The following is a 53685-nucleotide window of genomic DNA, read 5'->3' on the forward strand; positions in this document are numbered from 1 at the left end:
CCCTCCGGTACGGGACCACGCGGCCCCTCGCCCGGCAGCCGCTCCGCCGGCCCCGGCGTTCACCGAACCCCCCGAGCACACCCGGGAACCCCCCCCCCCCCCCCCCGGGCCCCCGCCGGCGCCCCCCCGGCCCGCCCCCGCCCCCGCCCCCCCCGCCCCCCCCCCCCCCCCCCCCCCCTCTGTCCGGCCGGGCTCCCGCCCGCGCATCCCTCCGGGCATACGCAGGGTGTGGGGCGGCACCGCTGCCGGGGGGGGCCCCCCTTCTCCGTCCGTACGGACGCGGTCTCAGCCCAGCAGGCCGCCGATCGGGTTCCGGGCGCCGCCGTCCCCGCCGCCGCTCGTCGTCGAGCCGCTCTCCGACGGGGTGCCGGTCGAGTCGGTCGAGCCCGTGGAGCCGCCGCCCGACGTGCCGCCCGTACTGCTCGGGGTGTCGCTGGTGGACGGCGGGGGCTCCGGGTTCGACCGCGTGGGCGTGCGGTCGCCGGAGCCGCCGGTCCCGGTGCCGACGCCCTGCGTGGCCGTCGGGCGCTGCTCCTGCGTGCGGGTGGACTCGCGGGTCGGCTCGGTCGTGCGCTCCGTCGCCTCCCGGGTCCGCTCGCTCTTCGCGGGGGCCTCGGTCGCCGCCCCGGTGGTCGCGGCGGGGCTGGGCGGGGTGGACGCCGACCGGGAGGGGGCGTCGCCGCTCGGCTCCTGGAGGGGGCGGCCGGGCAGGTGGTTGATCGGGTCGTCGTTGGGGCCGGGGACGGTGACCATCTCGGTGGAGCGGACCGCGCCGCCGAGGACGGAGCCGATGAGCAGGGTGAGGCCGACGACGACGGCGGCGAGGAGGGTGCCGCGGCGCAGCACCCGGCGGCGCAGGTCGAGGAGGTCGGCGCGGGGGCCGAGGGTGCGCCAGGCCTCTCCGGCGAGGCGGCTGTCGACCGAGTAGACGGGGGCGCCGGCGATGAGCAGCGGCGACCAGGCGGCCAGGTAGATGATGTCGGCCGAGTCGTAGACCGGGACGCTCTTCCAGCTGACGGTGAGCAGCAGCGCGGCGGAGAGCAGGGCGCCGACGACGGCGGCGACCCGCTGCCAGAGGCCGAGGATGGTGAGGACGCCGACGACGACCTGGAGGAAGGCGACGGTGAGTCCGGCGCCGACGGGGTGCTGGAGGGCGAAGTCGCGGAGCGGCTCGGCGAGGGCCCAGGGGTGCAGGGAGTTGAGCCACTTCACCATGGAGCCGCGCTCGCCGCCGTCGAAGTAGACGGGGTCGCAGAGCTTGCCCATGCCCGCGTAGACCGAGATGAGGCCGAGGAAGACGCGGAGCGGGAGGAGGACGACGCCGAGGTTCATCCGGCGGCCGGGGTAGTAGGCGTGCCGGACGGAGTCCTGTCCGTGCCGCCGGTCGGCCCGGCCGGGCCGCGCCTCCTCGTCCCCGTACGCGTCCTCCGGCTCGGGCCGGGGCTCGTACAGGTCGTCGTAGGCGCCCTCGGCGCGCCGCATCGGCGGCAGCAGCGGCGCGGCCCCGGCGGGCACCACCGGGTTGGGCATGGTGTCGCCGACGCGCGGGATCGCCTGGGTGGCGCCCCCGTCCGGGCCGCCGACGGGTTCGAGGGTGGCGACGGAGGACTCGCGCACGGCCTGGAGCAGGCCGGTCGCGCCCGGCGTGGACTTCCCGGTCCACACGACGGGGCGCCGGCGCGGGCCGCCGCCCGCTCGGGCGCCGGCTCCGGACAGGGCTGCGGTACGGGCGCCGGCGGCGAACCTCGGCTGCGGGGCCGGCGCGAGCCGCACACGGAAGCTGGCGTGGTTCACGATCACCTGGGCGGGATCGGAATCCACCTTGACCATGCTCAGCGCGGGCTGATCGTCGAACCCCGGCCGGGGCGTTCTGGTGTCCACACTCATCTAACCGAGTGATCTGGGTTTAGGACACTGCCTTGACGGGCCGGAAATGTCCGAGACCCGTCAAGATCACGCCACGGCCGGGGCCGGGGTGCTCCCGGGGCCGGTGTCAGCCCCTGCGGCGGCGGGCCGCCTCGTAGAGGACGACACCGGCGGCGACACCGGCGTTGAGCGACTCGGCGCCGCCCGGCATCGGGATGCGGACGAGGAAGTCGCAGGTCTCGCCGACGAGCCGGGACAGGCCCTTGCCCTCGGAGCCGACGACGATGACGACCGGGCCGCCCAGCTCCTCCAGCTCGTGGACCTCGCGGTCGCCGTCGGCGGCGAGGCCGACGACCGTGACGCCGGCCTTCTGGTACTGCTCCAGACAGCGGGTCAGGTTGGTGGCGCGGGCGACCGGGGTGCGGGCGGCGGTGCCCGCCGAGGTCTTCCAGGCACCGGCGGTCATGCCGGCCGCGCGCCGCTCGGGCACGACGACGCCGTGGCCGCCGAAGGCGGAGACGGAGCGGACGACGGCGCCGAGGTTGCGCGGGTCGGTGACGCCGTCGAGGGCGACGATCAGCGGGTCGTCGTGGTCGTCGAACGCGGCCGTGACCAGGTCCTCGGGGTGCGCGTACTCGTACGGCGGGACCTGGAGGACGAGGCCCTGGTGGTTCAGGCCGTTCGTCATCCGGTCCAGCTCGGGGCGCGGCGCCTCCATGATGTGGATGTTGCCGCGGCCGGTGGCGAGGTTCAGGGCCTCGCGCACGCGCTCGTCGTTGTCGATGAACTGCTGGACGTACAGGGTCGTGGCGGGCACGCCGTCGCGCAGGGCCTCGTACACCGGGTTGCGGCCGACGACCATCTCGGACTGGCCCTTGCCGCCGCGGCGGGCGACGGGCTTGCGCTTGGCCGCCTGGCGGGCCATCGCGTTGGAGACGCGGTACGCCTTGTGGCCCTTGCGGTCCTCGGCCCGGGGCGTCGGGCCCTTGCCTTCGAGGCCCTTGCGCCGCTGGCCACCGCTGCCGACCGTCGCACCCTTCTTGTTCGACGTGCGGCGGTTCCTGCGCTGGCTGTTCCCGGCCATGACTACCTGTTTCCTCTGTGACGTGCGAAGTCTGTAACTGAAGTGTGCCGCCCGGAGGTCCGAGCGGCACGTCTTCTAACGGTTGCCCAGCGTCCAGCGGGGGCCGTCGGGGCTGTCCTCGATGGCGAGGCCGGACTGGTTGAGCTGGTCGCGGATCGCGTCCGCGGTCGCCCAGTCCTTCCTCTCGCGGGCCGACTCGCGCTGCTGGAGCACGAGCCGTACGAGGGTGTCGACGACGCCGTGGAGCTCCTCGCCGCCGCCGGACTCCTCGGCCCAGTGCGGGTCGAGGGGGTCCAGGCCGAGGACGCCGAGCATGGCGCGGACCTCGGCGAGGCGGGCGATGGCCTCGTCCTTGTCGTCCGCGGCGAGGGCGCTGTTGCCCTGGCGGACGGTGGTGTGGATGATCGCGAGCGCGTGCGGCACGCCCAGGTCGTCGTCCATGGCCTCGGCGAAGGCCGGCGGCACCTCGGCGGCGGGGGCGACGGGCGCCCCGGCCTTCTCGGTGGCGCGCTGGACGAAGCCCTCGATGCGGCCGAACGCCGACTCGGCCTCGCGCAGGGACTCCTCGCTGTACTCGATCATCGAGCGGTAGTGCGGGGTGCCCAGGTAGTAGCGGAGGACGATGGGCCGCCAGTTCTTCACCATCTCGGACACGAGCACGCTGTTGCCGAGCGACTTCGACATCTTCTCGCCGCTCATGGTGACCCAGGCGTTGTGCACCCAGTACTGGGCGAACGCGTCGCCGAAGGCCTTGGCCTGGGCGATCTCGTTCTCGTGGTGCGGGAAGATCAGGTCGAGGCCGCCGCCGTGGATGTCGAAGGCGGGGCCCAGGTATTTGTGGGCCATCGCCGAGCACTCCAGGTGCCAGCCGGGACGGCCGCGGCCCCAGGGGGTCTCCCAGTCGGGCTCGCCCGGCTTGGTCGCCTTCCACATGGCGAAGTCGCGGGGGTCGCGCTTGCCGGAGACGCCCTCGTCGGGCTGGCGCAGGTCGTCGATGTCCTGGTTGGACAGCTCCAGGTAGCCGGGGAAGGAGCGCACGTCGAAGTAGACGCTGCCGTCCGCCTCGTAGGCGTGGCCGCGCTCGATGAGCCCGCGCATCATCTCGATCATCTCGGGGACGTGCCCGGTGGCGCGCGGCTCGTAGGTCGGCGGCAGGCAACCGAGGGCGTCGTAGCCGGAGTTGAACGCGCGCTCGTTCTCGTACCCGATGGACCACCAGGGGCGGCCCTGCTCGGCCGCCTTGGTGATGATCTTGTCGTCGATGTCGGTGACGTTGCGGACGAAGGTGACGTCGTAGCCGCGGTACTCGAACCAGCGGCGCATGATGTCGAAGTTCAGCCCCGACCGGATGTGGCCGATGTGCGGGGCCGCCTGGACGGTGGCGCCACAGAGGTAGATCGAGACACAGCCCGGCGTGAGCGGGGTGAAGTCACGGATCTGCCGGGCGCTGGTGTCGTACAGGCGAATAGTCACCCCTCCAGGGTAGTGGGCGTGTGGTAGTGCCCCGCGACCTATTCCCGGCCACGGGACACGTTTTTCGCCTGTCCTACTCCTGTACGGGCTTCCGTACGGGGTACACCAGGGCGGTCGCGAGGGCGGCGAGGCCCTCGGCGCGGCCGGTGAGGCCGAGGCCGTCGGTGGTGGTGCCGGAGACGGAGACGGGCGCTCCGGCCGCCTCGCTCAGCGCCTTCTGCGCCTCGTCGCGCCGCTTGCCGACCTTGGGGCGGACGCCGACGACCTGCACGGCGATGTTGCCGATCTCGTACCCCTCGGCGCGGACGATCCGGGCGGCCTCGGCGAGCAGGGTGGTGCCGGAGGCGCCGGACCACTCGGGGCGCGAGGTGCCGAAGTGGGCGCCGAGGTCGCCGATCCCGGCGGCGGAGAAGAGCGCGTCGCAGGCGGCGTGGGCGGCGACGTCGCCGTCGGAGTGCCCGGCGAGTCCGTACCCGTCGCTCTCGGAGGCCTCCCAGAGGAGACCGGCGCACCAGAGTTCCCGGCCCTTCTCGAAGGCGTGCACGTCGGTGCCGATGCCGGTGCGGGGAAGGTTCATCGGCTCAGAAGCCATCGTTGGCCCTCCTGCGGGCGAGTACGGCCTCGGCGAGGACGAGGTCGAGGGGGCGGGTCACCTTGAAGGCCTCTTCGTGGCCGGGCACGACGACGACGGGCGCGCCGAGCTTCTCGACCATGCCGGCGTCGTCGGTGGCGCCCTCTCCGGTGAGGGCGACGGTGGCGTGGGCGTTCACGAGGGTGTCGTGGTCGAAGCCCTGGGGGGTCTGGACCGCGCGGAGGCGGGCGCGGACCGGAGTGGCGACGACCTGCTCGGGGTCGCCGGGCTTCTCCGCCGGCTCGACCTCCTTGACGGTGTCGGCCACGGGCAGCGCGGGGACGACGGCGACGGCCCCGTCCCGTACGGCCTCGATGACGGCGTCGACGGTGTCGACGGGGACGAGCGGGCGGGCCGCGTCGTGGACGAGGACGGTGGTGACGCCCTCGGGGAGCGCGTCGAGGCCGAGGCGCACGGACTCCTGGCGGGTCTCGCCGCCGGGCACGACCAGGTAGTCGGTGCGCTCGGGGAGGGCGTGGGCGTCGAGGAGGTTCTTGACCTCGGCGGCGCCTTCGGGGGGTGCGACCACGACGACGAGCGAGACCGCGCGGGAGGCGGCCATCGCGCGGACGGCGTGGATGAGGATGGGGGTGCCGCTCAGCGCGCGCAGCGCCTTGGGGGCGCCCGGGCCGAGGCGTACGCCCCGTCCGGCCGCCGGGATCACGACGGCGGTACGGGTGGGACGCGCTTCGTCTGACATCGGTTGCACTCCGGCAGGTTTGTTTCCGCGGCCGACATGGGTATGGCACTCACCGTGCCGGACGCACCGCCTTGACCGGGCCCTTTCCGTGACGACGGTCTGGGCGTTGCCGCCCGGCACGAGGGTCTTGCGCAGCGGGGTTCGACGTATCGGGTTCCGTGCGGGATGCCCCGCCCGTCGGGGTTCGGTTCGGGGGTTTCGTGCGCCCGCGCACGCGTACCGTACGCGGACATGCCGCAGCGCCCGGCGACAGCACTGTGTGGATCACAGCACGCCAGCGGGCACAGCGGCATCGCTTCACTTGAGGAACGCGCTCCGGTGTGGCCGGAACACGCTCAGGACGCGAGGACCTCGTCGAGGAGAGCCTCGGCCTTGTCCTCGTTCGTGTTCTCCGCGAGGGCCAGCTCGCTGACCAGGATCTGCCGGGCCTTGGCGAGCATTCGCTTCTCACCTGCGGAGAGACCGCGCTCGCGCTCACGCCGCCACAGGTCGCGCACCACTTCGGCGACCTTGATGACGTCGCCGGAGGCGAGCTTCTCCAGGTTTGCCTTGTAGCGACGGGACCAGTTCGTCGGCTCTTCGGCGTACGGCGCGCGCAGCACCTCGAAGACCCGGTCCAGCCCGTCCTGCCCGACCACGTCGCGGACCCCGACGAACTCCGCGTTGTCCGCAGGTACGCGGACCGTCAGGTCACCCTGCGCGACCTTGAGCACCAAGTAGGTCTTGTCCACGCCTTTGATCTGGCGAGTTTCGATGGCCTCGATCAGCGCGGCCCCGTGATGGGGATAGACCACGGTGTCGCCAACCTTGAACGTCATGTGACAGGTACCCCTTCCGTGGCTATCCAGAGTAACACGGATACGGCTTCTTCTGAATGGCGTTTTCGCAGGTCAGGGCATATCTCGGGGCTTGACAACAGCGACGCGGACGTGCTGCGGAGAGGTTCCGGAAGGGGGTATTCGCAGGTCGGAGCGGCTGTGCGGACGGAGAGAAACGCGCACGTTACACCTACTCGGGCCTCTGCGGAGAGGGAGTGATGTACCGGTTTGTCTGGTTCGGAGTGGCCTTCTTCACGTGCTCCGTTCGAGGATCGGTCACTCGTACGGATGCATCACGGGATGATTCCCGAAATTGATCAGCCGAGATCGGCCGACATCGGTCGGGGATTTTCCGGAGGGGCGGGTCCGGGGAATGCGCGGCGGCCCCCGAATTGATCAAGGCGGTTATGTGAACAACAGGTCAATGGGTCGCGATCCGGCCACGCGGAGCGACCGCGGCCGGCCTCCCGGGGGCGGCGGCACGGGGTGACCTCCGGGGAGCGCCCCGGGTGCGCCCCCGGCACGTCCCGGGTCCGCCTCCGGGTCCGCCCCCGAGTACGTCCCCGGGTACGTCCGGGGAAGGCCGGGGACGGGCGCGGGCGGTTAGGGGCGGGTCGGGTGCGGGACGGAGAGTGCGGCTCGGTAACCTAAGCGCGCTGACACGCCTTTGGTTGGCCTTTGACATCCACGTCCGTCCGTACGTCCTAGGAGATGCCGCCGCCGTGAGCCGCAGCCTTCGACGCGGCGCCCTCGCCGCTACCGCCATCGTGTTCTCCATCGCCGCGCTGTCCGCCTGTGGCGCGGGCAACAACGCGCAGACGCTCGGCGTCCGGCCCGACAACGCCGCCGTCACGGTGGACGACGTCAAGATCCAGAACGCTCTGCTGATCACGCAGCCCGAGATCGGCGTCAAGGGCCCGGCCGCCGTCTCGGCCACGGTCTTCAACAACGGCTCCCAGCCGCAGACCCTCGACGCGATCACCCTGCCGGGTACGAGCGCCACCGTGAAGCTGACGCCGGCCGGCGGCACCGGCGCGGTCACCGTCCCGGCCGGCGGCTCCGTCGTCATCGGCGGCGCGGGCAACGCCACCGCCGTGATCGAGAACGGCACCGAGTCCGCCCGTCTCGGCGACGCGCAGGACATCGTCTTCAAGCTGAGCAAGACCGGCGAGGTCGGCCTGGAGGCGTTCGTCGTCCCCGCGAAGAGCTACTTCAAGGAGTTCGGCCCGGAGGTCGTCCCCGCTCCCCCGGGCGCCACGCCGACCGCCTCCGCGACCCCGTCGGGCGAGGCCGGGCACGGCTCGGAGCACGGCGAGGACGCCGAGGCCGGTCACTGACCGTCGTACATACGCACGTGAAAGGGGCGCCCCCACCAGGGGGCGCCCCTTTCACGTGTCCGCACGGCGGATGGTCCTACGGCTCGAGCACCCTCCCCCGTGCGCCCCTCGCACCGCTCGGCCCCGGGGGGCCTCACAGGCTTCGGGACGCTGCGCCGGACTCCGTCCGGCCCGTCGGGCCGAGCCGCTCGTCCTACGGCTCGAACTTGTAGCCCAGGCCCCGGACCGTCACCAGGTAGCGCGGCGCGCCGGGGTCCGGTTCGATCTTGGCGCGGAGGCGCTTGACGTGGACGTCGAGGGTCTTGGTGTCGCCGACGTAGTCCGCGCCCCAGACGCGGTCGATGAGCTGCATACGGGTCAGGACGCGGCCCGCGTTGCGCAGCAGCATCTCCAGGAGGTCGAACTCCTTGAGGGGGAGGTCGACCTTGCCGCCGGAGACCGTGACCACGTGCCGGTCGACGTCCATGCGGACCGGGCCGGCCTCCAGGGCCGCCGGGGTGACCTCCTCCGGCTCGCCGCGGCGGCGGAGCACCGCGCGGATGCGGGCGACCAGCTCCCGCGAGGAGAAGGGCTTGGTCACGTAGTCGTCGGCCCCTATCTCCAGGCCGACGACCTTGTCGATCTCGCTGTCCTTGGCGGTCACCATGATCACCGGGACGTTCGAGCGGCCGCGCAGCTGGCGGCACACCTCGGTACCGGGAAGGCCCGGAAGCATCAGGTCGAGGAGGACGAGGTCGGCTCCGTTGCGCTCGAACTCGTCGAGGCCGTCGGGCCCGGTCGCCGCGACGGCGACCTCGAAGCCCTCCTTGCGGAGCATGTACGACAGGGCGTCGCTGAAGGATTCCTCATCCTCGACGACGAGCACTCGGGTCACGGAAGGACCTCCGGGGCGGGAAGCGGTTCGGTCATGAGATCGGGGGTGGGGGAGGCGGGCCGGCGGTCCCGTACGGAGCCCGCCTCGGGCAGCCGCAGGGTGAAGGTGGAGCCCTGACCCTCGGTGCTCCAGACGGTGACCTCCCCGCCGTGCGAGGCGGCCACGTGCTTCACGATGGCGAGACCCAGGCCCGTGCCGCCGGTGGCACGGGAGCGGGCGGGGTCGACGCGGTAGAAGCGCTCGAAGACGCGCTCCTTGTCCTTGTCGGGGATGCCGATGCCCTGGTCGGTGACGGCTATCTCGATGAGGTCGCCGCCGGGCGCGGCGATCTTGCGGGCCGCGATGCCGACGCGGGTGTGGGCCGGTGAGTAGTTGACGGCGTTCTCGACGAGGTTGCCGAGGGCGGCGGCGAGCTGGCCGCGGCTCCCCCAGACCCGCAGGTCGGCGGCGCCCCCGGAGACCATGGTGATCTGCTTGGTGGTGGCGGTGTGCCGGGAGCGGTCGATCGCCTCGGCGACCAGCTCGTCCACGGACACCGGCTCGGAGTCCTCCAGCGGGTCGTCGTTCTGCACGCGGGAGAGGTCGATCAGCTCCTGTACGAGGTTGGTGAGGCGGGTCGCCTCGATCTGCATCCGGCCGGCGAAGCGGGTGACCGCCTCGGGGTCGTCCGAGGCGTCCATGACGGCCTCGGAGAGCAGGGAGAGCGCGCCCGTGGGCGTCTTCAGCTCGTGGCTGACGTTGGCGACGAAGTCCCGTCGGACCGCCTCGATGCGCCGGGCCTCGGTGAGGTCCTCGACCAGGAGCAGTACGAGCCGGGAGCCGAGGGGGGCGACGCGGGCGGAGACGGCGAGGGCCTCGCCGCGTCCGGTGCCGCGCCGGGGCAGGTCCAGTTCGACCTGCCGTATCTCCCCGTCGCGGCGGGTGTCGCGGGCCATGTTGAGCATGGGCTCGACGGCCAGTTTGCCGCCCCGGACCAGACCGAGCGCGTACGCCGCCGAGCTGGCCTTCACCACGGAGTCGCTCTCGTCGAGGACGACGGCGGAGGAGCGCAGTACGGACAGCACGGTGTCGACGCCGGGCGGGAGCACGGCGTCGGTGTGCAGCGAGGTACGGGTGGGTCGCGTCTGGTCGCGTTCGCTCCAGCGGAACGCCAGCATGGCGATCACGCCGGTGCACACGCCGGCGATCGCTGCCAATGCGGCGACCGCCGCGTTCACGTCCATGCCTCAAGGTTATGCGGGCTCACGGACACTCTCCCAGCCGTCCGAGTGGCTGCTCGAACACTCGTCGCCCAGAGTTCACCGTGGAGATGCGGCCGGTTCACTTGCCCCGGAGGGCGCGGTGGCGTGCGTCGCCCAGAGTTCACCTGGGAGACGGGGGCGGTTCACACGAGGGGGTGGAACCGGACGCGTACGGGGCCGAACGTGGGAACGTGGGGTTCGGACCCCACCCGTACCCCGGAGCCTCCGGAGCCCCCGGGGACTCCGGAGCTTCGCAGCTTTGCGTAGAGAGGGACATCCATGCGGGACGCGTACCACGAGGAACTGGACTCGATCGGAGAGAGCCTGGTCGAGATGGCCCGGCTCGTCGGGTCGGCGATCGGGCGCGCCACGACGGCGATGCTCGACGCGGACCTGAAGCTCGCGGAGAGCGTGATCGCGGCGGACCAGAAGGTCGACGACCTCCAGCACGACCTGGAGGCGCGGGCGATAGCCCTGCTCGCCCGCCAGCAGCCGGTGGCGACGGACCTGCGGATCGTGGTGACCTCGCTGCGGATGAGCGCCGACCTGGAGCGCTCGGGCGACTTGGCGCAGCACGTGGCGAAGCTGGCGCGGCTGCGGTTCCCGGAGTCGGCGGTGCCGAGGGACCTGCACGCGACCATCCTGGAGATGGGGCAGCTGGCGCAGCGCCTGATGGCGAAGGCGGCGGAGGTCATCATCACGAAGGACGTCGACCTGGCGCTCCAGCTGGAGCAGGACGACGACGAGATGGACCTGCTGCACCGGACGCTGTTCCGGCACCTGATGGACGACCGGTGGAAGCACGGCATCGAGACGGCGGTGGACGTGACGCTGCTCGGCCGGTACTACGAGCGGTTCGCGGACCACGCGGTGTCGGTGGCGAAGCGGGTGGTGTACCTGGTGACGGGCGAGCACGCGGACGAGCTCCAGGCGGCGGACGCGCCGGTCGAGGGGGCGTAGGCCCCCGCCGGGGCGGCTCCGGGGGGCGCACGGGTGTGCGGGCTCCGGTGCGCCGTTGATGCGCCGGTCCGGGTGGGCATGGAATGGGGGGAGGCGATCCGCGCCTCGAAAGGGAGGGACCCCATGGCCGATTCCCCGATGACGACCGACTCCGGGCCGGAGCCGCCGCGCGAGGCGGTCCTGTTGCCCGTCCTCGGCGCCTGCGGCTGCGGCTCGGGCTGCGGCTGCGGCTGCCAGTCGGGTGCGCCGTGCCAGTGCGGGGGCTGCTCGGGCTGACGCGTACGGGAAGGGGTGCGGCGATCCGCACCCCTTCTCCCTCTTACTGGGGGCTTACTGGAGGTCGAGGACGCCGACGACCTGCTGTCCGCTCGTCTCCCCGGTGGTGCGGAAGCCGAGCCGGCGGTAGAAGGCGCCGGGGCCGTCGTCGCCGGGCGCCCAGGTCACGTACAGCCGCCGCGCGCCGCGCCGCCGCAGCTCGTCGGCGACGGAGAGGACGGCGAAGCGCCCGTACCCCTCGCCCTGCGCGTCGGCGGAGATGTTGAGCCGCCAGAGGCCGCTGCGGCGGTCGCCGGGGTCCTCCTCGCTCCACTGGAGGTCGAGGAAGGCCATGAGGAACCCGACGAGCCGGTCCCCGTCGAGGATCAGCCGGGGCCAGGCGGCCTCCCCGAAGGCGTAGGCCTCGGCGAGCGAGTGCGCGACGGGCGCGACGTTCCGCTCCTGGTGGGGGTGGACGCGCAGGCCGAGGGCGGCTTCGACGTTGGCGGGGGTGACCTTCTCCAGGCGGAGTGCGGTGCTGGACGTGCCGGTGCTCATGATCCGGACGCTAGCGGGGGCGTACGGATCCGTCGTGCGATTTAAGTCTCCGCATACGTCCCCACATACATCTCCGCTTACGTCTCCGCTTACGACTCCGCGCGGACGCCGCCCGCCGCTCCCGGACCGCCCTCAGATGTGGAGCTCGGGCGGGAAGCCGGTCCACCGGAGGTCGGCGGGGAGGTGGCCGGTGTCGTTGAAGAGGAGGACGGCCGGGGCCCGGCCGGGCGCGTAGCGGATGACGGTGAGCGCGGCGTTGGCCTGGTTGATGCCCATCCAGCGCCACTCCGGGGCGTCGAGGGCGGCCCGGACGAGCCAGGCGATGAGGAAGTTGTGGGTGACGACGAGCTCGTGGCGCGGCTCGTCCCCGGCGACGGGTCCGGTGAACAGCGCGAGGGCCTCCCGGGCCAGACCGGGGCCCTGCTCGCGCTCCTCGGCCGGGAAGAGGGCCAGGTGATCGAGCATGGCGTCGGCCGACTCCGGCGGCAGCTCCTCGCGGTGGGGCAGATAGGGGACGTAGTCCCCGGCCGGCGCGGAAGCCCGCAGGGGAACGCCGTCGAGCTGCTCCCGGACCAGCCGCGCCGTCTCCTCCGCCCGCGCGAGCGGCCCGTGATGGATCACCGCGAGCGGCGCCCCCCGAAGCCGCTCCCCGAGCAGAACGGCCTGCCGCCGCCCACCCTCCGACAACGCGCTCTCGTCCGGCAGGGCCTCACCGTGCCGCGCGAGATACAGATAGCGAGCGGCCGTTGCCGTCATGGACGCGTCCTCCGTCGGGATCGATGATCGTGTCACCGTGTGGACGGACGCGGGGGCGCGGCGGGCGGTTCCGGGGGCTACGGCCACCTCGTGCCGAGCGTCCGGGAGCACACGCGAAAAGTCGTGGCTGTCGTCTTCGAGGGCGCCTACGCTCCTGATCGCCGAGGAAGGGCGAGCCGGATGACCGACGACGAGTCCACCGAGTACTACACGCTGCTCTGCGACGACCCGCCCAACGAAGTGGTGCTCGTCGACTGCGGGCCGCGCGAGAAGGACGTGATCCTGGCACTGCGCAAGCTGACCGGACTGAGTTTGTGGCACAGCCGGGAACTGGCCCGGCAAGCCCCGTCGCCGTCCTCGAAGGGCTGGACCACTACGAAGCCCAGTCCGCCGTCTCGGTGCTCCGGAGCGCCGGCGCCGAAGCGGAGTGGCGGCAGATGCCGGAGGACAGGGAGTACACGGCCCCGTCCCCCTGACGGCCCGCAGACGGCCCCGGGCACGGAGAAGCCCCCTACCAGCGGAAGAAACCGCGGGTAGGGGGCCCTTCGCGCTTCGAGGCTACTTCTTCTTGCCCTGGTTCTTCACGGCCTCGATCGCCGCGGCCGCCGCCTCCGGGTCGAGGTAGGTGCCGCCCGGGTTGAGGGGCTTGAAGTTCTCGTCGAGTTCGTAGGCGAGGGGGATGCCGGTGGGGATGTTGAGGCCCGCGATGTCGGCGTCCGAGATGCCGTCCAGGTGCTTGACCAGGGCGCGGAGGCTGTTGCCGTGGGCGGCGACCAGGACCGTGCGGCCGGCGAGGAGGTCCGGGACGATGTCGTCGTACCAGTACGGGAGCATCCGCTCGACGACGTCCTTGAGGCACTCCGTGCGGGGGCGCAGCTCCGGCGGGATCGTCTGGTAGCGGGCGTCGTGGGCCTGCGAGTACTCGCTGTCGTCGGAGAGCGGCGGCGGCGGGGTGTCGTACGAGCGGCGCCACAGCATGAACTGCTCCTCGCCGAACTCGGCGAGCGTCTGCGCCTTGTCCTTGCCCTGGAGGGCGCCGTAGTGACGCTCGTTCAGGCGCCAGGAGCGGTTCACCGGGATCCAGTGGCGGTCCGCCGACTCGAGCGCGAGCTGCGCCGTGCGGATGGCGCGCTTCTGGAGGGAGGTGTGCAGCACGTCGGGCAGCAGGCCGGCGTCCTTGAGCAGCTCGCCGCCGCGCGTCGCCTCCTTCTCGCCCTTCGCGGTGAGGTTCACGTCCACCCATCCGGTGAACAGATTCTTCTCGTTCCACTCGCTCTCGCCGTGGCGGAGGAGGATCAGCTTGTACGGTGCGTCGGCCATGCGTACGAGCCTAATCGACCCCGGACGATTGACGCGCGTCGTCAATTGAGTGGTGTCCGGCATGAGAGATGCGTAAGTTACGACCGGCCGCATAGGGGCTTACGCACGCCAGGGGGCGCCACACATGTCCATCAGTACGCTCAGACGATCGGCCCGCGAGACGGTCTCCGGTCTTCCGCCCGGCTTCTGGTGGCTCTGGCTCTCCACCCTCGTCAACCGGACCGGCGCCTTCGTCCTCACCTTCCTCTCGCTCTACCTGACCCTGGAACTCGGGCACTCCGCCTGGTTCGCCGGACTCGTCGTCGCCCTCCACGGCCTCGGCGGCGTCGCCGGGTCCCCGCTCGGCGGCGTGCTCACCGACCGCTGGGGCCGCCGCCCCACCATGGTCACCATGCACCTCGCGGGCGCCGCCTGCGCCGCCGCCCTCGCCTTCGTCACCAGCGCCTGGGGCATCGCCGCCGTCGTCCTGCTGATGGGCGTCGCCATGCAGGCCGTCCGGCCCCCCATCAACGCCACCATCGCCGACATGGTCCCCGCCCACGACGTGCGCCGGGCCTACGCCCTCAACTACTGGGCCCTCAACCTCGGCTTCGCCATCGCCTCCATCGGCGGCGGCGCCGCGGCCTTCCTCGGCTACCGCACCCTCTTCGTCGTCGACGCCGTCGCCACCGTCCTGTGCGCCGTCATCGTCTTCCTCCGGCTCCCCGAGACCCGGCCCGAGCGGCCGGCCCCGACGGAGGGGAAGCCCGCCGCCGAGGAGAAGGTCAGCACCCTCACCGTGCTGCGCGACGCGCCCTTCCGGACGCTCGTCCTGCTCAACCTGCTCGTCTGCCTCGTCTTCACCGCGCCCTGGATCGGGCTCCCGCTCACCATGGCCGACCAGGGGCTCTCCGCCTCCTCCTACGGCGTCGTCATCGCCGTCAACGGCATCGTCATCGTCGGTTTCCAGCTCCTCGTCAACAAGCTCACCGACAAGCGCTCCCCCGTCCTCCTCCTCGCCCTCTCCTCCCTCCTCTTCGCCCTCGGCACCGGCGCCACCGCCCTCGCCGGATCCTCCGTCGCCTTCGCCGCGACCGTGGTCGTCTGGACCGTCGGCGAGATGATCCACGTCCCGACGAACGCCGCCGCCACCGCCCGCCTCGCCCCCGAGCACGCCCGCGGCCGCTACCAGGGCGTGATGGGCATGTCCTGGGCCGTCGCCGGTTTCGTCGCCCCGATCCTCGCCGGCGCGATCGTCGGCGGGCCCGGACCCGACGTCCTCTGGGCGGCCACGGCCGCGATCGGCGTCCTCGCCGCCGCCGGGTACGCCACCCGGCTGCGGAAGGCCCTGGCCGAGGACGAGGACGTCGTGACCGCGCCCGTTCCCGTCCCCGGCCCCGTGCCGTCCCCCGCGCCCGCGCCCGTCGTCGTGAAGGGCGAGAACGCCGAAGACGCCGAAGACGCCGAGGACTCCCCCTTGAACGCCTGACCCGTCAGCGCCCGGCCCTCACCGCTCCGTCCACTCCGCCCAGCCCTTCAGGGCGAAGCCCCCGCCCTCCTCGCGCACTTCGGCCGCGCCCGCCCCGCCGAAGTGCGCGGGCACGACCAGTTCCCGCCGGTCCGCCGCCCGTCCGAGGATCCGGCGGCGGCTCGCCTCCGCCCCCGCCGGGTCCACGCAGAAGCAGCTGCCGTGCGAGGGGTCAAGGAGCTGTACGGGGCTGTGGACGAGGTCCCCGACGAAGACCGCCCGGTCTCCCCCGGACTCCAGGCGCAGCACCGACGAACCGGGGGTGTGGCCGGGCGCCGACTCGAGCGTCAGGTTCCCGTCGATGCGGTGCTCCCCGTCCCACAGCACCGCCAGGCCCTCGCGGCGCACGGGCGCGACGCTGTCCTCGTAGACCAGCCGGTCCTGCGTCCGCCGCCCGCCGCCGTACGCGTTGTCCGGGCCGAAGTGGGCGTCGTCGGCGGCCGGGAGGAGGTAGCGGGCGTTCGGGAACGCCGGCACCCACGTGCCGGGCGCGTCGCCGGGGCGGGTGTTCCAGCCGACGTGGTCCGCGTGCAGATGGGTGTTCACGACGACGTCCACGTCCTCGGGCCGTACGCCCGCCCGCGCCAGGCCGCCGAGGAAGTCGTCCCGCCGCCGGTGGAAGAGCGGCGCGTCCGGCCGCTCGCGCCCGTCGCCCACGCCCGTGTCGACCAGCACGGTCAGGCCCCCGCTGCGCAGCACCCAGCTCTGCAGCGCCATCCGCGCGCTGCCGTCGTCCGGATCCCAGTGGTCCGGGACCAGCCACTCCCGGTTGTCCTCCCACAGGGCGTCCCCGGCCCCCGGCACGAGGTCGTGGGCGGGCCCGAACGGGCCCCGCCACTCCACGACCCGGATGACCTCGACGTCCCCCAGGACCATGCTCCGTGCGCTCTCATCGCTCATGCCACCGACCCTAGGGAGCCGCCGGTGAGCCGCTCAATGCTCCCGTGGCTCCCGCCGATACGCGTACGGCTCGCCCGTCGACGGCGGTACGGTGCCGCCATGGACGTGGTGAGCGACGCGATCTCGGCCGTACGCGTCGGGCGGCCCTTCTCCCACCTGCTGCGGACGGGCGGGCGCTGGTGCGCGCGGCTCGCGCCGTACGACGGCGCCGGCTTCCACGTCCTCCTCGAAGGCACCTGCTGGCTGCTGCCCGACGGCGGCGCCCCGGTCGCGCTCGGGCCGGGGGACGCGGTGCTGCTCCCGCACGGCACCGGCCACGTGATCGCGGACTCGCCCGCCGACGCGGAGACCGTCGCGCGCGCCGAGCCCTTCGTCCGCTGGGGCGGCGAGGGACCGGCGAGCGGGACCGTGCCCGCGCCCCGGCCGGGAGAGCCCGAGGTGGTGATGCTCTGCGGCAAGTACCGGCTCGACCGCAGCCACGCGCACCCGCTCCTGGCGGAGCTCCCCTCCCTCGTCCACCTGCCGGCCCGCGACGGCGCCCACCCCGAACTCCGCGCCGCCATCGGCCTGCTGACCGGCGAGCTGGGCGGTCCGGAGGGAGGACGCCCCGGGTCCGGCATCGCGCTGCCCGGCCTGCTCGACCTGCTGCTCGTCTACATGGTCCGGTCCTGGCTGGACGGGAGCGCGGACGGAGGTACGGGCAGGAGTACGGGCGGGAGTATGGACGGAGGTACGGGTGGAGGTACGGGCGGTGTCTGGCCTGCGGCCCTCGGCGACCCGGTGGCCGCCGCCGCGCTGCGCGCCCTGCACGCCGACCCGGCCGCGCCCTGGACCGTCGACCGGCTCGCGGCCGAGGCGGGCGTCTCCCGCGCCACCCTGGTCCGCCGCTTCACCGCCCGCGTCGGCCGGGCCCCGATGACGTACCTCACCTGGTGGCGGCTGACCCGCGCCGCCGCCCTGCTCCGGGACGGCACGGATCCGCTGGCCGCCGTCGCCCGCCGCGTCGGCTACGGCACGCCGTACGCGCTCTCGCACGCGTTCCGGCGGGAGTTCGGGGTCACGCCGGGGCGGTACCGGGAAGGCCGGAAGGGCCGGGAGGGGCAGGAGGGCCGGGAGGCCGCGCTCAGTCCGTCGGCTTCCCGGGCGTCTTCCCCAGCAGGTTCTTGAACGCGTCCAGGTTCCGGGTCGACTCGCCCCGCGAGACCCGCCACTCGTACTCGCGCCGGATCGACGTCGCGAAGCCCAGCTCCAGGAGCGTGTTGAAGTCGCCGTCCGCCGCCTCCAGGACCGAGCCGAGCAGCCGGTCCAGTTCCTCGGGCGTGACGGCGGCGAGCGGGAGCTTGCCGGTGAGGTAGACGTCGCCGAGGCCGTCGATCGCGTACCCCACCCCGTACAGCTTCAGGTTGCGTTCGAGGAGCCAGCGGTGGACGCCCGCCTCGTTCTCGTCCGGGTGGCGGACGACGAAGGCGTTGAGGGAGAGGGAGTGGCGGCCCGCGCGGAGGGAGAGCGTCGTGAAGAGCTTGCGCGTGCCCGGGAGCTTGACGACGTAGGAGCCCGGCTCGGGGGACTCCCACTCCAGTTCCGCCTCGTCGAAGGTGGACTCGATGATCTGCCGGACGCCCTCGGCGGTCCTGTCCTCAGCCATGGTGGGAGCGTACGCGACGCCGGTTCTCCCGCAGCCGGTGGTCGTGCACGGCGGCCGTGTAGACGTCCGCCGTGGCCGAGGCCGCCGTGTCCCAGCCGAAGGAGCTCGCGTGGGCCGCCGCCGCCTCGCCCATCCGGGCCGACAGGGACGGGTCGGCGACGAAGCGGCCGAGCGCCCGCGCGTAGTCCGCCGGGTCGTGGCCCCGCACGAGGAAGCCGGTCACGTCGTCCCGTACGGCCACGGGCAGGCCGCCCACCGCCGCCGCGACGACCGGGGTTCCGGCCGCCTGCGCCTCTATGGCGACCAGGCCGAAGGACTCGCTGTACGAGGGCATGACGAGGACGCTGGCCGCGCGGAACCAGTCCGCGAGCCGGTCCTGCCCCACCGGCGGGTGGAAGCGCACGATGTCCGCGATGCCCAGCCGGGCCGCGAGCTTCTGGAGCCCCTCCGGCTTGGCCAGGCCGCTGCCGCTCGGGCCGCCGACCACCGGGACGATCATGCGGGAGCGCAGGGACGGGTCCCGGTCCAGGAGCCGGGCGGCCGCCCGGAGCAGGATGTCCGGGGCCTTCAGGGGCTGTATCCGGCCGGCGAAGACCGGGACGAAGGCGTCCTGGGGCAGGCCGAGCCGGGCGCGGGCGGCGGCGCGGCCGTCGGCGGGGCGGAAGCGGTCGAGGTTGACGCCCGGGTGGACGACCGCGATCTTGCCGGGGTCCGCGTCGTAGAAGCGGGCGAGCTCGTCGGCCTCCTCGGCCGTGTTGGCGATCAGCCGGTCGGCGGCGGAGACGATCTGGGTCTCGCCGATCACGCGGGCGGCGGGCTCGGGGGTGTCGCCCTCGGCGAGCGAGGCGTTCTTGACCTTCGCCATGGTGTGCATGGCGTGGACGAGCGGGACGCCCCAGCGTTCGGCGGCGAGCCAGCCGACGTGCCCGGAGAGCCAGTAGTGGGAGTGCACGAGGTCGTAGTGGCCGGGGCGGTGGCCCGCCCACGCCTGCATCACGCCGTGCGTGAAGGCGCAGAGCTGGGCCGGCAGCTCCTCCTTGGCCAGACCCTCGTACGGGCCGGCGTCCACGTGCCGCACGAGCACGCCCGGGGTCAGCTCGACCACCGGGGGCAGGCCGCCGGTGGTGGCCCGGGTGAAGATCTCCACCTCGATGTCGATGGCGGCGAGCCGCTTGGCCAGCTCGACGATGTAGACGTTCATGCCGCCCGCGTCGCCGGTGCCCGGCTGGTGCAGCGGCGAGGTGTGGACGCTGAGCATGGCCACGCGCCGGGGGGTGCGGGGGCGGCCGGGAAGCCGGAGCCGGGCCGGCGCCGGGTGCCGGTGCCGGGTACCGGCGAACCGGGACACGTACTGGCTCACGTCGGCGGTCCTTCCGCTCGGGGGCCTTCGGGCCGGAGCCGGGGGCCGTGGCCGGGACCGGCGGTCTGTGGCTTCGGCTGCGGCTTCGGCTTTTGGTTCGGGCTTGGGGTGGGGACTTCGGTTCGAGCTTCGGCTTCGGCTTCGGCTTCGGCTTGAGCTTGGGCGTCGGCGTCGGCTCGGGCTTCGGTCGGGGGTCGAGCCGGGTCGGGCATGGCGGTCTGGAGGGCGCGGTACGTCCTCCAGCGGCGACAACACCGGAATGAGCCCTTTCATTTCCGGTGACGGGGGCGCTTTGCCAATTCATTGCCGGAGGGGGTCCGGCTCCTTGCCGGAAGGGGGCCGTTTCCTGCCAGGAGCGGACAGGTTCCCCGCCGGAGGGGCCCGTGCGCCCCTGCCGTCCGGGCCGCCCCGGCCCCTCCCCCGTACCCCTTACGCTCTTGGCATGGCCCCGCGCACCACCCGCCCCGTCGGCACCCCGACCCGCGGGACCACCAACCCCAACCGGCTGCGCCGCATGGACCGCTGGATCGCCGCCGTCCACGGGCCCGCCCTGCGCCGCTCGCCCGAACCGCCCCTCGCCGTCGACCTCGGGTACGGGGCCGCCCCCTGGACCGCCGTCGAACTGCTGGCCCGGCTGCGCACCGCCGACCCCCGCACCCGGCTGTACGGCATCGAGATCGAGCCCGCCCGGGTCGAGGCCGCCCGGCCGTACGAGCACGAGGGGCTCTCCTTCCTGCACGGCGGCTTCGAGGTGCCGGTCCCCGGCCGGGTCGCCCTGGTCCGGGCGGCGAACGTGCTGCGCCAGTACGACGAGGAGCAGGTCGCGGCCGTCTGGGAGCGGCTGTGCGGGCGGCTCGCCCCGGACGGGCTGCTCGTGGAGGGCACCTGCGACGAGATCGGGCGCCGGCACGTGTGGGTGGCGCTCGGTCCCGAGGGGCCGCGCACGGTGACCTTCGCCACCCGGCTGGGCTCGCTCGACCGGCCGTCGGACCTGGCGGAACGGCTGCCGAAGGCGCTGATCCACCGGAACGTGCCGGGCGAGCCGGTGCACGCCTTCCTGCGGGACTTCGACCGGGCGTGGGCCGCGGCCGCCCCGTACGCCTCGCTCGGCGCGCGCCAGCGCTGGATCCGCTCCGTACGCGACCTGGCGGCGGACTGGCCCCTGACGGACGGCCCGCGGCGGTGGCGGCAGGGGGAAGTGACGGTGCGGTGGGGGGCGTTGGCGCCTCGGGGGTGAGGGGCGGGTGGAGCGGTCACCGCAGTCACCGTGGTCGATGCGGTCGCCGCGGTCGCCGCGACCGGCCTTCCGGCCGAACAGAGGCCCCTTCGGCCGAACGACCACCTCCCCTCGGCCGAGCGGCCGATCCCCCTCTCCTCCCCGTTTCTCCCAACTCCCGGTGAATTCCCCCTTCCCCGGGAACGCCTCTCCCGCCCCACACGTCACCTATGGGGGGAACCCGTCCGACAGGCCTCGCTTTCCCTTGTTACTTTCCGGTTTCGCGTGGCACTATCGCCAAGGTCAACGCCGGGTTACTGACGGTAAATCAGTTGTGGGTCACCAGTAGGGGGAGCTTGTGAACCGACGCCGCCGTGCCGCCGCGATCACCGTGATCTGCGCCTTGGCCGTGTTGGCCTCCCCCGCGCTGACCCTCCAGGCCTCCGCCGCGCCGCTGCCGCCTCCGCCGCCGAAGAAGAGCCTGGAGGAGGTGCGCAAGGAGATGGACGGTCTGTACCGGCAGGCCGCCGTCGCCACCGACGCGTACAACCTGGCCGAGGAGAAGGCCAAGGAGCAGTCCGCCGAGATCGTCCGGGTGAACCGGATGCTCACGGAGGGGCGCGAGAAGATCGAGGACCTCAAGCTCAAGGCCGGTGTCGCCGCGCGCTCCCAGTACCGCAACGGCGGGCTTCCCGAGGGCGCGCAGCTCATCCTCACGAACGACCCGCAGCTCTTCCTCGACGCGGCGGGGCGCATCAAGGACGGCGCGAAGGCCACCAAGGACCTGCTCGCCGAGATGACCCGCACCCAGGCCTCGCTCGACGTCTACGCCAAGGAGGCGAGCGACCACTGGACCAAGCTGGAGGCCAACCGCGTCCGCCAGGCGAAGGCGAAGAAGGAGATCAACGCGAAGATCGACGCGGCCAAGAAGCTGGAGTCCGAGCTCGCCGCCGAGGAGCGGGAGCGGCTGCGCCGCCTGGAGGAACTGGCGCAGAAGGAGGCCCAGAAGACCTGGCTCCGGGCCGGTGCGCTCAAGGGCCCGAAGGCGGAGGCGACCGCGGAGGGCCGGAAGGCGGTCGAGTTCGCGACGGCCCAGATCGGCAAGCCGTACGGCTGGGGCGACGAGGGCCCCGACTCGTTCGACTGCTCCGGCCTGACCCAGAGCGCCTGGGGCGCGGCGGGCCTCGGGATCCCGCGCACCTCGCAGGAGCAGTGGCGGCTGCTGCCGCGCGTGGACGTCGAGGACATGCGGCCGGGCGACCTGATCGTCTACTTCAAGGACGCGAGCCACATCGGGATGTACGTCGGCAACGGGATGATGGTCCACGCCCCCCGCCCGGGCCGGAACATCACCCTCGCGGGCGCGGGCTCCATGGAAATCCTGGGCGTCGTCCGCCCTGCGGGAGCGGTGAGCCCTGCGGGCCGCTGAATCAGCGTGACCCGGGCGGCCGGACCCGGGACGGCTCGGCAACCGGGGCCCGGGGGCGCGCGGGGCGGCCGGTGCGGCCTGGGTGACCGATGGGCCGGGGAAGCCCGTACGGCCCGGAGCGCCGGGCGACCGGTGAGACCGGGTGCCCCGGGTGACCTGGGTGACCGGTGCGGCTCGGACAACCGGTGAAGCCTGCGTGACCGGGCGGTCTGCGAGACCGGTGAAGCCGGTACGCCCGGCTGACCGGCAGGCCCGGGGAAGCCCGTACGACCCGGGCCGCCGGGCGGCCTGTGAGGCCAAGGCGGTCCGGGTGGCCAGGCCGGCGGTGAGACCGGGCGGTCCCGGTGACCGGCCCGGTCGAAGTGGTCCGGGCGGCCGGACCGATCCAGGTGGCCCAGACGGCTGACCCGGCCCAGGTGACCTAGGTGACCGACCTGGTCCACGTGGCCCAGACAGCCGGCCCGGCCCAGGTGACCCAGGTAACCGACCCGAACCAGGTGACCCAGACAGCCGACCCGAACCAGGTGACCGAGACAGCCGACCCGGACCAGGCGACCCAGACGACCGGCCCGGTCCAGGTGCCCCAGACAGCCAACCCGGACCAGGCGACCCAAGCGCTCGGCCCCACCGGCAAGCCCCCGACAGGCCCGACCGCCCATGCGCCAGCCCCCGCCGCCCATGCGATCGCCCCCGCAGGCCCCGCAGGCCCGCCGCCCCCGCAAGGCATCGGCCCTCCGACGTGACGGAGAAACCCCCGGCCCCCCGCCCCCAGGGGCCCGTCCGCGTGACCTTTCTCATTGGTCCGGGGGGCCTCCCACCAGCCGTGGGGCGGCAAGTACCTCCCCTTCCGCGGCATATGCCAACCGCGACGCGCGCACTCACAGCTGATCACCATTCCGCTGCGGACCGCCCTACCGCTATGGTCCGGGACGGGCGGGGTGCCACCCGGCGTCCCGCGCGCCCTCGGGGGGAGGGAAGGACAACCCGACCGATGCCCGTATCCGTACCGCGTCAGAGAAACGTCTCTGCCGCCGCGGGCCCCGGCGACGAGACCGATACGGACGCCACCGATACGGACGCCACCGCCATGGACGCCACCGCTATGACAGGCACAGTCACAGGCACCGAACGCACCGATCTCACCCTCCTGGTCGTCGAGGACGACCCGGCGGGTGCCCTCGCCGTACCCGAACTCCTCGACGCGGCGGACGCCGCCGGCACCCGGGTCCGTATCCGTACCGCCCGCAACCTCACCGAGGCCGAGCGGCTGCTCACCGACGACGTCCACTGCGTCCTCGTCGACCTCTCGCTGCCCGGCCCCCGGGCCGCCGCCGGCGACGACCCGCTCGCCCCGCTCCGGCACATCCTGCGCCTCGCCCCGCGCCACGCCGTCCTCGCGCTCGCCGCCTCCGCCGACGCGGAGCTGGCCGCCGAGGCGGTACGGGTCGGGGCCCAGGACCACCTCTTCCGCGAGGAGCTCGACGGGCGGCTGCTCAGCCGGGCCATCCGGTACGCGGTGGAGCGCAAGCGGGCCGACGCCGTGCAGGTGAAGCTGACCGAGTCCCGGCTGCGGGCCCAGGAGAACGCCCGCCTGGAGCGCGGCCTGCTCCCGACGCCGCTCCTGGAGGGCTCCGACCTGCGGTTCGCGGCCCACTACCGGCCCGGCCGGTCGCGCGCGCTGCTCGGCGGCGACTTCTACGACGTCGTCCGCACCCCGGACGGCACCGTCCACGCCATGATCGGCGACGTCTGCGGACACGGCCCGGACGAGGCGGCGCTCGGGGTCGAGCTGCGGATCGCCTGGCGGGCCCTGACCTTCGCGGGCCTGTGCGGGGACGAGCTGCTCTCGACGATGCAGCAGGTCCTGGAGCACGAGCGGGAGAGCGAGGAGATCTTCGCGACCCTCTGCACGGTCGACATCGCGCCCGACGGACGCCGGGCGGGCCTCTGCCTGGCCGGACACCCGTCGCCCCTGATCGCCCGGCAGGGCCGGGCCGCGCGGCTCCTCCCGTACGAGGACGGCGGCCCGGCCCTCGGCCTGCTGCCGCGCGCCCGCTGGCCGCGCCGCCAGGTGGAGCTGGGCGGGGCGTGGAGCCTGCTCATGTACACGGACGGGCTGATCGAGGGCCGCTCGGCCGGGCCCGGTTCGCCGCGCCTCGGCCAGGAGGGGATGGTCGCGATGATGAACCGGCAGCTGGCCGAGGGCCTGCGGGGCGAGGAGCTCCTGGAGGCGGCCGTGACGGAGGTCCGGTCCCTGAACGGCGGCGAGCTGACGGACGACGTGGCCGTCCTGGCCCTGGAGCGGGACAAGGGCGGAAACGGGGGCAGGGCCCGGGGATGAACCCCGGGCCCTGCCGCCCGCTCGTTTCCGGTCCCGCTCCGCCGAGCGGCTCCCGTGCCGCTACCGGCCGCCGTTGTAGGGGCCGTACGGCCCGTCGCTGCTGGAACCGCCGCCCCGGGGGCCGCGGCCGCCGCCCGAGACCTGCGCGAGCGCGGGGCGCACGTCCACCATGAAGACGATGGCGGCGATCACTCCGGCGATCTGCAGGAACAGCATCGGCAGGAGCAGGTTCAGGACGAGGTTGACGCCCAGGACGATCAGCCAGAACTTCTTCGTCTGCTTCTCCGCGGCACGGTAGGCGTCCTCGCGCGCCATGGCGGCGAAGACGAGCGCGGCGACCGCGAAGCCGGTGAAGACCAGGAACATCACCAGGTTAAGGAGGGAATCGAATCCCGCGCGCAACATGCTGAGCACCGCCTAAGGGGGAGGGAGAGAGCGCCTCAACGGTCAAGGTACCCGGTACGGCGCTCCGTGTACCCGTACGGGGCCCGCCCCTACTCCTTCTCGGCCGCGACCGGAGCCTTCTTGGCGGGCGCCTTGCGGGCGGTGGTCTTCTTGGCGGACGGCTTCCCGGCGGGGGCGTCGGTGACCTCGACCGTGCCGACGGTCTCGGGCGCCTCGGCGGCCCTGGGCTCGGAGTCGGGCTCGACGGCGATGGCGATCTCGGTGATCTCCTCGGCGGCCTCGCCGCGCCAGGCGCGGACGGTCTCCTCGCCGTGGGCGGCGACCTCCTCGTACTTCTCGCGCGCCTTGACCGCGTACTCGGCGGCGACGCCGACCCCGCGCAGGGCGAGGTCCTGGGCGGTCTCGCCAAGCTTCTTGAGGTCGGTGTCGAGGCCGCCGACGACCTCGGCGAACTTCGTCTGGACGGTGGCCTGGGCCTCCTTGGCCCGGTCGGTCACCTTCTCCTGCACGGCCTTCGGGTCGGTCTTCCGGACGGCCTCGATACGCGCGGGCGCCTCGGCGGCGATCTGCTCGATCAGGCCGGGCACCTTCCGGGCCTGCCGCACGGCGAGGTCGGCGGTGCCGGCGGCGAAGTAGAGGGGGGTGCGCAGTTCGTCGATGATGGCCATGCTGGTGTTCCTCCCGGATGTGGCGTACGGACTAGCTCGAAGGCGGTTCGTCGGCATCGGGCGCGGGCCCGGAGGCGGCCGCGGCCTCGGCCTCGGCGGCGTTCTCCTTGCGGAAGGAGTCGTAGATCTGGAGCAGCACCTGCTTCTGCCGCTCGTTGATCGAGGGATCGGCCAGGACGACGGCCCGCGTCTCCAGCTCCTCCCGCTCCTTCTCGTCGAGGATCCCGGCCCGCACGTAGAGCGTCTCGGCGGAGATCCGCAGCGCCTTCGCGACCTGCTGCAACACCTCGGCGCTGGGCTTCCGCAGCCCCCGCTCGATCTGGCTCAGGTACGGATTCGACACCCCGGCGGCCTCGGCGAGCTGCCGCAGCGACAGCTGCGCGCTCCTCCGCTGCTCGCGGAGGTAGTCACCGAGATTGCCGACGTTGAGCGATGCCATGCTCCGACCATGCCAGCCCGTGCTAACTATTGCAAGCGCCTGCTTGCAAAAGTCGCCCTTCGCCGTGCTCGGTGACACCCCGGAAACCGATCCGGACGGCGGCTCGTCCTGGCTCCTGGGAGGCCGGGCGGCCGGGCGGGCGGAGGGGGCGGGGATGGGGACGCGGCGGTGGGCGGGGGCGGGGCGCGGGCGGGTGGTCGTCGCGCTCGCCGTGGTGACCGCCGGGCTGCTGCTGTTCCACCGGCTCGTGCCCGGTTCCGCGGGGAGCCTGCTGGAGTCGTTCCTGGTCTGGAGCGGGGTCGTGGTCGTGGTGCTGCTCGGGGTCGCGCTGCTGCGGCGTTCCCGGGGCGCGCTGGTGGCGCTCGTACTGCCGGCGGGCGCGTGGGCGTACGCGTTCGGCGGGCTGGTGCTGCCCGAGGGGGAGCCGGAGGCCGGGGCGTACGGGCTGGTCGTGGTCCAGCACAACGTGAGCGACGAGAACCCCGACCCGGAGGGCACCGCCCGCGCGCTGGTCGCCGCCGGGCCCGACCTCGTCGCCCTGGAGGAGCTGGTGCCCCCGGCACTGGCCGGCTACGAGAGGGCGCTGGCGTCCGCGTATCCGTACCGCGCGGTGCGGGGGACGGTCGGGCTCTGGTCGAGGCATCCGCTCACGGGGGTGCGCCCGGTGGACATCAGGCCCCGGGGGATCACCGGGCCGTGGGACCGGGGGCTGCGGGCCGTGGCCCGGACGCCGGGCGGCGACGTCGCGGTGTACGTCGCGCACCTGCCCTCGGTACGGGTCGGGGCGGGCGGTCTGGCGTCCGCCCGGCGCGACGAGAGCGCCCGGCGGCTCGGGGCCGCCCTCGCCGCCGAGGAGGTGGGGCCGGTGATCCTGCTCGGCGACCTCAACGGCACCGTCGAGGACCGCGGCCTCGCCCCGCTGACCTCGCGAATGGAGCCGGCCGGGCGCGGTCTCGCCCTCAGCTTCCCCGCCGCCTTCCCGGTGGCCCGCATCGACCAGGTCATGGCCCGCTCGGCGACCGTCGGCCGGATCCGTACGTTGCCCGCGACCGGCAGCGACCACCTGCCGGTCCTCGCCCGGGTCACCCTGCGCTGACGCCCTCCGCGCCTACTCCTCCGGGCCGTCCAGCCACTCCGCGAGGGCGTCGAAGTCCGCGTCCGTGAGGCCGTCGCGGGGGTCGACGCGCAGGAGGAGGGCCCGGCCGGGGTGGTGGGCGGCCACCCAGGCCCGGTCGGGCCCGGTGATCTCGTCGTCCACCCAGACGAAGGGCCGTCCCGCGGCGCGGGCGACGAGGGGGCGGGTCTTCCAGTGGAGGCCCGTGCGCTCGCGCTCGGCCACGTCCTCGTCGGTCTCGTCCGGCCAGAGCACCACCGGCAGGTCCGGCAGACCGAGCCAGGGCGCGACGTACGCGTTCGCGTCGTCCATCCAGGTCGTCGCCCACACCAGCTCGCACCCCGTCGCCGCCAGGCGCGGCCCGAGCCCGGGGTCGACCCGCGCGAGGAGCGGGTTCCTGCCCTCGTCCGGCCGGCCGGTGGGCGGGAGGTACGTCGGGTAGCCCTCCGGGGAGCGCGTCGACGGCCCTCCGAAGGGGATGAGAGGGCCGTCGACGTCAAGGAAGAGGAGCGGGACGGGCGGGGGGTTCCCTCGCCGACTCCGTTGTTCCGCGGTCACGTTCGCACCGTACGCCACGGGAAAGGCCCGGCCCCCGGGTCCCGCTCCGTGCCATCCTGGAAGGGTGAACCTGGAGGACCTGGTACGGCTGCGGCGCGCACGCGACACCATGGACCGCGACTACGCGTCGCCGCTGGACGTCCCGGCGCTGGCGAAGGTGGCCCTGATGTCGACCGGGCACTTCGCGCGGAGCTTCCGCGCCGCCTTCGGGGAGACCCCGTACAGCTATCTGATGACCCGCCGCGTCGAGCGGGCCAAGGCGCTGCTGCGGCGGGGCGACCTGAGCGTGACCGAGGTCTGCTTCGAGGTGGGCTGCACCTCGCTCGGCTCCTTCAGCTCGCGCTTCACCGAGCTGGTCGGGGAGACGCCGAGCGCCTACCGGGCCCGTGACCACGAGGAGGGCGCGGAGATCCCCGCGTGCGTCGCGAAGGTCCTCACGCGGCCCGTCCGGAACGGGTGAGGGACCGGGGAGCCCCTGGCTGAGGGGCTGGGATCCCCTGAGGGACCGGTTTCCCCTCGAACGGTCAGGATCGGAGAAGCGAAGCCCCGGGTCCCCGCCGTAGCGTCGAGCCCATGGACATCACCCTCTCGCAGTGCTTCATCGCCGTCGACGACCACGACAAGGCGCTCTCCTTCTACCGCGACGCCCTCGGGCTCGACGTCCGCAACGACGTCGGGTTCGAGGGGATGCGCTGGGTGACCCTCGGGTCGCCCGCGCAGCCCGGCGTGGAGATCGTCCTCGAACCGCCGCTCGCCGACCCGGGCGCCTCCCCCGCCGACCGGCAGGCCGTCGCGGAGCTGCTCGCCAAGGGTCTGCTGCGCGGCGTGATCTTCTCCACCGACGACGTCGACGCCACCTTCGAGCGGATCCGGGAGTCCGGCGCCGAGGTCCTCCAGGAGCCGTTCGACCAGCCGTACGGCGTCCGCGACTGCGCCTTCCGCGACCCGTCCGGGAACATGATCCGCTTCGCCCGGCGCCGTATCGGCTGACCCTCGTCCGCCGGCCCCGGCCCGTGGCAGCATGGGCCGGGGCCGACGGGGAGGACGGGCATGGCGGTCGAACGGGTGTGGCTGGACGTTCCGTACGCCGAGAAGGACGAGGCGAAGCGCGGTGGCGCCCGCTGGGACCCGGCGGCCCGGCGGTGGTACGCGCCCCGGCCGGGGATGGCGGAGCTCGCCCGCTGGACCGCCGCCGCCGACGTGCCCGAGCTGCTGCCCGGGGAGGACCGGAGCCTCGGCAGCGGTCTGTTCGTCGACCTCGTGCCCCGGACCTGCTGGTTCACCAACGTGCGGTCCTGCGTCGCCCCGGCCGACTGGGAGCGGCTGCGCCGGATGATCACCCGCCGGGCCGGACAGCGCTGCGAGGCCTGCGGGGCGGGCGAGGACCGTACGGCCCGGCGGTGGCTGGAGGCCCACGAGCGCTGGACCTTCGACGAGGCCGCCCGCGTCCAGACCCTCAAGCGGCTCATCTGCCTGTGCACCGACTGCCACACCGTCACGCACTTCGGCCTCGCGCAGGTGCGCGGCCTCCAGGACCGGGCCCTGGCCCACCTGCGGAAGGTCACCGGGATGAGCGAGGCGGGGGCGCGCGAGCACGTGGAGATCGCCTTCGAGGTCTGGGACCACCGCTCGCGGTACGACTGGGAGCTGGACCTCGGCATCCTCACCAGCGCGGGGGTCACCCTGGCCGCACCCCCGAACGCGGACGCGCGCGCCCGGGTCGCGGTGGAGACCCTGAACCGGCTGGGGGCGGGCGGGCGTAGGGGACCTCTGGCGGGCGGGCTTAGGGGCCCTGGCGGGCGGGTGCGACCGGGCGAAGGGCCCGGGCGGCGCCCTCCGTTCGTCTCCTTTTCGACAATCCGTTACGGATCGGTCCTCGCTACCCTGGCCGCATGACCTCCATGGCCCCCGCCCGCACCGAGCCCGACCTCTCCTACCTGCTCGACCACACCAGCCACGTCCTGCGGACCCGGATGGCGGCCGCGCTGGGCGAGATCGGGCTCACCGCCCGGATGCACTGCGTTCTGGTCCACGCCCTGGAGGAGGAGCGGACGCAGGCGCAGCTCGCCGAGATCGGGGACATGGACAAGACGACCATGGTGGTGACGGTCGACGCCCTGGAGAAGGCCGGTCTCGCCGAGCGGCGGCCTTCGAGCACGGACCGGCGGGCGCGGATCATCGCCGTGACCGGGGCGGGGGCGGAGGTCGCGGCGGAGAGCCGGAAGATCGTCGACCGGGTCCACGAGGAGGCCCTCTCCTCGCTCCCCGGCGACGAGCGCGCGGCGCTGCTCCGCGCCCTGGAGCGCCTGGCCACCGGGCATCTGGCGACCCCCGTCGAGAGCCCGAGGCCCGCCCGCCGGGCCCGTCAGCGCGGGTGAGCGGCCCCGTAATCCGGTTCCGTAAAAAATAGTCTGCAACAAAACCTTCTGCTAGCGTCTTTCCTGTCGCCTCCCTCCGACAGGAGAGCTCCCATGCGCACCTCCGTGCCCGCCGCCACCGCCCCCTCCCGGGGCCTCGCCCTCGGTGTCCTCGCCACCGGCCTGCTGATGACGATCCTCGACGGCAGCATCGTCACCGTCGCGATGCCCGCCATCCAGAGCGACCTCGGCTTCAGCCCCACGGGGCTCAGCTGGGTCGTCAACGCCTATCTCGTCGCCTTCGGCGCGCTCCTCCTGCTCGCCGGGCGCCTCGGCGACCTGATCGGCCGCCGGAAGATGTTCCTCGCGGGCATCGCGCTCTTCACCGCCGCCTCGCTGCTCGCGGGGGCCGCCGACTCCCCCGGCGTCCTCGTCGCCGCCCGCTTCCTCCAGGGCGCGGGCAGCGCGATGTCCTCGGCCGTCGGGCTCGGCATCCTCGTGACCCTCTTCACCGAGGAGCGCGAACGGGCCCGCGCCATCGCCGTGTTCAGCTTCACCGGCGCCGCCGGAGCCTCCCTCGGGCAGGTCCTGGGCGGCGTCCTCACCGACGCCCTGACCTGGAACTGGATCTTCCTGATCAACCTGCCCATCGGCGTCGCCACCCTCCTCGCCGCCCTCCGCGCCCTCCCCGCCGACCGGGGCCTCGGGCTCCGGGCCGGCGCGGACGCCCTCGGCGCGCTGCTCGTGACCTCCGGGCTCACGGCCGGGATCTACGCCGTCGTCACGATCGAGGAGTACGGGGCCGGTTCGGCGCACACGCTCGGCTTCGGGGGCCTCTCCGTCGCTCTCCTGGCCGGTTTCCTCGTCCGTCAGGCGAAGGCCGCGCACCCGCTCATGCCCCTGCGGATCCTCCGCTCCCGCAGCGTCGCCGGCGCGAACGCCGTCCAGATGCTGATGGTCGCCGCGCTCTTCTCCTTCCAGATCCTCGTCGCCCTCTACCTGCAGAAGGTCCTCGGGTACGGGGCCGCCGCGACCGGCTTCGCGATGCTGCCGGCCGCGCTCGTCATCGGAGCGGTGTCGCTCGGCGCGTCCGCCCGGCTGGTCGCCCGCTTCGGCGAGCGGAACGTCCTGCTCACCGGGCTCGTGCTGCTCGTCGGCGTCCTCGGCCTGCTGACCCGCGTCCCCGTCCGCGCCTCGTACGCCACGGACCTGCTCCCCGTGATGCTGCTCGCCGCCGGGTTCGGGCTCGCGCTGCCCGCCCTCACCTCGCTCGCCATGTCGGGCGCCGAGGAGTCGGACGCGGGCCTGGCGTCCGGGCTCTTCAACACCACCCAGCAGATCGGCATGGCCCTCGGGGTCGCGGTCCTCTCCACTCTGGCCGCCGCCCGCACCGAGTCCCTCACCGGGGCCGGACGGCCCGCCGCCGAGGCCCTGACCGGCGGCTACCACCTGGCCTTCGGCGTCGGCACCGGCCTCCTGCTCGCGGCCCTGGCCGTGGCGGCCCTCGTCCTGCGGAACCCGGCCGCACGGAACCCGACCGCACGGAGGCCGGGGCCGCGCGCGGAGTCCCGGGCCGGAGCCGAACTCACCGCGCCGTAGGGGGAACCGGCTCCCGCAGGCACTCCGGAAGCTCCTCCGCGTGCACGAGCGTCAGCGGGCCTTCTCGCGCTCGCGCAGACCGGGGGCCGGCGGCTCCCCCGTCACGACGCGGCCCCCCTGGCCGCCACCAGGACCGCGACCCCGTCCAGGATCCGCTCCAGGCCGAACCGGAACTCGTCCTCCGGGGCGTCCGCGACGTCGAGGACGCCCGATTCCAGGACGCGGGTCACCGCCGGGTACTCCTCCGGGTCCGCGAGCCGCCGCAGGGTGCGGGCGTACCGGCCCATGACCTCCTCCGGCGGGTCGTCGCTCGCGCCGACCACGGCGGCGAGGTCGGCCGTCAGGACGGCCTCGTTCTTGACGTAGCCGGACACGAGCAGGGTCACCGAGAGCACGGCGCCCTCGTCCAGGCCCGTTCCCTCCAGGGCGACGAGGGCCTTCTCCCACCAGGCGACCATGTTCGGGGTCGCGGGCGGGCCGGCGACGGGGACCCGCAGCAGCCAGAGGTTGCGGTGGTAGACCTCGCGCATCGCCCAGGCCCAGGCGGCCAGCGCCTCGCGCCAGTCGGTGCCGGGCGGGGTGAGTTCGGGCGGGACGCCGGTCGCGGCCTCCTGCATGAGGACGTACAGCTCGCTCTTGGCGGAGACGTACCGGTAGAGCGACATGGTCGAGACGCCCAGCTCCTTGGCGACCCGGCCCATGGAGACGGCGTCGAGCCCCTCGGCCGTCGCGAGGGAGACGGCCGCGCCGACGATCCGGTCCAGGGTCAGGCTGGGCCTGGGCCCCTTGGAGGGCCGCTCCCGCACCCCCCAGGCCGCCTCGATCGCGGGCGGCAGGAAGGACCCGCCGCCGATCGGACCGCCCGCGCCGCCGTCCGCCGGACCGCTCGCCCGTCCGGCCGTCCGCCCGGCCGCCGAATCATCCGCCCGGAAGCCCGCACGCCCGCCCGCCGGATCATCCGTCCGGGAGCCCGTCCGCGCGGCCGCCGGGGCGTCCGGCCGCCCGGCCGCCGAAGTGCCCGCCGGGCCGCCCGCGCGAGACCCCGGCCGACCGCCCGCTCCGGGCCCGGGCCGGCCGCCCGTCGGCCGCTCGTCCTCCCGGCCGCTCCCGCCGTCCGCCACTCCGCCTCCACACCTCGTACGCCTCGTCCCGCAGGACACACGGCCCGCACCACTCGTACCGCACGCGCCGCACCCGCGGGGCCCCGTGCTTGACGGACATCCTAGTAATGCGTAACCCTTACACAGTAACGCGTAAGGCATACGCAGTACCGGCGCGGCGGTCCGTCGTGCCCTCCAGCGAGCCCAGGGAGTACGCCATGCCCACGGCCGTCGAAGCCACCGGCCTGTCCAAGAGCCACGGCTCCGTCCGCGTTCTCGACGCCCTCGACCTGCGGGTCGCCGAGGGGTCCGTCTTCGCACTGCTCGGCCCCAACGGCGCCGGGAAGACCACCACCGTCCGGATCCTCGCCACCCTCACCGCGCCCGACGCCGGGCACGCCCGCGTCGCGGGGCACGACATCGTCGCCGAACGCTCCCGGGTCCGCCGCGCGATCAGCCTCACCGGCCAGTTCGCCGCCGTCGACGAGACCCAGACCGGCGCCGAGAACCTGCGGACCGTGGCCCGGCTCTCCGGGCTCTCCCGGCCCGCCGCCGCCCGCCGCGCCGCCGAACTCCTCGAACGCTTCGGCCTCGTGGACGCGGGCGACCGCCTCGCCAAGACCTACTCGGGCGGGATGCGCCGCCGCCTCGACCTCGCCGCGGGCCTCGTCCGCGACCCCGGCACCACCCGGGTGATGTTCCTCGACGAACCCACCACCGGCCTCGACCCGCGCAGCCGCCAAGAGCTGTGGAGCGCGGTCCGCGAACTCTCCGCCGCCGGCACGACGGTCTTCCTCACCACCCAGTACCTGGAGGAGGCCGACCGGCTCGCCGGTCTGATCACCGTCCTCGGCAAGGGCCGCACCCTCGCCACCGGAACCCCCGCCGAGCTCAAGTCGCGCTACGCGGGACACCGGCTCGACCTCGTCGCCCGGGACCGGGAGGGCTACCTGCGGCTCACCGCCGCCGCCCCCGGCCGTACGGCCACCACCGCCCCCGACGCCCTCGCCCTCGGCGTCCCCACCGACGGCAGCGCCGCCCACGTCCGCGAGCTGCTCGACGTCCTCGACCCGGAGCGCCGGGACATCGCCCGCTTCACCCTCCACACCGCCACGCTCGACGACGTCTTCCTCGCCCTCACCGACACCTCCGCCACGGACGACCGCAAGGAGCCCAGCCGTGTCTGACGCCCTCACCGCCGCGAGCGTCCTCGCCGGCCGCGGCATCCGGATCAGCCGCCGCAACCTGGACGCGATCATCACCTCGATGATGCTGCCGATCATGCTGATGCTGGTCTTCGTCTACTTCTTCGGCGGAGCCATCGAGACCGGCACCCGGTACGTCACCTACGTCGTCCCCGGCGTCCTCGTCCTCTGCGCCGGATTCGGCGCGGCGAGCACCGCCGTCGGCGTCAGCGAGGACATGCGGCTCGGGGTCGTCGACCGCTTCCGCACGCTCGACATCGGCGGCACGCCGTTCCTCGCCGGGCACGTCGCCGCCACCGTCACCCGCAACGCGCTCTCCACCGGTCTCGTCCTCGGCGTGGCCTTCGCCATCGGCTTCCGCCCGGCCGGGACCGCCGCGGGCTGGTGCGCGGCGATCGGGCTGCTGCTCGCCTGGATCACCACCGTCTCCTGGCTGTCGGCGGCCCTCGGGCTCGTCACGAGGACGCCGGAGGCGGCCGGGGCCATCACCTTCTTCATGATGTTCCTGCCGTACCCGAGCAGCGCGTTCGTCCCGATCGACACCATGCCGAGCTGGCTGCACGGCTTCGCCGAGCACCAGCCGGTGACCCCGCTCATCGAGTCCATGCGCGGCCTGCTGCTCGGCCTGCCGGCCGGTGACGCGCCCTGGATCGCGCTGGGCTGGTGCGCGGGCCTGCTGACCCTGGCGGTCGTCGCCTCCGGCTTCCTCTTCCGCCTCCGGACCCGCTGAGCCCCGGACCCGCCGAGCCCCGGACCCGCCGAGCCCCCGGGAACGCTGAGCCCCCGGGAACGGCTCAGAAGACGTCGGGACCGGCTCAGAAGACGTCGGGCGAGAACGGCCGCAGCGGCGTGCGGAACAGCAGGTCGGCGCGGGCCGCCGCGCCGACCGTCGCCTCCTCGACGCGCCCGAGCCGGGCGAGCCGTACCGCCGACCGGTCGCCGAACGCCAGCGTCCCCAGCTCCGCGACGTCGAGGACGAGGTCGGCGGACGCGTCCGTACGGACGCAGGAGGCGCCCTCCGGCGAGGCGTCGAGGCGGAAGCGCCCGCCCGCGAGGCCGTCCGCGTCCCGCACGTCCAGGACGAGGCCGTCCGCCACCGGATACGCCCGGCCCTCCAGGAGCCGGGGCACGTCCAGGGCCCGGACCCACAGCATGTCCGCGTGGGTCACCGTCCTCGCCGCGCGCGGGTCCGGCAGGAGGTCCGGCAGCGGGTCGTCGGGCGCGCGGTAGCCGGAGCGGACGGTGGTCACCCAGTCGAGCGAGCAGAGGTAGAGCCACAGGGCGCGCTCGGCGGCCGGGGTGACGGCGATCAGGTCCCGCACGGTCGCGGTGTTCACCGGCTGCTTGGCGTCGTCCCACTTGTCGTCGGTGCGGTACGACACGAACCCCTCGGGCTCGCCGGACTCCGACCGGTACACCGCGTAGTACGGCTCCGTCCACGGGTCGACCTGGAAGCCGAGGCCGGTGCCCTGCGCCCAGGTGCGCCCGGTCCGGTCGGTGACCCCGGCCCGGACCCCGGCGAACCGGCGGTGCAGATCGGGGCCGATCTTGCGGATCTCGTCGCCGTCGGACAGGTCGACGCGGCCGCCGTCATCGGGGCGGCCCGAGCGGCGCGGGTCGAGCCCGGTCCGCCGCAGGTCCACGCTCCACTCGGTGATCCAGCTCGCCGGGCCGAAGCCGAACCGGCCGTAGATCGGGTACTCGGCGGCGATCAGGGTCGCGAGCGCGTCGCCCCGCTCCTTCGCGACGGCCAGGTCGGCGGCCATCATGCGGCTCAGCAGGCCCCGGCGCCGGTGCGTCGGCGAGACCGTCACCTGGGTGATCGCGTCGGCGGGCAGACTCCCCCCGCCGACCGTGCTGACCTCCTGCCGGAACGAGCGGAAGGTGGCGACGATCCGGTCCCGGTCGAACGCCCCGAGGGTCCGCGCCAGGTCGATGTGCGGCAGCCGGTCGGCCACGTCCCCGTCGGGCACGACGGGCGGGCGGAGGAAACCGGTGCGCAGCCCCCGCAGCCAGTCGGGGAACTCGGACTCCGTCACCGCGCGTATGTCGACAGTCATCCTTCGACCCTACGCAGGGGCCCGAGGGACCCGCACGGCATTTTCGACCGCCCCGGAAGCGCCCCGGAAGCGGGCCGGAAGCGCCCCCGGAGCGCCTCAGGCCAGCAGGTCGTCGACCTGCGCCTCGCCCTCCCGGTACCGGCGGGCGATCTCCGCGCCGCAGTCGTCGGCCGTCCGCTGGAGCTGCTGCCGGCGCCGGGAGACCTGCTGCTCGTACCCCGCGAGCCGCCCCATCCCCGCGTGCAGCTCGTCGTCCGTACGGGCCGTCAGATCCGACAGCTCGACCTCGGACAGCATCTCGGCCGCGAGCCGCCGGTACTCCTCCCCGCGCGGCGTCGACAGCGTCACGTGCCGGGCCGAACTGCGGTGCCGCGAGGGCACGTCGGCAAGGATCTCCGAGAGCCGGTCGAGGACCGGCGCCTCCGGGTCGGTCCGGCGCGCCAGCTCGGCCCGCAGGATGTCGATCCGGCCCTGGAGCATCCGCCGCACGTAGCTCAGGTCGGCCTCGTCGCTCTGGACGTCCCGGCGCAGCGCGCGCAGCTCGGGCAGCCTCAGCGTGCCGAGGTCCGGCTGCGCCCGGTCCGGCAGGGCGGGCTCGGAGGTCCGCTGCGCGGGCGGCCGCGTCACGGAGGAACCGCCGGCCCGCGCCAGCGGTACGGGACCGGACGGCGTGGGCCCGGTGCCAGGTGCACTCATGAGTTTCGTCCCCTCGACCGGTGCGGAGCCGCACCGCCTGACAGGCATGGTGCCACTCCCACCCGTGCACGTGCAGGTGCTCTGCACCCGTTCGGCCCCTCCCGCATTCGGGTGGGTAGGTTGGGGCCCATGCGAGCAGTGGTGCAGAGGGTCGACGGCGCGCGCGTCGTCGTCGCAGGGGAGACCGTCGGTGAGATCGAGGGCGAGGGGCTGTGCGTCCTGGTCGGGGTGACCCATGACGACACCCCGGAGAAGGCCGCCCAATTGGCCAGAAAGCTCTGGTCCGTCCGGGTGCTGGACGACGAGAAGTCCTGCTCCGACGTGAACGCGCCGCTGCTCGTGATCTCCCAGTTCACCCTCTACGGAGACGCCCGCAAGGGCCGCCGCCCCACCTGGAACGCGGCCGCGCCCGGCCCGGTCGCCGAGCCCCTCGTGGACGAGGTCGTGGACCGGCTGCGCGAGCTGGGCGCGCACGTGGAGACGGGCCGCTTCGGAGCGGACATGCGCGTCTCGCTCACGAACCACGGCCCGTTCACGGTCCTGATCGAGGTCTGAGACTAGGGCTCGACGACGGTCTCCTGCGCGGCCGCCGTCGTCCCGGCGACCAGCGGGGCGTCCACGGGAACGTTCCGCTTCACCAGGGCCAGGGCGATCGGGCCCAGCTCGTGGTGGCGGACGGCGGTGGTCACGAAGCCGAGCTGGCGCCCGTCCTCGCCGTCGGACGCGAGCCGCACCGGGGTGCCGTGGCCCGGCAGGAGCACCTCGCTGCCGTCCAGGTGCAGGAAGACCAGGCGGCGCGGCGGCTTCCCCAGGTTCTGCACGCGGGCGACGGTCTCCTGGCCCCGGTAGCAGCCCTTCTGGAGGTGGACGGCGCTGCCGATGAGGCCGATCTCGTGCGGGATGGTCCGGTGGTCGGTCTCGAAGCCGAGCCGCGGCCGGTACGCCTCGACCCGCAGCGCCTCGTACGCGAGGATCCCGGCCGCCGGGCCGTGCGAGGCCGCGAAGGACTCCAGCTCCGCACGGGGCAGGAACAGGTCGCGGCCGTGCGCGGTCTCCCGTACGACGGCCCCCTCGGGCACCTCGGCGATGGAGCCGGCCGGGAGGTGGACGACGGCGGTGTCCTCCGTGCGGTCGGCGACCTCCACCCGGTAGAAGAACTTCATCGACTCCAGGTAGGCGATCAGCTCGCCCTGCGTGCCCGGCTCGACGTGCGCCCACACCGTCTCGCCGTCGTCGACGAGGTAGAGGGCGTGCTCGATGTGCCCGTTCGCGGAGAGGACCAGCGCCTCGGTGGCCCGCCCGGGCGGCAGGTCGGTCATGTACTGGGTGAGCAGCAGGTGCAGCCAGCTCAGCCGGTCGTCGCCGGAGACGGCGACGACGCCGCGGTGCGAGAGGTCGACGAAGCCCTCGCCCCCGGAGAGGGCGCGCTGCTCGCGGAACAGGTCGCCGTAGTGCGCGGCGACGCCCTCGTCGCGCCCCTCGGCGGCGACGGCTCCGGGCAGGGACAGCAGGGGGCTGGTCGTTGAAGGTCGCTGCATGGGGAAAGCCTACGACTCCGCGTCCGGGAGCTCCTCGCGCTTCCTCGCGGCGCAGTCCCCGCACCGCCCGAAGATCGCGAAGTGCTTCATGTCCGTCTCGAAGCCGAAGGTCTCGCGGAGCTTGCCGGTGAACTCGGCGGCCACCTCGACGTCCGCCTCGATCACCCCGGAGCAGTCCCGGCAGACCAGGTGGAGGTGGTGGTGCCGGTCGGCGAGGTGGTACGTCGGGGCTCCGTGCCCCAGGTGCGCGTGGCTGACGAGCCCGAGCTCCTCCAGGAGCTCCAGGGTCCGGTACACGGTGGAGATGTTCACCCCGGAGGCCGTCTTGCGGACCTCGCAGAGGATGTCGTCGGGCGTCGCGTGCTCCAGCGCGTCGACGGCCTCCAGGACAAGCTGGCGCTGCGGCGTCAGCCGGTAGCCGCGCTGCCGCAGGTCGCTCTTCCAGTCGGTGCTCACCACGCCCCCCAGTGTAGGAGGGCGCGGCGCGCGGCCCCAGGGCTTCCCCGAACGGCTTCTAGCGGAAGAAGGCGATGCCGTCGTCCGGCATGTCGGGCAGGTTGCGGGCCATCTCCGCGACCTCCTCCGGCGTGACGACCTTCTTCAGGTGCGCCGACATGTACGGGCGGAGCGGGACCTCGGGGGTCGCCTTCTCGCCCACCCACATCAGGTCGCTCTTGACGTAGCCGTACAGGCGCTTGCCACCGCTGTACGGGCCGGAGGCCGCCGTCCGGGCGACGGCGTCCGTCACCAGGTCGATCTGCGGCTTCTGGTCGGCGAGCTCGCCGTACCAGATCTCGACGACGCCCTGGTCGCGGACCATGACGACCTCGACCTTGCGGTCCTTGTCGATCCGCCAGTAACCGCTCTCGCTCTCCAGCGGACGGACCTTGTTGCCCTCGTCGTCCAGGACCCAGGAGTGCGACCGGTACTCCAGGAAGTCCCGGCCGTCGTGGCTGAAGGTCACGGACTGGCCGAAGTTGCACTTCTCGGCGCCGGGGAAGTCGGAGACGCCCGCGCCCTCCCACGTGCCGAGCAGGAACGCGAGGGGGACGAGGTCCGGGTTGAGGTCGGACGGAATCTCGATCATGAGCAGCTCTGGCGTTCTCTAGAGGTGGATTACCGCTGGCCCTGGTACAGCTTCTTCACGGCCAGGCCGGTGAAGGCGAGCACGCCGACGCAGACCAGGACCAGCAGAGCTTCGAAGAAAATGATCACGGAATGCTCCTCGACTGAGGTGTGAAGGCGGAACGGGCCGAACCCCAGCTTAGTGGCCCGGGGTCCGGCCCACTCGGTGAGGTGGGTCTCGGGGACGGTCAGCCGAGCAGCTGCGCCTGGAGCCCGACGGTCTGCTGGAACGGCACGGTCAGGGTTCCGCCCTTGCGGGTCTGGGTGACCACCCCGACCGTGTCCCCGGCCTGGATGTAGGCCCACCGGGTCTGCTCGGGGCCGTACGGCTCCTTCTCCGCGTAGGAGTAGAGGGAGAGGAAGGGGACGTCGACCTCCTTCAGGGACATGTCGATCGCCGCCTCCTCGACGTCGAGGGGCAGCCGGCTGCTCTTGGAGACCGCCTCCATCGTCTCGTCCTTGAAGTCCTCCGCGAACGCCACCGACGCGAAGCGCAGCAGGTGCACCCGGGTGGTCGTGCCGTCCGGCGTGGTCCAGCCGCGGGCGGCGACGTGCCGGAGCGCCGAGTCGGCCATGTACTCCTTCACCTCGCCCCGGTCCTTCTGCGGGAGCAGCGCGAGGTACGAGTCGAGGCCGGCCCAGCCGCCGTTCAGGCGGGGGTCGACGGTGGCGCCCGCCGGGGCGGGCAGCAGGAGCTTCCGCAGGTCGGCGTGGTGGATCTCGCCCGCGTTGCCCTCGGTCCACGGGCGCGGGGCGTCCTCGGGCAGCGCCGGGAGGGCGAGCTTCGGGTAGTCCCAGCGGCCGTCGGACTCGGTCGCGAGCCCCGGCACGTCGGTGCGCTCCATGCCGGTGATCCCCAGGGCCGTACCGGCGCCGACGCCTCCGCAGACGAGCACGGCGGCGGTCCAGCGGGCGATGCCCAGGAGGAGGGGGCGGCGGGACTTCTTCGGCTTCGGCGCGGGTGCGGGTGCGGGCGTGGGTGCGGGCGCGGGCGCGGGTGTCGCTTCGGCTTCGGTGACGGGCGCGGGTGCCGTTTCCTCGGCGGGCGCGGGGACGGGAGGCGCGGGTGGCGCCGGGGTCAGGGCCTGCTCGGTCATACGTACTCCCCCGGGGACTCGATGTGGTCGAGCTGCTGCTTCAGGAGGTCCGCCACGCGTGCCTCGTCGAACGGTTCGGCGCCCGCCGCCGTGAGGGTGACGAACACCTCGGAGTCGTACGCGAGGCAGATCATGTGCTCCAGCGCCGCGGCCCGCTCCTCCTTGTCCAGCTCCTTGTCCTCGGGCGCGGTGTAGCAGACGGCGTTGCGGTGGTCCTTCACCTTGGGTCCCTTCGGGAACTCCAGGAAGTCCATGACCTCCTTGCGCAGCCGGTAGGTGTCCTTGATCCGCTTCTTGTCCTTCATCCGCGCGATCTGGACGGAGACGACGAGGTCGTCGGCCGGGTCGGCGAAGGAGCGGACGCCGATGCCCTCGATGCCGAGCTTGTCGATGTCCTTCTCGAACGCGCGGCGCTTCTTGCCGGAGAGGCCCTCGCCCGCGCGCTTCATCAGCGCGGTGGCGTCGGCGGCGCCGAGCTCGCCGTCGTTGCCGTACAGCTGCTCGTCGGGGCCGGGCTCGTATCCCTCGGGAATCGGCAGGAGGAGCTTGCTCAGCGGCGTCCCGGCCTTGCCGCGCATCAGGGCGGCGGCGGGGTCCTCGTCGTGCGCGGTGCGCTTCGCCCCGCCCCACACCTGGGTCGGCGCGGTGCGGTCGGCGGAGGAGACCGTGAGGGCGGTGTACGTGACGCCGCCGCCGATCAGGCCGAGGACGAGCACGGAGGGCAGGACGACGCCGAGGAGAATCCGGCGGGCGCCCCTCTTCTTCGGCGCGTCCGCCTCCGTCTCCGTCTCCGCCGGCGGCTGCGGCTCGCCCGCTTCTGCGGCCGCGGGCACGGGTACGGGTACGGGGGCGGGGTCGTTCACGGGGTCGGTCACGTCGTTCCGGTCCTCACTCACAGGCGCCCCAGCTGTCGCTCGGCCAGCGAACGGATGTCGTTCTGGGAGACCTTCTTGGTGTCCACGACGAAGATCTCGACCGCGACGTCGCCGCGGTAGAAGTAGGCCCTGGCCTCGTACAGGTCGAGGTAGCCGGCCTTCCGCTTCACGGGGAAGACGTAGTAGCGGCCGTTGGACGAGCCCTTGAGCTCCCGGCCCTCGCTCTCGGCGAAGTCCTCGTCCGGCATGTAGCCCTGCTGGTCCTCGACGAACTCCGCCGCTCCGTGGACGTCGCTCGCGCGGTACTGGACGAGCCGGATCTCGACCTCCCGGTGCTCGCCCGTCGCCCAGGAGGTGACCGCGACGCGCCGGATGCCCAGGTCCAGCTGGTGGTCGAGGGCCTGGCTCGGCCGGTTGAACGCCGAGGCGAACCGGGAGACGTCCATCCAGCCGTCGGCGTCGGCGTACTCGGCCTTCTTCGCCCCGGCGGGCTTCGGCAGCAGCAGCTTCCGCAGGTCGCCCTGCGCCTTCGCCCGCAGGTCCTCCGAGGCGGGGAGCGGCTTCGCCTTCTGCCCCTTCGGGAGGGGCTTCGGGTGGGCGAGGTCCGGCTGGTTCAGCGGCGGCAGGGCGGTCGGCTCGCGCTGGGCCTGGACGCCGTAGCCGACGGCGGTGCCGCCGACGAGGCCGATGACGGCGGCGACGGCGATCAGCCCGACCGTACGGAGGACCCGGCGGCGGGGCCGTGCGGTGGCCGTGACCTCGGCCGGTGCCTCCGGAACCGCGTCCGGTGGCGTTTTCCCCTGGTCAGGGATGTTTTCTTCGTCGTTCAAGAGTCCCCCCACGAGACCTGAAGCACGGATTCCGTAACCCGCGCACCCACCTGACACGTGAGGGGTGCATGAGGTTGCGGTGCTTCGCATTACAGTTCGGTGTATGGCGAAGAAGCTCGTGATCAAGGTGACCGCGGGGGCGGACTCCCCCGAACGCTGCTCGCAGGCCTTCACGGTGGCCGCCGTGGCCGTCGCCAGCGGGGTCGAGGTGTCGCTCTGGCTGACCGGCGAATCCGCCTGGTTCGCCCTGCCGGGCCGGGCCGCCGAGTTCGAACTCCCGCACGCCGCACCGCTGCCGGACCTGCTCGACTCGATCCTGGCGGGCGGACGCGTGACGCTCTGCACGCAGTGCGCGGCCCGCCGCGAGATCACGGAGAAGGACGTCCTGAACGGCGTCCGCATCGCCGGCGCCCAGGTCTTCGTCCAGGAGGCGACGGCGGACGAGACCCAGGCCCTCGTCTACTGACGGACCTCACCGCTCCCGGCGCTTCTTGCCGTCCAGTTCGTCCCACCACTCGTCCGACTGGGGGTCGCCCGAGGGGTCGTCCCACCAGTGGTCGTCCGGGCCGCGGCGGTTGGCGATCATGGCGGCGACCGGGGGGATGAGCATGGCGACGACGCACATGGCGACGGCCGCCGGCATCGAGAAGAGGCGCACGACGGCCCAGGCGCCCACGAAGAGTGCCAAGCAGGCGCCCATCATCCAGAAGTAGGCGTGGCGACGGCGTGCGTACACGCCTCCAGCCTACGTCCGGGCAGACCGAAGGGCCGTGCCCCAAGTCCCGGAATGGCGTCCAACCCCCCAGGAGGCACGGCCCTTCGGCCGATCAGGCGTCGCGGATCAGACCGCGATGGCGACCTCCGCGAGACCGCCCTTCTGCGCCACGACCTTGCGGTCGGCGGTGCCGCCCGGCACCAGGGCGCGGACGGTCCAGGTGCCCTCGGCCGCGTAGAAGCGGAACTGTCCGGTGGCGGAGGTCGGGACCTCGGCCGTGAACTCGCCGGTCGAGTCCAGGAGGCGGACGTAACCGGTGACCGGCTCGCCGTCCTTGGTCACGAAGCCCTGGATGGTGGTCTCACCGGGCTTGATCGTCGAGGCGTCGGGGCCGCCGGGCTGCGCTCCACACATGCTGTTCTGTCCTTACGGTCGAGGGTTCCGGAAGAAGGGGAGGTCCGGAGGGATTACTTGGCGGCGCCGAGCTCGATCGGCACGCCGACGAGGGAGCCGTACTCGGTCCACGAGCCGTCGTAGTTCTTGACGTTCGGGACCTCGAGCAGCTCGTGCAGGACGAACCACGTGAGCGCGGAGCGCTCACCGATGCGGCAGTAGGCGATGGTGTCCTTCGCCAGGTCGACCTGCTCGTCCTCGTAGAGGGCCTTGAGCTCGTCGTCCGACTTGAAGGTGCCGTCGTCGTTGGCGTTCTTCGACCACGGGATGTTGCGGGCGCTCGGCACGTGGCCGGGGCGCTGCGACTGCTCCTGCGGGAGGTGCGCCGGGGCGAGGAGCTTGCCGGAGAACTCGTCGGGCGAGCGCACGTCGACCAGGTTCTGGGCGCCGATCGCGGACACGACGTCGTCGCGGAAGGCGCGGATCGAGGCGTCCTGGGCCTTGGCCTTGTACTCGGTGGCCGGGCGGTTCGGGACCTCGGAGCCGTCGACCAGGTCGCGGGAGTCGAGCTCCCACTTCTTGCGGCCGCCGTCGAGGAGCTTCACGTCCTGGTGGCCGTAGAGCTTGAAGTACCAGTAGGCGTAGGAGGCGAACCAGTTGTTGTTGCCGCCGTAGAGCACGACCGTGGTGTCGTTCGCGATGCCCTTGGCCGAGAGGAGCTTCTCGAAGCCCTCCTGGTCGATGAAGTCGCGGCGGACCGGGTCCTGGAGGTCCTGGGTCCAGTCGATGCGGATGGCGTTGCGGATGTGGTTCTTCTCGTAGGCCGAGGTGTCCTCGTCGACCTCGACGAGGGCGACCTGCGGGTTGTCGAGGTTGGCCTCGACCCAGTCCGCGTCGACCAGGACGTCGCTGCGAGCCATGCTGTTCTCCTCCGGGGCAGTGTGCGGCGGTGTGGTGCGGGGTGGTGCGGGTACGCGTCGGAAGCGTGCGGCGACGGCGTACGGCTGCGCGGGATGCGGCCCCGACGTCGGTCGGCGGGCCGTGAGGAAGGCGGGGTCGGACGTCCCGCTCAGACGGGGCGACAGAGCATGGCGGCGACGCGGCACAGGTCTACTGCCCGCCGCTTCGTGAGATCCGCCTGTCGCTTCATGGCCACGATCGTAGGGACGGACAGGCGGCCGTGTCACCGGCGTGTCGTATTTTGAGACGCGATCGTCCGAGGTGCGAGACGTGATCACGGTGCGGGGCGGCTCCGGGCGCCTCCGCCCCGGGGTGCCCGGTTCTGTTTCTGCGGATCGGACGGTGCCGTCTCAGCATGTGACCAGCGAGTAGGCGAAGGGCCCCGCGCGGCGCCCCGGGGCAGCACGACGCCCCCGCCCCGCGCGGTCCTCCAAGGGGGCTCAGCCCGCCAGGGCTATGCCCTTGCCCGAGACCGTGACCACCAGGCCCTCCGGGCGCGGCTCGACCTTCTCTACCTTCATCCCGGCGAGCACGTGGAGCGGACGCTCGAAGTCGGTGCGGGCCCGGACCAGCTCCTCCACGCCCGGGATGCCCTCGCCGGGCACCTCGTCGGCGCGGAACCGGATCGTGTCGCCGTTCGCGACGGACACCGTCGAGAGGACCGTGCGGGTCAGGGTGCGCCCCAGGACGTTGACGCTGCCGGTGACCTTCACCTTGCCGTTGCCGCCGTAGGCGACGGTGGCCTCGCGCTCGGAGGCGGCGGTGAGGTCCGCGTACGAGATGAGGGCCGTGCCGCTCGCGGAGCCCGCCGTCGCGCCCGACCAGTCGCCGGTCACCGTCACGTCCCGCAGGACGACGTCCAGCTCGCCGACCCGGATCTTCCGGTCGCCCGCCCGCGCCTGGATGCCGGTCGCCCGCACGTCGACCCGGTCGAGCCGCTTGGCGGCGACCTGGGTGAGGAAGGGGAAGCCCTTGACGTCGACCTCGATCGCCTCGCTCTGCGCGCCGGAGAGCTTCATCCGGCCCGCCGCCTCCGACTCCGCGTACGCCACGGCGAGGCGGTCGATCCCGACGAAGATCCCGCCGAGGACGACGGCCAGGATGAGCAGAATCCGCAGTGCTCGCATGGAATGTGCGTCCCCCCGTGAAAGTTTTCGACCCCCGACACGAAGATCGACGTGCCGGGGGTCCGGTTGGTTCCCGCGCCCGGACGGTCTCCGGGACGGTTCGGGGTCACCCCTGAGGGTCACCCCCGAGGGTCGCCCCGTCAGGCCAGGGCGCGCCCCAGCAGGTACACGGCGGGCGCGGCGGCGGTCAGCGGCAGCGCGACGCCCGCGGTCATGTGGACGAACCGCGACGGGTAGTCGTAGCTCGCCGCCCGCAGCCCGACCAGGGCGCAGACCCCCGCGCCGAGGCCGAGCAGCGCCCCGGACGCGCCCAGGTCCGTGAGGCCGCCGGCCGCGATCCCGGCGCCCGCCGACGCGAGCAGCGCGGCGACGACGGAGACCGGGCCCGGCAGCGGCAGCGCCTTGGCGAGGACGGCGGCGGCGACCGCGACCCCGCCGACGACCACCGCGTCGGGGGCCGCGCCGAGGTGCCCGGTGGCGATCACGGTCAGCGCCGCCGAGGCGACGGTGGCCATCAGTCCGTACATCCGCTCGTCCGGGTCCGCGTGGCTGCGCAGCTGGAGGACGAGGCAGAGCAGCACCCAGGCGCCGAGCGTGCCCAGGATCGCGGGCGCGGCGTTCTCCCGGCCGACGGCGAGCAGGGCGCCGTCGGCGACGAGACCGCCGGCGAAGGCGAGCGCGATGCCCTGCCGGGCGGGCCACATGCCGTTGAGCCGGAACCAGCCGGCCGCGGTGAGCCCCTGGAGCAGGACGAGCGGGACGAGCAGCCCGTACGGGCCGAGGGCGGCGCCGCCGGCGAGCAGCAGCCCGAGGACCGCCGTCAGGGCGGCGGGCTGCATCCCGGGCTCGATGATCGGCGAGCGCCCCTCGGCGCGGGCGCGCTGGGCGTCGGTGATCCGGGTGTTCCCCGAGGTGGTCGGCGAGGAGTAGGCGGGGCCGCCGTCGGCCACCGGGGCGGGATCGGCGGCGACCGGGGCGGGCGCCGGGGCGGCGACCGGCTGGGGCTGCGGCCGGTACGCGCCCGCGTACGGCTGCTCGTAGGACTGCGGCGGCTGCGGCGCCTGCTGCTCGTACGCCCGGGGCTGCGCCTGCGCCTGCTGCTCGTAGGACCGCGCCTGCTGCTCGTACGCCTGCGGCGCGTACCCCTGGGCCCCGTACGACTGCTGCTGCGGCGGGTACTGCTGCTGCTCCCCGTACCCCCCGTAGGACTGCTCGTACGGGCCGGGTGCCTGCGGGCGGGGCTGGACGGCCGGCTGGTACTGGGTGTCCCAGGTCTGGCCCTCCCACGTCTGCGTGACGTCGGGGTCCTGCTGCCCGCCCGCGTACGGGTCGTACGGCTGCCCGCCGTGGTGCTGGTCGTTGCTCATTGCTCTGGGGTTCACCCTCCTGCGAACGGGGGGAGCACCTCGACCGTGCCGCCCTCGGCAAGCCGTACGGTCTCATGGCTCCGGGTGCCGACGGGGTCGCCGTCGACCAGGAACGAGCACCGCCTGAGCACCTGGGCGAGCTCGCCCGGGTGCTTCGCGCGGACGGCGTCCAGGGCCTCGGCCAGGTGCTCGGCGGCGTACGGCTCCTCGGCGACGCCGGCGGCCGCCTTGGCCGCGGCCCAGTAGCGGATGGTTCCCGCTGCCATAGCGGCGCTCCCTTCGTTCGTGTGCGCGCCGCTCCCATGATGGGCCATGCGCGCGTGGGCCGGACCGGTGACCGCCGTCCCGGTGATCCTCACGGGAGAGGGTTCGTGAACCGGCGCGACACGGGCGCCTCACGCGCGCGCAACATTGCGTTCCGGGTGCGGGAAGTGAGCCAAGAGACATCCACGATGTGAAATCCGCCCTCTCGCCCGGAACGCATGTGGGCTATTCTGCTGGGCAGAGGATCCGGGCGACGCAGCCACCGGGTCCTTTTGCGTTTTCCGACCGTTGTTACGGACGGATGAACAAAAGCTCTCAGGGCGCGAGAGCAGGCAGTGATCCGTACGAAGCAGTGCACGTCCTCGCAGGGACCGAGGAGGAACCGACCTTATGGGCGAGCGAACCGAGCACGATCGCATGACCACGACCGGGGCAGGTGGTGGGCGATGAGTTCACTGCTCCTCCTGACCAACGCCCTCCAGCCGTCGACCGAGGTGCTGCCCGCACTCGGCCTGCTGCTGCACAACGTCCGGGTGGCCCCGGCCGAGGGCCCGGCCCTCGTGGACACCCCCGGCGCGGACGTGATCCTCGTCGACGGCCGGCGCGACCTCCCGCAGGTCCGCTCGCTCTGTCAGCTGCTGCGGTCCACCGGGCCCGGCTGTCCGCTGATCCTCGTCGTCACCGAGGGCGGCCTCGCGGCCGTCACCGCCGACTGGGGCATCGACGACGTCCTCCTCGACACGGCCGGGCCGGCCGAGGTCGAGGCCCGGCTGCGGCTCGCCATGGGCCGCCAGCAGATCGTCTCCGACGACTCCCCGATGGAGATCCGCAACGGCGACCTGTCGGTCGACGAGGCGACGTACAGCGCGAAGCTCAAGGGCCGGGTCCTGGACCTGACCTTCAAGGAGTTCGAGCTGCTCAAGTACCTCGCCCAGCACCCGGGCCGGGTCTTCACGCGCGCGCAGCTCCTCCAGGAGGTGTGGGGGTACGACTACTTCGGCGGCACCCGTACGGTCGACGTCCACGTACGGCGGCTGCGGGCGAAGCTCGGCCCCGAGCACGAGTCCCTCATCGGCACCGTCCGCAACGTCGGCTACCGCTTCGTGACCCCCGAGAAGGTGGAGCGGGCGGCCGAGGAGGCCCGGGCCAAGGAGGGCACGCGCGCGAAGGAGGAGGCCGCCCGCGTCAAGGGCGCCACGGAGGACGCCACCCCTTCGGAGGACAGGAACGTGGCAGACGCCACAGTGCGGCCTGCCGGTAGGTAGGTCCCCCCGCGTAGACTGCCGCGCGTGGCCAAGGTGACGCGGGATGACGTAGCTCGACTGGCGGGTACTTCGACCGCGGTCGTGAGCTACGTCATCAACAACGGACCCAGGCCGGTCGCCCCGGCCACGCGCGAGCGTGTCCTCGCCGCCATCAAGGAGCTGGGCTACCGCCCCGACCGGGTGGCCCAGGCGATGGCGTCCCGGCGCACCGACCTCATAGGCATGATCGTCCCGGACGCGCGCCAGCCGTTCTTCGCGGAGATGGCGCACGCGGTCGAGCAGGCCGCCGCCGAGCGCGGCAAGATGGTCCTCGTCGGGAACTCCGACTACCGGACCGAGCGCGAGATCCACTACCTGCGCGCCTTCCTCGGGATGCGGGTCTCCGGTCTGATCCTGGTCAGCCAGGGCATGAGCGAGCAGGCCGCGAGCGAGATCGAGGCCTGGGACGCGCGCGTGGTGCTGCTGCACGAGCGGCCCGAGGCGATCGACGACGTGGCCGTCGTCACCGACGACATCGGCGGCGCCCAGCTCGTCACCCGGCACCTCCTGGAGCACGGCCACCCGTACGTGGCGTGCCTCGGCGGCGTCCCGAACACCCCGGCCGTGGGCGACCCGGTCGCCGACCACGTCGAGGGCTGGCGGCGGGCCATGGTCGAGGCGGGCCGCTCCACCGAGGGCCGGCTCTTCGAGGCCCCGTACAACCGCTACGACGCCTATCAGGTGGCCCTCAAGCTGCTCGCGGGCCCGGACAGGCCGCCGGCCATCTTCTGCTCCACCGACGACCAGGCCTTCGGCGTGCTGCGGGCGGCGCGCGAGCTGCGGATCGAGGTGCCGACCGAGCTGGCGGTCGCGGGCTTCGACGACGTGAAGGAGGCGGCGCTCACCGACCCGCCGCTGACCACGGTGTACTCGGACCGTCCGGCGATGGCCCGGGCGGCGGTGGACCTGGTCCTCGACGACTCGCTGCGGGTCGCGGGCTCGCGCCGCGAGCGGGTGCGGCTCTTCCCGTCGGCCCTGATCGTGCGCCGCTCCTGCGGCTGCGACGGCGGCGGCCCGGACCTGTCGACGGCCTCGACCCTGCGCTGAGCCCCCCGTACCCCCACGGTCTTTACATCGGGCATACGGGGTTCTGTCGGGCTTCTCAGCCGGTCCTCAGACGCCTCTCATGTACGGCTCCGAGAGTCTTCCCATGACGGATCACCAGGAGCAGCCGCAGCAGCCGTACTACCCGCCGAGGCCGCCGTACGAGCCGGCCCGGCCGCCGTACGAGCCGTTCACGGAGCCGATCGCCGCCCAGCCCTCCGCCGCTCAGCCCTCCGCCGCCGAGCCGTTCACCACCGAGCACGGCACCACGATCTGGCCGTCCGGCGGGAACAGCGGACACGGCGGGAACAGCGGGCACGGCGGGCACGTCCCGCCGCCGGCGGACCCGGCCCCCACCGCCTTCCCCGCCCCCGCCCCGGGCCCCCGCCGCCGTGCGAAGCGCGGGGTCGGGCTCATGGCGGCCGTGGCCATCGCGGCCGCCGCGATCGGCGGCGGCACGGCCACGCTGGTCCAGCAGCTCGCCGCCGACCCGGCGACGGCCTCCGCCTCCGCGCCCGTGGCGGGGACGAACGTGGCGGCGCGCGGCGCGGGCACGGTCGCCGGAGTCGCCGAGGCCGTCTCCCCCTCGATCGTGGAGATCTCCGCCGCGTCGAACTCCGGCAAGTCGACCGGCTCGGGCGTGATCATCACCTCCGACGGCGAGATCGTCACCAACAACCACGTGATCTCCGGAGCCTCGGAGATCACCGTGCGGCTGGACGACGGCACGACCTACCCGGCCGAGGTCGTGGGCACGGACCCCGACAAGGACCTGGCGCTGATCAAGCTGAAGGGCGCCTCCGGCCTGAAGGCCGCCTCGCTCGGGAACTCGAAGGACGTGAAGGTCGGCGACGAGGTCGTGGCGATCGGCTCCCCCGAGGGCCTGACCGGGACCGTCACCAGCGGCATCGTCTCCGCCCTCGACCGGGACGTGACCGTCGCCAAGGACGAAGGCCAGGGACAGGACCAGGGCCAGGGCCAGGGCCGGCAGCAGTACGACCCCCGGCAGGGATGGCCGTTCGAGTTCGGCGGACAGCAGTTCAACGGCGACACGGGCTCGTCGAAGACCACGTACAAGGCGCTCCAGACCGACGCCTCGCTCAATCCGGGGAATTCCGGCGGCGCGCTGATCAATATGAACGGCGAGATCATCGGAATCAATTCGGCCATGTATTCGCCCAGTTCTTCGAACGGTTCCACCGCCGGGAGCGTCGGCCTCGGATTCGCGATCCCGATCGACACGGTCAAGGCCGACCTGGACGGACTCCGCTCGGGCGGCGACAACTGAACGCATGGGACGCTGCCCCCATGACGGGACAGCAGAACGAAGCCGAACGCATCCTCATCGTCGACGACGAGCCCGCCGTCCGGGAGGCCCTGCGCCGCAGCCTCGCCTTCGAGGGGTACGGGACGCGGGACGCCGTCGACGGTCTGGACGCCCTCGCCGCCATGGAGTCGTACGCCCCCGACCTCGTCGTCCTCGACGTGCAGATGCCCCGCATGGACGGCCTGACGGCGGCCCGGCGGATCCGGGCGTCCGGCTCGACCGTGCCGATCCTGATGCTCACCGCCCGCGACACCGTCGGCGACCGGGTCACCGGGCTCGACGCGGGGGCGGACGACTACCTGGTGAAGCCCTTCGAGCTGGACGAGCTGTTCGCCCGCATCCGGGCCCTGCTGCGCCGCAGCTCGTACGCGGCGGCGACGGCCGGCGCCCCGGCCGGGGAGGACGTGCTGTCCTTCGAGGACCTGCGGATGAACCTCGCCACCCGCGAGGTGACCCGGGGCGGGCGGCCCGTGGAGCTGACGCGGACCGAGTTCACCCTCCTGGAGATGTTCCTGGCGCACCCGCGCCAGGTGCTGACCCGCGAGCAGATCCTCAAGGCCGTGTGGGGCTTCGACTTCGAGCCGAGCTCGAACTCGCTCGACGTGTACGTGATGTACCTGCGGCGCAAGACGGAGGCGGGCGGCGAGCCACGCCTGGTCCACACGGTGCGGGGCGTGGGGTACGCGCTGCGCGGAGGGGGCGGGGAGTGACGACGGTCCCTCCGCACGCGCCCGCCGAGCCGCCCTCGCCCGCCGGTCCGCCCGCGTCCGCCGCCCCGCCCGGCCGCCGCTTCCGCCCCCTGGCCTGGTTCCGCTCCCGGCCGCTGCGCTCCCGGCTCGCCCTGCTCACCGCCGTCGCGGTGGCGCTCGCGGTGGCGGGGGTGTCGCTGGCCTGCTGGTTCGTGACGCGGGAGCAGCTGGAGGCCGAGCTGGACTCCGCGCTGCGCTCGACCCGGCTCGATCCGGGCGGGGCGCAGAACATCCTCTCGTTCTGCCGTCAGGGCACCGCGCCGCCGTCGGTGGCGGGCTCGTACACGGTGCAGGTGATCCTCGCCGACGGGAGCGTGTGCACCTCGGGGGAGGCCTCGATCCCCGTCGGGAGCGCCGACCTCGCGGTGGCGCAGGGGCGCCTGGAGGACGTCCTGCACACGGTGAAGGACGCCTCCGGCCGCGAGATGCGCGTCTACACCTACCCGCAGGAGAGGACGCCCGGCCTCGCGGTCTCCCTCGCCCGGCCGCTCGCCGAGATCGACAACTCGATGTCGACGCTGCGCTGGGTGCTGCTCCTGGTCTCCGGGATCGGGGTCGTCGGCGCGGGCGCGGCGGGGCTGTGGGTGGCACGGACGGGCCTGGAGCCGGTGAACCGGCTGACCGGGGCCGTGGAGCACGTGGCGGCGACCGAGGACCTGACGGTCCGCATCCCGGTGGAGGGCGAGGACGAGATCGCCCGGCTCTCGCGCTCGTTCAACGCGATGACGGCGGCGCTCGCGACCTCCCGGGACCTCCAGGCGCGGCTGATCGCGGACGCGGGGCACGAGCTGCGGACGCCGCTGACCTCGCTCCGTACGAACGTGGAGCTCCTCGCGCGGAGCGAGGAGACGGGCCGGGCGATCCCGCCGGAGGACCGGCGGGCCCTGATGGCCTCGGTGAAGGCGCAGATGACGGAGCTGGCCTCGCTGATCGGGGACCTCCAGGAGCTGGCCCGGCCGGACGCGGGGCGCTCGGCGCCGCTCGAAGTGGTGCCGCTGCACACGGTGCTGCGGGCGGCCCTGGACCGGGCGCGGCTGCGCGGCCCGGAGCTGACCTTCGTGACGGACCTGGCGCCCTGGTACGTACGGGCGGAGGCGGCGGCGCTCGAACGGGCCCTGGTGAACGTCCTGGACAACGCGGTGAAGTTCTCGCCGCCCCGGGGGACGGTCGAGGTGACCCTGATGCGGGGCGAGCTGACGGTCCGGGACCACGGTCCCGGCATCCCTGCGGACGAGCTGCCGCACGTCTTCGACCGCTTCTGGCGCTCGCCGTCGGCCCGCAGCCTGCCGGGCTCGGGCCTGGGCCTGTCGATCGTGGCGCGCACGGTCCGGCAGGCGGGCGGCACGGTGGCGCTGGCCCCGGCGGAGGGCGGCGGGACGGTGGCGACGGTGCGGCTGCCGGGAGCGCCGACACCGCCGCCGGACGGGGCCTCCGGGGTCTCAGTTGTGCCGGAGGAGGGCTTCGACCAGGCCTGACCGGGTGTTCGGGAAGTCCAGGGGGACGATCCCGAGCCCGGTCCGGCCGGCCAGCTCGGCGCCGTCGAGGAAGCCGTGGACGCGGGGGTTGAGCCGGTCGGAGTTCCAGCGGGGCGGGAGGTACGCGGAGGTGCTGACGAAGTTGACGTAGAGCCGCCCCGGCCGGTCGACGGCGGCCCGGAAGTGGGCCTGGATCTTGGGGTACTTGGCGTCGGGCAGCGCGTTCCAGTCGTCCTGGAGGGCGATCTGGGACCCGTCCCACCACTTCAGGCCGGGCAGCCCGCCGTTGTCGGCGATGAGGACGACCTTCCCGCGCGCCTCGCCGAGGAGCGGCAGCCGGTCGCCGATCCGGAAGAGGGGGCGCCAGCCCCGGCGGTCGAGGTAGTCGTCGAAGACGGCCCGGAAGGTGGCGTCGGACTCCTCGGAGTACTCCTGCTTGACCCGCATGAGGACGGTCTCGGAGGGGTGGGCGGCGAGGAAGTCCCGGCAGGCGATCAGCACGTCGCCGAACATCGCGTTCTGGTACGAGGCCCCGTGGTGGATCGCGAACGACCCCCCGGTCACCCGGCACCGCACGTCCAGGAAGCGGATGCCGCTGTCCAGCTGCTGGGCGATCGTGGTGTTCTGGCACTCGCTCCAGGGCCCGCCGAACCGGGCCCCGGAGTCGTGCGTGCCGGGGATGGTGAGCCGGTCCAGCGCGGTCCCGTCCCCGTGCCCGCCCATCCACGCCCGCACGTCCACGGCCGAGGCGGGCGGCGCCCCGACGAGCAGGGCGGCACCGGCGGCCGCGGCCCCCACGAGGAATCGTCGTCGCTCCATGGCACCGCACTATGACAGGTCCACTTCAACCACCGCCAGGGTGCGGCACGGGGGAAAACACGAGGGGGAGGCGGCCCGCCGAAACGGTCCGCCGCCCCTCCCCGGAGGGTTACTTGATGACGGTGATGCGGTTCGCGGCCGGCACCGGGAGCGGTGCGGAGGCCGTGGAGTGGGCCGTCAGGTAGGCGGTGAACATGTCCAGGT

At 73.3% G+C, this 53685-nt stretch carries 60 protein-coding genes (1 of these 60 only partly in view); 24 read left to right on the forward strand and 36 right to left on the reverse strand.

Features of this window, described 5'->3' with window-relative positions:
- Positions 1-285: 285 nt before the first annotated feature.
- From ACIQVI_RS32360 to ACIQVI_RS32385, 6 genes are all read right to left on the reverse strand, one after another.
- Entirely contained in the window at positions 286-1887 is a 1602-nt protein-coding gene (locus ACIQVI_RS32360) for a DoxX family protein (protein WP_351968921.1), read from the reverse strand.
- Between the two features lie 106 nt (positions 1888-1993).
- A complete protein-coding gene (gene rlmB, locus ACIQVI_RS32365; protein ID WP_351968922.1) occupies positions 1994-2950 on the reverse strand; it encodes a 23S rRNA (guanosine(2251)-2'-O)-methyltransferase RlmB in 957 nt (318 codons plus the stop codon).
- A gap of 75 nt (positions 2951-3025) precedes the next feature.
- Positions 3026-4423 carry a cysteine--tRNA ligase gene (cysS, locus tag ACIQVI_RS32370; RefSeq protein ID WP_351968923.1) on the reverse strand — a complete coding sequence of 466 codons (1398 nt, stop codon included), beginning with the start codon at positions 4421-4423 and terminating at the stop codon, positions 3026-3028.
- Positions 4424-4496: 73 nt separating this feature from the next.
- The gene (ispF, locus tag ACIQVI_RS32375; RefSeq protein ID WP_403602469.1) at positions 4497-5015 is read right to left on the reverse strand and encodes a 2-C-methyl-D-erythritol 2,4-cyclodiphosphate synthase; all 519 of its coding nucleotides are present in this window, start codon (positions 5013-5015) and stop codon (positions 4497-4499) included.
- Positions 5005-5754: a 2-C-methyl-D-erythritol 4-phosphate cytidylyltransferase gene (gene ispD / locus ACIQVI_RS32380; RefSeq protein ID WP_403602472.1), complete on the reverse strand. Its 750-nt coding sequence runs from the start codon at positions 5752-5754 to the stop codon at positions 5005-5007. Before ispD ends, ispF begins: the two co-directional genes overlap by 11 nt.
- 335 nt (positions 5755-6089) lie before the next feature.
- A complete protein-coding gene (locus ACIQVI_RS32385) occupies positions 6090-6572 on the reverse strand; it encodes a CarD family transcriptional regulator (RefSeq protein ID WP_003953493.1) in 483 nt (160 codons plus the stop codon).
- Between the two features lie 722 nt (positions 6573-7294).
- On the opposite strand from ACIQVI_RS32385, the gene ACIQVI_RS32390 reads away from it, so the two are divergent.
- On the forward strand, positions 7295-7909 hold the full coding sequence (locus tag ACIQVI_RS32390; protein WP_351968926.1) for a DUF461 domain-containing protein: 615 nt from the start codon (positions 7295-7297) through the stop codon (positions 7907-7909).
- A 193-nt stretch (positions 7910-8102) separates the two neighbouring features.
- Here ACIQVI_RS32390 and ACIQVI_RS32395 read toward each other — a convergent pair whose 3' ends face one another.
- A complete protein-coding gene (locus ACIQVI_RS32395; RefSeq protein ID WP_017242433.1) occupies positions 8103-8783 on the reverse strand; it encodes a response regulator transcription factor in 681 nt (226 codons plus the stop codon).
- Positions 8780-10006: an ATP-binding protein gene (locus ACIQVI_RS32400; RefSeq protein ID WP_351968927.1), complete on the reverse strand. Its 1227-nt coding sequence runs from the start codon at positions 10004-10006 to the stop codon at positions 8780-8782. Before ACIQVI_RS32400 ends, ACIQVI_RS32395 begins: the two co-directional genes overlap by 4 nt.
- A 297-nt stretch (positions 10007-10303) precedes the next feature.
- Here ACIQVI_RS32400 and phoU point away from each other — a divergent pair, with 297 nt between their 5' ends.
- Positions 10304-10984 (forward strand): phosphate signaling complex protein PhoU, encoded by a 681-nt coding sequence (gene phoU, locus ACIQVI_RS32405; RefSeq protein WP_030221245.1) that lies wholly within the window; start codon positions 10304-10306, stop codon positions 10982-10984.
- Positions 10985-11107: 123 nt separating this feature from the next.
- Entirely contained in the window at positions 11108-11260 is a 153-nt protein-coding gene (locus ACIQVI_RS32410; protein WP_202527725.1) for a hypothetical protein, read from the forward strand.
- Positions 11261-11314: 54 nt separating this feature from the next.
- Here ACIQVI_RS32410 and ACIQVI_RS32415 read toward each other — a convergent pair whose 3' ends face one another.
- From ACIQVI_RS32415 to ACIQVI_RS32425, 3 genes are all read right to left on the reverse strand, one after another.
- Positions 11315-11797, reverse strand: coding sequence for a GNAT family N-acetyltransferase (locus ACIQVI_RS32415; protein WP_403602478.1), 483 nt, complete (start codon positions 11795-11797; stop codon positions 11315-11317).
- Positions 11798-11929: 132 nt separating this feature from the next.
- The gene (locus tag ACIQVI_RS32420) at positions 11930-12553 is read right to left on the reverse strand and encodes a histidine phosphatase family protein (RefSeq protein ID WP_351968929.1); all 624 of its coding nucleotides are present in this window, start codon (positions 12551-12553) and stop codon (positions 11930-11932) included.
- A gap of 558 nt (positions 12554-13111) precedes the next feature.
- A complete protein-coding gene (locus ACIQVI_RS32425) occupies positions 13112-13873 on the reverse strand; it encodes a phosphoglyceromutase (RefSeq protein ID WP_403602482.1) in 762 nt (253 codons plus the stop codon).
- A gap of 124 nt (positions 13874-13997) precedes the next feature.
- Between ACIQVI_RS32425 and ACIQVI_RS32430 the strand changes: the two genes are divergently transcribed.
- The gene (locus ACIQVI_RS32430) at positions 13998-15341 is read left to right on the forward strand and encodes an MDR family MFS transporter (RefSeq protein ID WP_403602485.1); all 1344 of its coding nucleotides are present in this window, start codon (positions 13998-14000) and stop codon (positions 15339-15341) included.
- 18 nt (positions 15342-15359) lie between these two features.
- Here ACIQVI_RS32430 and ACIQVI_RS32435 read toward each other — a convergent pair whose 3' ends face one another.
- The gene (locus ACIQVI_RS32435; RefSeq protein WP_403602488.1) at positions 15360-16280 is read right to left on the reverse strand and encodes an MBL fold metallo-hydrolase; all 921 of its coding nucleotides are present in this window, start codon (positions 16278-16280) and stop codon (positions 15360-15362) included.
- Between the two features lie 99 nt (positions 16281-16379).
- On the opposite strand from ACIQVI_RS32435, the gene ACIQVI_RS32440 reads away from it, so the two are divergent.
- Positions 16380-17447, forward strand: coding sequence for an AraC family transcriptional regulator (locus ACIQVI_RS32440; RefSeq protein ID WP_403602491.1), 1068 nt, complete (start codon positions 16380-16382; stop codon positions 17445-17447).
- On the opposite strand, the gene ACIQVI_RS32445 is transcribed toward ACIQVI_RS32440, so the two are convergent.
- Both ACIQVI_RS32445 and mshA read right to left on the reverse strand, forming a co-directional pair.
- Complete coding sequence (locus ACIQVI_RS32445) at positions 17404-17925, reverse strand: YbjN domain-containing protein (RefSeq protein WP_403602494.1); 522 nt, start codon at positions 17923-17925, stop codon at positions 17404-17406. The genes ACIQVI_RS32440 and ACIQVI_RS32445 overlap by 44 nt on opposite strands.
- Positions 17918-19285 carry a D-inositol-3-phosphate glycosyltransferase gene (mshA, locus tag ACIQVI_RS32450; RefSeq protein WP_351968935.1) on the reverse strand — a complete coding sequence of 456 codons (1368 nt, stop codon included), beginning with the start codon at positions 19283-19285 and terminating at the stop codon, positions 17918-17920. The genes ACIQVI_RS32445 and mshA overlap by 8 nt, the downstream gene beginning before the upstream one ends.
- Positions 19286-19727: 442 nt before the next feature.
- On the opposite strand from mshA, the gene ACIQVI_RS32455 reads away from it, so the two are divergent.
- The 4 genes from ACIQVI_RS32455 to ACIQVI_RS32470 all read left to right on the forward strand — a co-directional run bounded on the left by ACIQVI_RS32455 (position 19728) and on the right by ACIQVI_RS32470 (position 24271).
- A complete protein-coding gene (locus ACIQVI_RS32455) occupies positions 19728-20522 on the forward strand; it encodes a class I SAM-dependent methyltransferase (RefSeq protein WP_351968936.1) in 795 nt (264 codons plus the stop codon).
- Between the two features lie 337 nt (positions 20523-20859).
- Positions 20860-21930 (forward strand): C40 family peptidase, encoded by a 1071-nt coding sequence (locus ACIQVI_RS32460; RefSeq protein ID WP_403602499.1) that lies wholly within the window; start codon positions 20860-20862, stop codon positions 21928-21930.
- A 425-nt stretch (positions 21931-22355) separates the two neighbouring features.
- Positions 22356-22673 carry a hypothetical protein gene (locus ACIQVI_RS32465; protein ID WP_403602502.1) on the forward strand — a complete coding sequence of 106 codons (318 nt, stop codon included), beginning with the start codon at positions 22356-22358 and terminating at the stop codon, positions 22671-22673.
- Positions 22674-23017: 344 nt separating this feature from the next.
- A complete protein-coding gene (locus ACIQVI_RS32470) occupies positions 23018-24271 on the forward strand; it encodes a fused response regulator/phosphatase (protein WP_351968938.1) in 1254 nt (417 codons plus the stop codon).
- A gap of 60 nt (positions 24272-24331) precedes the next feature.
- Here ACIQVI_RS32470 and ACIQVI_RS32475 read toward each other — a convergent pair whose 3' ends face one another.
- From ACIQVI_RS32475 to ACIQVI_RS32485, 3 genes are all read right to left on the reverse strand, one after another.
- A complete protein-coding gene (locus tag ACIQVI_RS32475; protein ID WP_351968939.1) occupies positions 24332-24676 on the reverse strand; it encodes a DUF2516 family protein in 345 nt (114 codons plus the stop codon).
- Between the two features lie 89 nt (positions 24677-24765).
- On the reverse strand, positions 24766-25344 hold the full coding sequence (locus ACIQVI_RS32480) for a hypothetical protein (protein WP_403602507.1): 579 nt from the start codon (positions 25342-25344) through the stop codon (positions 24766-24768).
- A 31-nt stretch (positions 25345-25375) separates the two neighbouring features.
- Positions 25376-25783: a helix-turn-helix domain-containing protein gene (locus ACIQVI_RS32485; RefSeq protein ID WP_403602510.1), complete on the reverse strand. Its 408-nt coding sequence runs from the start codon at positions 25781-25783 to the stop codon at positions 25376-25378.
- Between the two features lie 154 nt (positions 25784-25937).
- Here ACIQVI_RS32485 and ACIQVI_RS32490 point away from each other — a divergent pair, with 154 nt between their 5' ends.
- On the forward strand, positions 25938-26879 hold the full coding sequence (locus ACIQVI_RS32490) for an endonuclease/exonuclease/phosphatase family protein (protein WP_403602513.1): 942 nt from the start codon (positions 25938-25940) through the stop codon (positions 26877-26879).
- Positions 26880-26891: 12 nt separating this feature from the next.
- Here the strand turns inward: ACIQVI_RS32490 and ACIQVI_RS32495 are convergent, their stop codons facing one another.
- Entirely contained in the window at positions 26892-27455 is a 564-nt protein-coding gene (locus ACIQVI_RS32495) for an HAD domain-containing protein (RefSeq protein WP_403602516.1), read from the reverse strand.
- Between the two features lie 64 nt (positions 27456-27519).
- Between ACIQVI_RS32495 and ACIQVI_RS32500 the strand changes: the two genes are divergently transcribed.
- The 5 genes from ACIQVI_RS32500 to ACIQVI_RS32520 all read left to right on the forward strand — a co-directional run bounded on the left by ACIQVI_RS32500 (position 27520) and on the right by ACIQVI_RS32520 (position 31411).
- A complete protein-coding gene (locus tag ACIQVI_RS32500) occupies positions 27520-27915 on the forward strand; it encodes a helix-turn-helix transcriptional regulator (protein WP_351968949.1) in 396 nt (131 codons plus the stop codon).
- 113 nt (positions 27916-28028) lie between these two features.
- Positions 28029-28445: a VOC family protein gene (locus ACIQVI_RS32505; RefSeq protein WP_403602520.1), complete on the forward strand. Its 417-nt coding sequence runs from the start codon at positions 28029-28031 to the stop codon at positions 28443-28445.
- A 60-nt stretch (positions 28446-28505) separates the two neighbouring features.
- Complete coding sequence (locus tag ACIQVI_RS32510; protein WP_403602523.1) at positions 28506-29351, forward strand: DUF5710 domain-containing protein; 846 nt, start codon at positions 28506-28508, stop codon at positions 29349-29351.
- Complete coding sequence (locus tag ACIQVI_RS32515) at positions 29348-29833, forward strand: MarR family winged helix-turn-helix transcriptional regulator (protein ID WP_351968952.1); 486 nt, start codon at positions 29348-29350, stop codon at positions 29831-29833. Before ACIQVI_RS32510 ends, ACIQVI_RS32515 begins: the two co-directional genes overlap by 4 nt.
- A gap of 93 nt (positions 29834-29926) precedes the next feature.
- Positions 29927-31411, forward strand: coding sequence for an MFS transporter (locus tag ACIQVI_RS32520; RefSeq protein ID WP_403602527.1), 1485 nt, complete (start codon positions 29927-29929; stop codon positions 31409-31411).
- 101 nt (positions 31412-31512) lie between these two features.
- On the opposite strand, the gene ACIQVI_RS32525 is transcribed toward ACIQVI_RS32520, so the two are convergent.
- A complete protein-coding gene (locus tag ACIQVI_RS32525; RefSeq protein ID WP_403602530.1) occupies positions 31513-32532 on the reverse strand; it encodes a TetR/AcrR family transcriptional regulator in 1020 nt (339 codons plus the stop codon).
- A 197-nt stretch (positions 32533-32729) separates the two neighbouring features.
- Here ACIQVI_RS32525 and ACIQVI_RS32530 point away from each other — a divergent pair, with 197 nt between their 5' ends.
- Together ACIQVI_RS32530 and ACIQVI_RS32535 are read left to right on the forward strand one after the other, a co-directional pair.
- Positions 32730-33698 carry an ATP-binding cassette domain-containing protein gene (locus tag ACIQVI_RS32530; protein WP_403602533.1) on the forward strand — a complete coding sequence of 323 codons (969 nt, stop codon included), beginning with the start codon at positions 32730-32732 and terminating at the stop codon, positions 33696-33698.
- Positions 33691-34446, forward strand: a complete 756-nt coding sequence (locus ACIQVI_RS32535; RefSeq protein ID WP_403602537.1) for an ABC transporter permease — start codon at positions 33691-33693, stop codon at positions 34444-34446. The genes ACIQVI_RS32530 and ACIQVI_RS32535 overlap by 8 nt, the downstream gene beginning before the upstream one ends.
- A gap of 85 nt (positions 34447-34531) precedes the next feature.
- Here the strand turns inward: ACIQVI_RS32535 and ACIQVI_RS32540 are convergent, their stop codons facing one another.
- Together ACIQVI_RS32540 and ACIQVI_RS32545 are read right to left on the reverse strand one after the other, a co-directional pair.
- Positions 34532-35776: a GNAT family N-acetyltransferase gene (locus ACIQVI_RS32540; protein WP_403602541.1), complete on the reverse strand. Its 1245-nt coding sequence runs from the start codon at positions 35774-35776 to the stop codon at positions 34532-34534.
- Positions 35777-35872: 96 nt separating this feature from the next.
- Positions 35873-36472: an ABC transporter substrate-binding protein gene (locus tag ACIQVI_RS32545; RefSeq protein ID WP_121828053.1), complete on the reverse strand. Its 600-nt coding sequence runs from the start codon at positions 36470-36472 to the stop codon at positions 35873-35875.
- A gap of 129 nt (positions 36473-36601) precedes the next feature.
- On the opposite strand from ACIQVI_RS32545, the gene dtd reads away from it, so the two are divergent.
- Positions 36602-37027, forward strand: a complete 426-nt coding sequence (dtd, locus tag ACIQVI_RS32550; protein ID WP_161372925.1) for a D-aminoacyl-tRNA deacylase — start codon at positions 36602-36604, stop codon at positions 37025-37027.
- Between the two features lie 2 nt (positions 37028-37029).
- Here dtd and ACIQVI_RS32555 read toward each other — a convergent pair whose 3' ends face one another.
- From ACIQVI_RS32555 to ACIQVI_RS32580, 6 genes are all read right to left on the reverse strand, one after another.
- Complete coding sequence (locus ACIQVI_RS32555; RefSeq protein ID WP_351968957.1) at positions 37030-38010, reverse strand: folate-binding protein; 981 nt, start codon at positions 38008-38010, stop codon at positions 37030-37032.
- A gap of 9 nt (positions 38011-38019) precedes the next feature.
- Positions 38020-38469 carry a transcriptional repressor gene (locus ACIQVI_RS32560; protein ID WP_351968958.1) on the reverse strand — a complete coding sequence of 150 codons (450 nt, stop codon included), beginning with the start codon at positions 38467-38469 and terminating at the stop codon, positions 38020-38022.
- A 55-nt stretch (positions 38470-38524) separates the two neighbouring features.
- Entirely contained in the window at positions 38525-39097 is a 573-nt protein-coding gene (locus tag ACIQVI_RS32565) for an FABP family protein (RefSeq protein ID WP_121828049.1), read from the reverse strand.
- 226 nt (positions 39098-39323) lie between these two features.
- Entirely contained in the window at positions 39324-40232 is a 909-nt protein-coding gene (locus tag ACIQVI_RS32570; protein ID WP_403602546.1) for a hypothetical protein, read from the reverse strand.
- Positions 40229-41107: a hypothetical protein gene (locus ACIQVI_RS32575; protein ID WP_403602549.1), complete on the reverse strand. Its 879-nt coding sequence runs from the start codon at positions 41105-41107 to the stop codon at positions 40229-40231. Before ACIQVI_RS32575 ends, ACIQVI_RS32570 begins: the two co-directional genes overlap by 4 nt.
- A gap of 17 nt (positions 41108-41124) precedes the next feature.
- Positions 41125-41937: a hypothetical protein gene (locus ACIQVI_RS32580; RefSeq protein ID WP_403602552.1), complete on the reverse strand. Its 813-nt coding sequence runs from the start codon at positions 41935-41937 to the stop codon at positions 41125-41127.
- 103 nt (positions 41938-42040) lie between these two features.
- Between ACIQVI_RS32580 and ACIQVI_RS32585 the strand changes: the two genes are divergently transcribed.
- On the forward strand, positions 42041-42403 hold the full coding sequence (locus ACIQVI_RS32585; RefSeq protein ID WP_351968962.1) for a DsrE family protein: 363 nt from the start codon (positions 42041-42043) through the stop codon (positions 42401-42403).
- 6 nt (positions 42404-42409) lie between these two features.
- Here the strand turns inward: ACIQVI_RS32585 and ACIQVI_RS32590 are convergent, their stop codons facing one another.
- The 7 genes from ACIQVI_RS32590 to ACIQVI_RS32620 form a co-directional block, all read right to left on the reverse strand.
- Complete coding sequence (locus ACIQVI_RS32590) at positions 42410-42673, reverse strand: DUF3099 domain-containing protein (RefSeq protein WP_403602557.1); 264 nt, start codon at positions 42671-42673, stop codon at positions 42410-42412.
- 105 nt (positions 42674-42778) lie between these two features.
- Positions 42779-43066 (reverse strand): DUF1416 domain-containing protein, encoded by a 288-nt coding sequence (locus tag ACIQVI_RS32595; RefSeq protein ID WP_030220952.1) that lies wholly within the window; start codon positions 43064-43066, stop codon positions 42779-42781.
- 53 nt (positions 43067-43119) lie between these two features.
- Positions 43120-43965, reverse strand: a complete 846-nt coding sequence (locus tag ACIQVI_RS32600; RefSeq protein WP_121828043.1) for a sulfurtransferase — start codon at positions 43963-43965, stop codon at positions 43120-43122.
- Between the two features lie 149 nt (positions 43966-44114).
- Positions 44115-44195, reverse strand: a complete 81-nt coding sequence (locus tag ACIQVI_RS32605; RefSeq protein ID WP_351229977.1) for an Ms5788A family Cys-rich leader peptide — start codon at positions 44193-44195, stop codon at positions 44115-44117.
- A gap of 250 nt (positions 44196-44445) precedes the next feature.
- Positions 44446-45132, reverse strand: a complete 687-nt coding sequence (locus tag ACIQVI_RS32610; protein WP_403602562.1) for a DUF2993 domain-containing protein — start codon at positions 45130-45132, stop codon at positions 44446-44448.
- Between the two features lie 140 nt (positions 45133-45272).
- Positions 45273-46499, reverse strand: coding sequence for a hypothetical protein (locus ACIQVI_RS32615; RefSeq protein ID WP_403602565.1), 1227 nt, complete (start codon positions 46497-46499; stop codon positions 45273-45275).
- An 11-nt stretch (positions 46500-46510) separates the two neighbouring features.
- Positions 46511-46765 (reverse strand): MoaD/ThiS family protein, encoded by a 255-nt coding sequence (locus ACIQVI_RS32620; RefSeq protein WP_161374566.1) that lies wholly within the window; start codon positions 46763-46765, stop codon positions 46511-46513.
- 444 nt (positions 46766-47209) lie between these two features.
- Between ACIQVI_RS32620 and ACIQVI_RS32625 the strand changes: the two genes are divergently transcribed.
- The 5 genes from ACIQVI_RS32625 to ACIQVI_RS32645 all read left to right on the forward strand — a co-directional run bounded on the left by ACIQVI_RS32625 (position 47210) and on the right by ACIQVI_RS32645 (position 52662).
- Entirely contained in the window at positions 47210-48028 is an 819-nt protein-coding gene (locus ACIQVI_RS32625; protein WP_403602569.1) for a winged helix-turn-helix domain-containing protein, read from the forward strand.
- Between the two features lie 24 nt (positions 48029-48052).
- Positions 48053-49114, forward strand: a complete 1062-nt coding sequence (locus ACIQVI_RS32630; RefSeq protein ID WP_403602572.1) for a LacI family DNA-binding transcriptional regulator — start codon at positions 48053-48055, stop codon at positions 49112-49114.
- A 103-nt stretch (positions 49115-49217) separates the two neighbouring features.
- The gene (locus ACIQVI_RS32635) at positions 49218-50399 is read left to right on the forward strand and encodes a S1C family serine protease (protein WP_403602576.1); all 1182 of its coding nucleotides are present in this window, start codon (positions 49218-49220) and stop codon (positions 50397-50399) included.
- A gap of 20 nt (positions 50400-50419) precedes the next feature.
- Entirely contained in the window at positions 50420-51148 is a 729-nt protein-coding gene (locus tag ACIQVI_RS32640; protein WP_161372139.1) for a response regulator transcription factor, read from the forward strand.
- Between the two features lie 89 nt (positions 51149-51237).
- Complete coding sequence (locus ACIQVI_RS32645; protein WP_403602636.1) at positions 51238-52662, forward strand: ATP-binding protein; 1425 nt, start codon at positions 51238-51240, stop codon at positions 52660-52662.
- On the opposite strand, the gene ACIQVI_RS32650 is transcribed toward ACIQVI_RS32645, so the two are convergent.
- Together ACIQVI_RS32650 and ACIQVI_RS32655 are read right to left on the reverse strand one after the other, a co-directional pair.
- Complete coding sequence (locus ACIQVI_RS32650; protein ID WP_351971090.1) at positions 52627-53481, reverse strand: phosphatidylinositol-specific phospholipase C; 855 nt, start codon at positions 53479-53481, stop codon at positions 52627-52629. The two genes, ACIQVI_RS32645 and ACIQVI_RS32650, sit on opposite strands and share 36 nt — an antisense overlap.
- Before the next feature lie 109 nt (positions 53482-53590).
- Positions 53591-53685, reverse strand: partial view of a bifunctional metallophosphatase/5'-nucleotidase gene (locus ACIQVI_RS32655; RefSeq protein ID WP_403602581.1) — the 3' portion only. 1747 nt of this gene lie beyond the right edge of the window; only the last 95 of its 1842 coding nucleotides appear in the window; its start codon lies off the right edge, out of view — the gene reads right to left on this strand; the stop codon is at positions 53591-53593.

It is taken from the genome of Streptomyces sp. NPDC098101 (genome assembly GCF_044760185.1).
Classification (GTDB): Bacteria; Actinomycetota; Actinomycetes; order Streptomycetales; family Streptomycetaceae; genus Streptomyces.

Excerpts from the sequence above, each read along its gene's own strand:
- ACIQVI_RS32360 (WP_351968921.1), bottom strand. The coding sequence starts at position 1,887 with ATGAGTGTGGACACCAGAACGCCCCGGCCGGGGTTCGACGATCAGCCC.
- rlmB (WP_351968922.1), bottom strand. The coding sequence starts at position 2,950 with ATGGCCGGGAACAGCCAGCGCAGGAACCGCCGCACGTCGAACAAGAAG.
- ispF (WP_403602469.1), bottom strand. The coding sequence starts at position 5,015 with ATGGCTTCTGAGCCGATGAACCTTCCCCGCACCGGCATCGGCACCGAC.
- ispD (WP_403602472.1), bottom strand. The coding sequence starts at position 5,754 with ATGTCAGACGAAGCGCGTCCCACCCGTACCGCCGTCGTGATCCCGGCG.
- ACIQVI_RS32385 (WP_003953493.1), bottom strand. The coding sequence starts at position 6,572 with ATGACGTTCAAGGTTGGCGACACCGTGGTCTATCCCCATCACGGGGCC.
- ACIQVI_RS32400 (WP_351968927.1), bottom strand. The coding sequence starts at position 10,006 with ATGGACGTGAACGCGGCGGTCGCCGCATTGGCAGCGATCGCCGGCGTG.
- phoU (WP_030221245.1), top strand. The coding sequence starts at position 10,304 with ATGCGGGACGCGTACCACGAGGAACTGGACTCGATCGGAGAGAGCCTG.
- ACIQVI_RS32410 (WP_202527725.1), top strand. The coding sequence starts at position 11,108 with ATGGCCGATTCCCCGATGACGACCGACTCCGGGCCGGAGCCGCCGCGC.
- ACIQVI_RS32415 (WP_403602478.1), bottom strand. The coding sequence starts at position 11,797 with ATGAGCACCGGCACGTCCAGCACCGCACTCCGCCTGGAGAAGGTCACC.
- ACIQVI_RS32420 (WP_351968929.1), bottom strand. The coding sequence starts at position 12,553 with ATGACGGCAACGGCCGCTCGCTATCTGTATCTCGCGCGGCACGGTGAG.
- ACIQVI_RS32425 (WP_403602482.1), bottom strand. The coding sequence starts at position 13,873 with ATGGCCGACGCACCGTACAAGCTGATCCTCCTCCGCCACGGCGAGAGC.
- ACIQVI_RS32430 (WP_403602485.1), top strand. The coding sequence starts at position 13,998 with ATGTCCATCAGTACGCTCAGACGATCGGCCCGCGAGACGGTCTCCGGT.
- ACIQVI_RS32435 (WP_403602488.1), bottom strand. The coding sequence starts at position 16,280 with ATGAGCGATGAGAGCGCACGGAGCATGGTCCTGGGGGACGTCGAGGTC.
- ACIQVI_RS32440 (WP_403602491.1), top strand. The coding sequence starts at position 16,380 with ATGGACGTGGTGAGCGACGCGATCTCGGCCGTACGCGTCGGGCGGCCC.
- ACIQVI_RS32445 (WP_403602494.1), bottom strand. The coding sequence starts at position 17,925 with ATGGCTGAGGACAGGACCGCCGAGGGCGTCCGGCAGATCATCGAGTCC.
- ACIQVI_RS32455 (WP_351968936.1), top strand. The coding sequence starts at position 19,728 with ATGGCCCCGCGCACCACCCGCCCCGTCGGCACCCCGACCCGCGGGACC.
- ACIQVI_RS32470 (WP_351968938.1), top strand. The coding sequence starts at position 23,018 with ATGGACGCCACCGCTATGACAGGCACAGTCACAGGCACCGAACGCACC.
- ACIQVI_RS32475 (WP_351968939.1), bottom strand. The coding sequence starts at position 24,676 with ATGTTGCGCGCGGGATTCGATTCCCTCCTTAACCTGGTGATGTTCCTG.
- ACIQVI_RS32480 (WP_403602507.1), bottom strand. The coding sequence starts at position 25,344 with ATGGCCATCATCGACGAACTGCGCACCCCCCTCTACTTCGCCGCCGGC.
- ACIQVI_RS32485 (WP_403602510.1), bottom strand. The coding sequence starts at position 25,783 with ATGGCATCGCTCAACGTCGGCAATCTCGGTGACTACCTCCGCGAGCAG.
- ACIQVI_RS32490 (WP_403602513.1), top strand. The coding sequence starts at position 25,938 with ATGGGGACGCGGCGGTGGGCGGGGGCGGGGCGCGGGCGGGTGGTCGTC.
- ACIQVI_RS32505 (WP_403602520.1), top strand. The coding sequence starts at position 28,029 with ATGGACATCACCCTCTCGCAGTGCTTCATCGCCGTCGACGACCACGAC.
- ACIQVI_RS32510 (WP_403602523.1), top strand. The coding sequence starts at position 28,506 with ATGGCGGTCGAACGGGTGTGGCTGGACGTTCCGTACGCCGAGAAGGAC.
- ACIQVI_RS32515 (WP_351968952.1), top strand. The coding sequence starts at position 29,348 with ATGACCTCCATGGCCCCCGCCCGCACCGAGCCCGACCTCTCCTACCTG.
- ACIQVI_RS32520 (WP_403602527.1), top strand. The coding sequence starts at position 29,927 with ATGCGCACCTCCGTGCCCGCCGCCACCGCCCCCTCCCGGGGCCTCGCC.
- ACIQVI_RS32530 (WP_403602533.1), top strand. The coding sequence starts at position 32,730 with ATGCCCACGGCCGTCGAAGCCACCGGCCTGTCCAAGAGCCACGGCTCC.
- ACIQVI_RS32540 (WP_403602541.1), bottom strand. The coding sequence starts at position 35,776 with ATGACTGTCGACATACGCGCGGTGACGGAGTCCGAGTTCCCCGACTGG.
- ACIQVI_RS32545 (WP_121828053.1), bottom strand. The coding sequence starts at position 36,472 with ATGAGTGCACCTGGCACCGGGCCCACGCCGTCCGGTCCCGTACCGCTG.
- dtd (WP_161372925.1), top strand. The coding sequence starts at position 36,602 with ATGCGAGCAGTGGTGCAGAGGGTCGACGGCGCGCGCGTCGTCGTCGCA.
- ACIQVI_RS32555 (WP_351968957.1), bottom strand. The coding sequence starts at position 38,010 with ATGCAGCGACCTTCAACGACCAGCCCCCTGCTGTCCCTGCCCGGAGCC.
- ACIQVI_RS32565 (WP_121828049.1), bottom strand. The coding sequence starts at position 39,097 with ATGATCGAGATTCCGTCCGACCTCAACCCGGACCTCGTCCCCCTCGCG.
- ACIQVI_RS32570 (WP_403602546.1), bottom strand. The coding sequence starts at position 40,232 with ATGACCGAGCAGGCCCTGACCCCGGCGCCACCCGCGCCTCCCGTCCCC.
- ACIQVI_RS32585 (WP_351968962.1), top strand. The coding sequence starts at position 42,041 with ATGGCGAAGAAGCTCGTGATCAAGGTGACCGCGGGGGCGGACTCCCCC.
- ACIQVI_RS32595 (WP_030220952.1), bottom strand. The coding sequence starts at position 43,066 with ATGTGTGGAGCGCAGCCCGGCGGCCCCGACGCCTCGACGATCAAGCCC.
- ACIQVI_RS32600 (WP_121828043.1), bottom strand. The coding sequence starts at position 43,965 with ATGGCTCGCAGCGACGTCCTGGTCGACGCGGACTGGGTCGAGGCCAAC.
- ACIQVI_RS32605 (WP_351229977.1), bottom strand. The coding sequence starts at position 44,195 with ATGAAGCGACAGGCGGATCTCACGAAGCGGCGGGCAGTAGACCTGTGC.
- ACIQVI_RS32610 (WP_403602562.1), bottom strand. The coding sequence starts at position 45,132 with ATGCGAGCACTGCGGATTCTGCTCATCCTGGCCGTCGTCCTCGGCGGG.
- ACIQVI_RS32615 (WP_403602565.1), bottom strand. The coding sequence starts at position 46,499 with ATGAGCAACGACCAGCACCACGGCGGGCAGCCGTACGACCCGTACGCG.
- ACIQVI_RS32620 (WP_161374566.1), bottom strand. The coding sequence starts at position 46,765 with ATGGCAGCGGGAACCATCCGCTACTGGGCCGCGGCCAAGGCGGCCGCC.
- ACIQVI_RS32625 (WP_403602569.1), top strand. The coding sequence starts at position 47,210 with ATGAGTTCACTGCTCCTCCTGACCAACGCCCTCCAGCCGTCGACCGAG.
- ACIQVI_RS32635 (WP_403602576.1), top strand. The coding sequence starts at position 49,218 with ATGACGGATCACCAGGAGCAGCCGCAGCAGCCGTACTACCCGCCGAGG.
- ACIQVI_RS32640 (WP_161372139.1), top strand. The coding sequence starts at position 50,420 with ATGACGGGACAGCAGAACGAAGCCGAACGCATCCTCATCGTCGACGAC.
- ACIQVI_RS32650 (WP_351971090.1), bottom strand. The coding sequence starts at position 53,481 with ATGGAGCGACGACGATTCCTCGTGGGGGCCGCGGCCGCCGGTGCCGCC.